General features: G+C 74.5%; 55 protein-coding genes and 2 pseudogenes (1 of these 57 only partly in view). 32 read left to right on the top strand and 25 right to left on the bottom strand.

Features of this window, described 5'->3' with window-relative positions; all coding sequences use genetic code 11:
* Positions 1–118 precede the first annotated feature (118 nt).
* The 3 genes from ACIO5E_RS11535 to ACIO5E_RS11525 form a co-directional block, all read right to left on the bottom strand.
* Entirely contained in the window at positions 119–898 is a 780-nt protein-coding gene (locus tag ACIO5E_RS11535) for a hypothetical protein (protein ID WP_400666123.1), read from the bottom strand.
* 4 nt (positions 899–902) lie between these two features.
* Positions 903–1193 (bottom strand): phosphopantetheine-binding protein, encoded by a 291-nt coding sequence (locus ACIO5E_RS11530; protein ID WP_400666121.1) that lies wholly within the window; start codon positions 1191–1193, stop codon positions 903–905.
* Positions 1194–1281: 88 nt separating this feature from the next.
* Positions 1282–2214, bottom strand: coding sequence for a 3-oxoacyl-[acyl-carrier-protein] synthase III C-terminal domain-containing protein (locus tag ACIO5E_RS11525; protein WP_400666119.1), 933 nt, complete (start codon positions 2212–2214; stop codon positions 1282–1284).
* Positions 2215–2356: 142 nt separating this feature from the next.
* Here ACIO5E_RS11525 and ACIO5E_RS11520 point away from each other — a divergent pair, with 142 nt between their 5' ends.
* The 4 genes from ACIO5E_RS11520 (at position 2357) to ACIO5E_RS11505 (ending at position 5761) form a co-directional block, all read left to right on the top strand.
* On the top strand, positions 2357–2656 hold the full coding sequence (locus ACIO5E_RS11520; RefSeq protein WP_400666117.1) for a hypothetical protein: 300 nt from the start codon (positions 2357–2359) through the stop codon (positions 2654–2656).
* Positions 2653–3852, top strand: a complete 1200-nt coding sequence (locus tag ACIO5E_RS11515) for a glycosyltransferase (protein ID WP_400666115.1) — start codon at positions 2653–2655, stop codon at positions 3850–3852. Before ACIO5E_RS11520 ends, ACIO5E_RS11515 begins: the two co-directional genes overlap by 4 nt.
* A 147-nt stretch (positions 3853–3999) precedes the next feature.
* Positions 4000–4974, top strand: coding sequence for an ATP-binding cassette domain-containing protein (locus ACIO5E_RS11510; protein WP_400666113.1), 975 nt, complete (start codon positions 4000–4002; stop codon positions 4972–4974).
* Positions 4975–4996: 22 nt separating this feature from the next.
* Complete coding sequence (locus tag ACIO5E_RS11505) at positions 4997–5761, top strand: ABC transporter permease (RefSeq protein ID WP_400666112.1); 765 nt, start codon at positions 4997–4999, stop codon at positions 5759–5761.
* Between the two features lie 70 nt (positions 5762–5831).
* Here the strand turns inward: ACIO5E_RS11505 and ACIO5E_RS11500 are convergent, their stop codons facing one another.
* The 4 genes from ACIO5E_RS11500 to ACIO5E_RS11485 all read right to left on the bottom strand — a co-directional run bounded on the left by ACIO5E_RS11500 (position 5832) and on the right by ACIO5E_RS11485 (position 10056).
* Positions 5832–7130, bottom strand: a complete 1299-nt coding sequence (locus ACIO5E_RS11500) for a PLP-dependent aminotransferase family protein (RefSeq protein WP_400666110.1) — start codon at positions 7128–7130, stop codon at positions 5832–5834.
* Positions 7127–8062 (bottom strand): alpha/beta hydrolase, encoded by a 936-nt coding sequence (locus tag ACIO5E_RS11495; protein ID WP_400666108.1) that lies wholly within the window; start codon positions 8060–8062, stop codon positions 7127–7129. The genes ACIO5E_RS11500 and ACIO5E_RS11495 overlap by 4 nt, the downstream gene beginning before the upstream one ends.
* Positions 8063–8129: 67 nt before the next feature.
* The gene (locus tag ACIO5E_RS11490; protein ID WP_400666106.1) at positions 8130–8906 is read right to left on the bottom strand and encodes a class I SAM-dependent methyltransferase; all 777 of its coding nucleotides are present in this window, start codon (positions 8904–8906) and stop codon (positions 8130–8132) included.
* 49 nt (positions 8907–8955) lie between these two features.
* Positions 8956–10056 carry an alpha-hydroxy acid oxidase gene (locus ACIO5E_RS11485; protein WP_400666104.1) on the bottom strand — a complete coding sequence of 367 codons (1101 nt, stop codon included), beginning with the start codon at positions 10054–10056 and terminating at the stop codon, positions 8956–8958.
* Positions 10057–10231: 175 nt separating this feature from the next.
* Here ACIO5E_RS11485 and ACIO5E_RS11480 point away from each other — a divergent pair, with 175 nt between their 5' ends.
* From ACIO5E_RS11480 to ACIO5E_RS11425, 12 genes are all read left to right on the top strand, one after another.
* On the top strand, positions 10232–11668 hold the full coding sequence (locus ACIO5E_RS11480; RefSeq protein WP_400666102.1) for a class I adenylate-forming enzyme family protein: 1437 nt from the start codon (positions 10232–10234) through the stop codon (positions 11666–11668).
* A 61-nt stretch (positions 11669–11729) separates the two neighbouring features.
* Positions 11730–12002: a phosphopantetheine-binding protein gene (locus ACIO5E_RS11475; protein WP_400666100.1), complete on the top strand. Its 273-nt coding sequence runs from the start codon at positions 11730–11732 to the stop codon at positions 12000–12002.
* Positions 11999–12253: an acyl carrier protein gene (locus tag ACIO5E_RS11470; protein WP_400666098.1), complete on the top strand. Its 255-nt coding sequence runs from the start codon at positions 11999–12001 to the stop codon at positions 12251–12253. The genes ACIO5E_RS11475 and ACIO5E_RS11470 overlap by 4 nt, the downstream gene beginning before the upstream one ends.
* Complete coding sequence (locus ACIO5E_RS11465) at positions 12250–13398, top strand: beta-ketoacyl synthase N-terminal-like domain-containing protein (RefSeq protein ID WP_400666096.1); 1149 nt, start codon at positions 12250–12252, stop codon at positions 13396–13398. The genes ACIO5E_RS11470 and ACIO5E_RS11465 overlap by 4 nt, the downstream gene beginning before the upstream one ends.
* 61 nt (positions 13399–13459) lie before the next feature.
* Positions 13460–14008 (top strand): hypothetical protein, encoded by a 549-nt coding sequence (locus ACIO5E_RS11460; protein ID WP_400666094.1) that lies wholly within the window; start codon positions 13460–13462, stop codon positions 14006–14008.
* A gap of 229 nt (positions 14009–14237) precedes the next feature.
* Positions 14238–15860, top strand: coding sequence for a class I adenylate-forming enzyme family protein (locus ACIO5E_RS11455; RefSeq protein WP_400666092.1), 1623 nt, complete (start codon positions 14238–14240; stop codon positions 15858–15860).
* Between the two features lie 73 nt (positions 15861–15933).
* Positions 15934–17190 carry a beta-ketoacyl-[acyl-carrier-protein] synthase family protein gene (locus ACIO5E_RS11450; protein ID WP_400666090.1) on the top strand — a complete coding sequence of 419 codons (1257 nt, stop codon included), beginning with the start codon at positions 15934–15936 and terminating at the stop codon, positions 17188–17190.
* 42 nt (positions 17191–17232) lie between these two features.
* The gene (gene hppD, locus ACIO5E_RS11445) at positions 17233–18219 is read left to right on the top strand and encodes a 4-hydroxyphenylpyruvate dioxygenase (RefSeq protein WP_400666088.1); all 987 of its coding nucleotides are present in this window, start codon (positions 17233–17235) and stop codon (positions 18217–18219) included.
* A 30-nt stretch (positions 18220–18249) separates the two neighbouring features.
* Positions 18250–19164 (top strand): phytanoyl-CoA dioxygenase family protein, encoded by a 915-nt coding sequence (locus ACIO5E_RS11440; RefSeq protein WP_400666086.1) that lies wholly within the window; start codon positions 18250–18252, stop codon positions 19162–19164.
* 35 nt (positions 19165–19199) lie between these two features.
* The gene (locus ACIO5E_RS11435; protein WP_400666268.1) at positions 19200–20141 is read left to right on the top strand and encodes a thiamine pyrophosphate-dependent dehydrogenase E1 component subunit alpha; all 942 of its coding nucleotides are present in this window, start codon (positions 19200–19202) and stop codon (positions 20139–20141) included.
* Complete coding sequence (locus tag ACIO5E_RS11430) at positions 20138–21106, top strand: alpha-ketoacid dehydrogenase subunit beta (RefSeq protein ID WP_400666085.1); 969 nt, start codon at positions 20138–20140, stop codon at positions 21104–21106. The genes ACIO5E_RS11435 and ACIO5E_RS11430 overlap by 4 nt, the downstream gene beginning before the upstream one ends.
* Before the next feature lie 36 nt (positions 21107–21142).
* Complete coding sequence (locus ACIO5E_RS11425) at positions 21143–21931, top strand: DUF3050 domain-containing protein (protein ID WP_400666083.1); 789 nt, start codon at positions 21143–21145, stop codon at positions 21929–21931.
* 7 nt (positions 21932–21938) lie between these two features.
* Here ACIO5E_RS11425 and ACIO5E_RS11420 read toward each other — a convergent pair whose 3' ends face one another.
* The gene (locus tag ACIO5E_RS11420) at positions 21939–23288 is read right to left on the bottom strand and encodes an acyltransferase (protein ID WP_400666082.1); all 1350 of its coding nucleotides are present in this window, start codon (positions 23286–23288) and stop codon (positions 21939–21941) included.
* 159 nt (positions 23289–23447) lie between these two features.
* On the opposite strand from ACIO5E_RS11420, the gene ACIO5E_RS11415 reads away from it, so the two are divergent.
* The 4 genes from ACIO5E_RS11415 to ACIO5E_RS11400 all read left to right on the top strand — a co-directional run bounded on the left by ACIO5E_RS11415 (position 23448) and on the right by ACIO5E_RS11400 (position 28104).
* Positions 23448–25787: an FHA domain-containing protein gene (locus tag ACIO5E_RS11415; RefSeq protein ID WP_400666081.1), complete on the top strand. Its 2340-nt coding sequence runs from the start codon at positions 23448–23450 to the stop codon at positions 25785–25787.
* A gap of 158 nt (positions 25788–25945) precedes the next feature.
* Positions 25946–26524: a hypothetical protein gene (locus tag ACIO5E_RS11410; protein ID WP_400666079.1), complete on the top strand. Its 579-nt coding sequence runs from the start codon at positions 25946–25948 to the stop codon at positions 26522–26524.
* Between the two features lie 167 nt (positions 26525–26691).
* Positions 26692–27678 carry a serine/threonine-protein kinase gene (locus ACIO5E_RS11405; RefSeq protein ID WP_400666266.1) on the top strand — a complete coding sequence of 329 codons (987 nt, stop codon included), beginning with the start codon at positions 26692–26694 and terminating at the stop codon, positions 27676–27678.
* Positions 27679–27729: 51 nt separating this feature from the next.
* The gene (locus tag ACIO5E_RS11400) at positions 27730–28104 is read left to right on the top strand and encodes a DUF1304 domain-containing protein (protein ID WP_400666077.1); all 375 of its coding nucleotides are present in this window, start codon (positions 27730–27732) and stop codon (positions 28102–28104) included.
* Positions 28105–28200: 96 nt separating this feature from the next.
* Here the strand turns inward: ACIO5E_RS11400 and ACIO5E_RS11395 are convergent, their stop codons facing one another.
* Complete coding sequence (locus ACIO5E_RS11395; protein WP_400666075.1) at positions 28201–29544, bottom strand: streptophobe family protein; 1344 nt, start codon at positions 29542–29544, stop codon at positions 28201–28203.
* Between the two features lie 490 nt (positions 29545–30034).
* Here ACIO5E_RS11395 and ACIO5E_RS11390 point away from each other — a divergent pair, with 490 nt between their 5' ends.
* Entirely contained in the window at positions 30035–31333 is a 1299-nt protein-coding gene (locus tag ACIO5E_RS11390; protein WP_400666074.1) for a DUF6777 domain-containing protein, read from the top strand.
* A 64-nt stretch (positions 31334–31397) separates the two neighbouring features.
* Here the strand turns inward: ACIO5E_RS11390 and ACIO5E_RS11385 are convergent, their stop codons facing one another.
* Entirely contained in the window at positions 31398–31841 is a 444-nt protein-coding gene (locus ACIO5E_RS11385; protein WP_400666072.1) for a winged helix-turn-helix transcriptional regulator, read from the bottom strand.
* Positions 31842–31979: 138 nt separating this feature from the next.
* On the opposite strand from ACIO5E_RS11385, the gene ACIO5E_RS11380 reads away from it, so the two are divergent.
* Both ACIO5E_RS11380 and ACIO5E_RS11375 read left to right on the top strand, forming a co-directional pair.
* The gene (locus ACIO5E_RS11380; protein WP_400666070.1) at positions 31980–33188 is read left to right on the top strand and encodes an MFS transporter; all 1209 of its coding nucleotides are present in this window, start codon (positions 31980–31982) and stop codon (positions 33186–33188) included.
* 120 nt (positions 33189–33308) lie between these two features.
* Positions 33309–33761, top strand: a complete 453-nt coding sequence (locus tag ACIO5E_RS11375; protein ID WP_400666068.1) for a hypothetical protein — start codon at positions 33309–33311, stop codon at positions 33759–33761.
* 45 nt (positions 33762–33806) lie between these two features.
* On the opposite strand, the gene ACIO5E_RS11370 is transcribed toward ACIO5E_RS11375, so the two are convergent.
* Positions 33807–35405, bottom strand: a complete 1599-nt coding sequence (locus ACIO5E_RS11370) for an LCP family protein (protein WP_400666066.1) — start codon at positions 35403–35405, stop codon at positions 33807–33809.
* Positions 35398–35973 (bottom strand): DUF6542 domain-containing protein, encoded by a 576-nt coding sequence (locus tag ACIO5E_RS11365; protein ID WP_400666064.1) that lies wholly within the window; start codon positions 35971–35973, stop codon positions 35398–35400. Before ACIO5E_RS11365 ends, ACIO5E_RS11370 begins: the two co-directional genes overlap by 8 nt.
* A 256-nt stretch (positions 35974–36229) precedes the next feature.
* On the opposite strand from ACIO5E_RS11365, the gene ACIO5E_RS11360 reads away from it, so the two are divergent.
* Positions 36230–36436, top strand: a complete 207-nt coding sequence (locus tag ACIO5E_RS11360; RefSeq protein WP_400666063.1) for an antitoxin — start codon at positions 36230–36232, stop codon at positions 36434–36436.
* 88 nt (positions 36437–36524) lie between these two features.
* A complete protein-coding gene (locus ACIO5E_RS11355; protein WP_400666062.1) occupies positions 36525–37217 on the top strand; it encodes a transglycosylase SLT domain-containing protein in 693 nt (230 codons plus the stop codon).
* A gap of 5 nt (positions 37218–37222) precedes the next feature.
* On the opposite strand, the pseudogene ACIO5E_RS11350 reads toward ACIO5E_RS11355, so the two are convergent.
* A pseudogene (locus ACIO5E_RS11350) lies at positions 37223–37969 on the bottom strand (RNA-guided endonuclease InsQ/TnpB family protein).
* Positions 37970–37989: 20 nt separating this feature from the next.
* Here ACIO5E_RS11350 and ACIO5E_RS11345 point away from each other — a divergent pair.
* A pseudogene (locus tag ACIO5E_RS11345) lies at positions 37990–38094 on the top strand (transposase); the annotation flags it as partial.
* 122 nt (positions 38095–38216) lie between these two features.
* Here the strand turns inward: ACIO5E_RS11345 and galE are convergent.
* The 4 genes from galE to ACIO5E_RS11325 form a co-directional block, all read right to left on the bottom strand.
* Positions 38217–39233, bottom strand: coding sequence for a UDP-glucose 4-epimerase GalE (gene galE / locus ACIO5E_RS11340; protein ID WP_400666060.1), 1017 nt, complete (start codon positions 39231–39233; stop codon positions 38217–38219).
* Positions 39234–39334: 101 nt separating this feature from the next.
* Positions 39335–39958, bottom strand: coding sequence for a hypothetical protein (locus tag ACIO5E_RS11335; protein ID WP_400666059.1), 624 nt, complete (start codon positions 39956–39958; stop codon positions 39335–39337).
* Positions 39959–40797: 839 nt separating this feature from the next.
* Positions 40798–41235: a hypothetical protein gene (locus ACIO5E_RS11330; RefSeq protein ID WP_400666058.1), complete on the bottom strand. Its 438-nt coding sequence runs from the start codon at positions 41233–41235 to the stop codon at positions 40798–40800.
* Positions 41236–41337: 102 nt separating this feature from the next.
* On the bottom strand, positions 41338–42072 hold the full coding sequence (locus ACIO5E_RS11325) for a sigma 54 modulation/S30EA ribosomal C-terminal domain-containing protein (RefSeq protein WP_400666056.1): 735 nt from the start codon (positions 42070–42072) through the stop codon (positions 41338–41340).
* A gap of 353 nt (positions 42073–42425) precedes the next feature.
* Between ACIO5E_RS11325 and ACIO5E_RS11320 the strand changes: the two genes are divergently transcribed.
* Positions 42426–44951, top strand: coding sequence for a cytochrome P450 (locus ACIO5E_RS11320; RefSeq protein WP_400666054.1), 2526 nt, complete (start codon positions 42426–42428; stop codon positions 44949–44951).
* A 13-nt stretch (positions 44952–44964) separates the two neighbouring features.
* On the opposite strand, the gene ACIO5E_RS11315 is transcribed toward ACIO5E_RS11320, so the two are convergent.
* The 5 genes from ACIO5E_RS11315 to ACIO5E_RS11295 form a co-directional block, all read right to left on the bottom strand.
* A complete protein-coding gene (locus ACIO5E_RS11315; protein WP_400666052.1) occupies positions 44965–45120 on the bottom strand; it encodes a DUF6126 family protein in 156 nt (51 codons plus the stop codon).
* Between the two features lie 44 nt (positions 45121–45164).
* Positions 45165–45509, bottom strand: coding sequence for an ArsR/SmtB family transcription factor (locus tag ACIO5E_RS11310; protein WP_400666050.1), 345 nt, complete (start codon positions 45507–45509; stop codon positions 45165–45167).
* Positions 45510–45780: 271 nt separating this feature from the next.
* On the bottom strand, positions 45781–46251 hold the full coding sequence (locus ACIO5E_RS11305) for a hypothetical protein (RefSeq protein ID WP_400666048.1): 471 nt from the start codon (positions 46249–46251) through the stop codon (positions 45781–45783).
* A 250-nt stretch (positions 46252–46501) separates the two neighbouring features.
* Positions 46502–47686 (bottom strand): glycoside hydrolase family 3 N-terminal domain-containing protein, encoded by a 1185-nt coding sequence (locus ACIO5E_RS11300; protein ID WP_400666047.1) that lies wholly within the window; start codon positions 47684–47686, stop codon positions 46502–46504.
* Between the two features lie 91 nt (positions 47687–47777).
* Entirely contained in the window at positions 47778–49274 is a 1497-nt protein-coding gene (locus ACIO5E_RS11295) for a PLP-dependent aminotransferase family protein (RefSeq protein WP_400666045.1), read from the bottom strand.
* A gap of 28 nt (positions 49275–49302) precedes the next feature.
* Between ACIO5E_RS11295 and ACIO5E_RS11290 the strand changes: the two genes are divergently transcribed.
* Positions 49303–50214, top strand: a complete 912-nt coding sequence (locus ACIO5E_RS11290; RefSeq protein WP_400666043.1) for a methyltransferase domain-containing protein — start codon at positions 49303–49305, stop codon at positions 50212–50214.
* Positions 50215–50236: 22 nt separating this feature from the next.
* Here the strand turns inward: ACIO5E_RS11290 and ACIO5E_RS11285 are convergent, their stop codons facing one another.
* Positions 50237–50740 carry a MarR family winged helix-turn-helix transcriptional regulator gene (locus ACIO5E_RS11285; RefSeq protein ID WP_400666041.1) on the bottom strand — a complete coding sequence of 168 codons (504 nt, stop codon included), beginning with the start codon at positions 50738–50740 and terminating at the stop codon, positions 50237–50239.
* A 141-nt stretch (positions 50741–50881) separates the two neighbouring features.
* Between ACIO5E_RS11285 and ACIO5E_RS11280 the strand changes: the two genes are divergently transcribed.
* The 3 genes from ACIO5E_RS11280 (at position 50882) to ACIO5E_RS11270 (ending at position 54216) form a co-directional block, all read left to right on the top strand.
* Positions 50882–51781: an EamA family transporter gene (locus tag ACIO5E_RS11280; protein ID WP_400666039.1), complete on the top strand. Its 900-nt coding sequence runs from the start codon at positions 50882–50884 to the stop codon at positions 51779–51781.
* A gap of 77 nt (positions 51782–51858) precedes the next feature.
* Positions 51859–52497, top strand: coding sequence for an NAD(P)-dependent oxidoreductase (locus ACIO5E_RS11275; RefSeq protein WP_400666037.1), 639 nt, complete (start codon positions 51859–51861; stop codon positions 52495–52497).
* 99 nt (positions 52498–52596) lie between these two features.
* Positions 52597–54216 carry an alpha/beta hydrolase gene (locus ACIO5E_RS11270; RefSeq protein ID WP_400666035.1) on the top strand — a complete coding sequence of 540 codons (1620 nt, stop codon included), beginning with the start codon at positions 52597–52599 and terminating at the stop codon, positions 54214–54216.
* A gap of 75 nt (positions 54217–54291) precedes the next feature.
* Here the strand turns inward: ACIO5E_RS11270 and ACIO5E_RS11265 are convergent, their stop codons facing one another.
* Both ACIO5E_RS11265 and ACIO5E_RS11260 read right to left on the bottom strand, forming a co-directional pair.
* Entirely contained in the window at positions 54292–54561 is a 270-nt protein-coding gene (locus ACIO5E_RS11265; protein ID WP_400666033.1) for a hypothetical protein, read from the bottom strand.
* A 55-nt stretch (positions 54562–54616) separates the two neighbouring features.
* A complete protein-coding gene (locus tag ACIO5E_RS11260) occupies positions 54617–55027 on the bottom strand; it encodes a hypothetical protein (protein ID WP_400666031.1) in 411 nt (136 codons plus the stop codon).
* 382 nt (positions 55028–55409) lie between these two features.
* Between ACIO5E_RS11260 and ACIO5E_RS11255 the strand changes: the two genes are divergently transcribed.
* Positions 55410–55498, top strand: the 5' end (the start) of a protein-coding gene (locus ACIO5E_RS11255) for a hypothetical protein (RefSeq protein WP_400666029.1). Its footprint extends 277 nt past the window's final position; 89 of the gene's 366 nt are visible here — the first part of the coding sequence; the start codon lies at positions 55410–55412; its stop codon lies beyond the right edge, outside the window.

Here is a 55498-nt window from a genome sequence, read left to right as displayed (position 1 = left end):
GTGATCGGGACGCTATCAGCGACCTCGCACATTGGTCCAGACCAAATAGAAACTGATATATCGTCAATCTCTTACAATAAAAGAAAGTTGACATGTATTAGCCCATCGCCGACCGCAACTACGCGAGGGTCAGCATGCTCAGCACGCCGAGCCTGCGGTCCAGCCCGGCGACCAGCACGGGGCGCCCCTGCGCCTGCCATCCGGGCAGCCGCTCGGCGAGTTCCGCCCAGACCCCGGTGAACGGCTGGGCCGCCGAACCCTCGGCACCGTCCAGCCCGGGGCCGAGCACCCGAGCCGCGTCGGACCCGAGCCCCTCGGTCTGCATCCGCAGTGCCACGTCCGGCGGCTCGGCCGCCGGAATCTGATGGATCGTCATGGTCGGCCCGGGGGCCTCCTCGCAGACCAACACCACCACGCCGTGCCGCTCCGGGAGCGTCACCTGGCCGGCCGGTTCGTAATGCAGCGCGGTCTGCTCGGCGAGCACCATGACCGCCCGACGGCAGGCCCCGGTGCGGTGGTAGTCCGCCGCGAGGCGCAGCGCGGTGAACGCGGCCGCGGAGCCCTGGTCACAGACCGCGAAGGCGAGCGGTGTGCCCGGACAGGCCCGGCTGAGCGCCAGCGAGGAGGGCGCGCCGGGCCGGACGTCCGGGGTGTCGAAGGCCAGGATCAGCAGGTCGACGGGCTCACCGTCGGCGAGCATCTCGCGCAACAGGCCCTCGGCCAGCTCCTCGTAGGAGTGGCCGACGCCCTCGCGCAGCAGATCCTCCCGCAGCGGCAGGCCGTAGGGACGGACCAGGTCGGAGACGAACACCCGCAGGTCCGGGTCGAGCGAGGTCTCCGAGCGGCCGTCGAAGCGCCTCGCGATCGCCCGGGTGATCCGCAGGCCGTGGTCGGCCACCCGGTCAGTCCTCGGGGATGACGTGCCCGGCGACGTAGTCGGCCAGGTTGGCGACCGAGCGCAGGTCGTCCTCGGTGATCTGCTCGACGTCCACCTGGATGTCGAGCGACTCCTCCAGCTCCAGGATGAGTTCGATGGTGCCGGCGGAGGTGAGGCCGAGGTCGTCGAAGAGGCAGGCGTTCTCCGGGATCTCGGGCAGTTCACGCTTGAGGACGCGGGGCAGCAGCTCGCCGATGCCGTGGCGGATCCGCTCGCGCAGCTCGGGGTCAGTGGTCTGGACCACAGGTTCTGACATGGGTGTCCCGTCCCGTCGTACGTGGGAGAGTGTTCTGGCGTGGGAGTGGTCTGGCGTGGAAGTGGCCGACGAGGCTACCGGCGGGTCGTCAGCACCGGACCGCCATCGCGGAGAAGGTGGCTCCGACACCGGCGGCGGCGATCAGGTAGTGATCGCCGCGGCGGAGCAGCCCCCGCGTGGTGGCGGTGTGAAGATTGATGAGGCTGTCTGCAGCGAAACTGTGCCCGACCGACAGCACGTTGTCCAGCACCACCTTGTCGAGCGGATAGCCGATCCGGCGCGCTATCATCCGCCACGACGCCTGGTTGACGTTGTGCGGAAGCACTGCGGCCAGGTCGGAGAGGTCCAGACCGGCCTCCTCCAGGGCGGCTTCGATCGCCTCCACCATCACGTTCGGGTACTCGCGCTGGTAGCGGGCCAGCAGGTCCGCGTCCTCGGCCAAGCGGCCGTCGAACTCCGGGCGCTGGCGCACCGCGAAGGAGAGCACCCGGTGGTGCTCGCCGTCGGCGCGCACCAGGCAGGCGGCCGCGCCCTCGGCGAAGATCCCGGTCTCGGGCACCACCTGGGCGTCCTTGGTGAAGGTCTTCTCGCCCGCCAGGATGAGCGCAAGCGCCTCCGGGTCGGGGTCGGCGGCGAGCAACCGGCCGGCCAGGTCGATGGCCAGCAGGCCCACCGCGCACGCGTGGTGGGTCACCGTGAACGCGTTGGCGTGCGCGAGTCCGCGCCCGGCCAGCAGGTCGTGCAGCGGGTTGAGCGGGTAGGGCACCGCCACCGGCATGCTGCGCGCGTGGATCACGTAGCGGACGTGCCGCTCGCGTCCGCGCAGCTCAGACAGGTTGTCGAGGGCGGCTTCCAGCAGGTCGGGCAGCGTCCCGGTCGGATCCAGACGCAGCTGGTCCAGGCCGTGGAAGCGGCGGAAGAGACGAAGTTGACGTGGGGTCAGGCCGATCCGCTCACCAACCGCCTCGATGGGCACGGCGTGCGGGGGGAGGTGAACGGCCACTGCCTCCAGTGCTGTCACGCGGGCTAGTATTCCGACGCCCGCCTGGTCGCACAAGTGATCTCGGGCCCCTCTCCGTCGCGATCGCCCCCGAGGCCGACGAATCCGCCTCCGGGGCCGACGCGTTCACCCCCGTGCCGTCGAGCAGGTGGGAGACCTTCTGATGCCCGACCGTGAACCGCCCCACCCCGTCGCGCCGTTGCACCCCGAGCTGGTCGCGCTGATCGCCCGGGCCGCCGGGGCGCCGCCCGGCTGGGCCGAACTGCTGACCCCGGAAGCCCGGCTGGACGGCGACCTGCTGCTCGACGAGTGCGAACTGGCCGCGCTCGCCGAGCACCTGCGCGTCCGCTTCGGCCCGACGGCCGACCTGGCCGGGCTGCGCGCCGGACTGGACCTGGCCGCGCTGGAGTCGCTGACCGTCGCCGACCTGCAGGAACTGCTCCCCGAGGAGGATGCGCGATGACCCGTTTCCTGGTGGTGATGCCGCCGTTGACCGGCCACGTCAACCCCGCGGCGGGCATCGCCGCCGAGCTGACCGCGCGCGGGCACGAGGTCGCCTGGACCGGAACCGAGTCGGTGCTGCGCCCGCTGCTCGGCCCCGAGGCCCGCGTCCTCGGCACCGGCACCCGGGCGTTCCGGGCTCAGGGCGGGCACGGGCTCGCCGCGCTGCGCTCGCTCTGGGAGGGCTTCATCGTCCCGTACGCGCGGTTCACCGCGAAGCCGCTGGACGCGATCGTGCGGGAGTTCCGGCCGGACGTCCTGTTGGTCGACCAGCACACCCCAGCGGGCGCGCTGGTCGCCCACCGGCACGGCCTGCCGTGGGCGAGCTTCGCCCCCGGGGCGATGGAACTGGGCCGCCCGTACCGGGCGTTGCCGCAGGTGGAGGCCTGGATGACGGGGCTGCTGCGCGGGCTGTGGGAGCGCGCCAAGCTGCCCGGGCAGGAGTACCTGGACCCGCGCTTCTCCCCCGCCCTGGTGCTGGCGACCACCGGGCCCGCGCTGACCGGCGACGTCTCGCCGCCCCCGCAGTACGCGCTGGTCGGCCCGGTGCTGCCGGCCACCCGGCCGGCCGATCCGCACTTCCCGTGGGACCGGCTGCTGCCGGGGCGCCGGCGGGTCCTGGTCACCATGGGCACGCTGGCCGGCGAGCTGGGCGCGGACTTCCACGCCCGGGCCGCCCGGGCGCTGGAGCTGTGCGGGGACGACGTCCAGCCGGTGTTCGCCGCCCCGAGCGAGCTGCTGCCCGAACTGCCGCCGCAGGCCGTCGCGGTGGACCGGGCGCCGGTGCTGGAGCTGATGGCGCGCGGCACGCTGGACGCGGTGCTGTGCCACGGCGGGATGAACACCGTGGGCGAGGCGCTGACGCACGGCCTGCCGCTGGTGACCGCGCCGATCCGGCACGACCAGCCGTTCGTCGCGGCGCAGGTCGCGACGGCCGGGGCGGGGCTGCGGGTGCCGTTCGCCCGGGTCACGCCGGAGCGGCTGACCCAGGCCCTGCGGACCGTCCTGGACACGACCGGATACCGGCGCAACGCGGTTCGGGTCGGCGAGGCACTGCGCGCGGGCGGCGGGGCGGCGGCCGCGGCGGACCGGCTGGAGGAGCTGGCCGCGGGCCGCCCGGACGCCCTGACGGCGGGCCGTCGAGCAGGCCCCCTTTAGCAGACCGGAAGATCACACGTCCATTGGTCTAGGCCATTGTTTCCGGGCCGGGGTTCACCCTAGGGTGGCGCGCAGCACCGCCTTCGCAGGTGCCGAGCACCGCCTTCCCGGGTGCCGTGGCAGCCCATCCCCGCACGGGAGTTTCGGTTGATCGAGACCACGGGACTGCGCAAGTCCTATCGCAAGAAGACCTCCCGCAAGAGCGGCGAGAACCCCACCGTCGACGCCGTCCGCGGCATCGACCTGTCCGTCTCCGCAGGAGAGATCTACGGCTTCCTCGGGCCCAACGGCGCCGGGAAGACCACCACCCTGCGCATGCTGGCCACCCTGATCCGCCCGGACGGCGGGCAGGCCGGCATCGCCGGGGCCGACCTCTTCACCGACCCGGCCGGCGTGCGCCGCCGGATCGGCTACGTCGCCCAGGGCGGCGGCACCACCGACACCGTCAGCGCACGCGAGGAGCTGATCCTCCAGGCCCGGATGTACGGCGCCGCCAAGGCGCAGGCCGTCCAGGCTGCCGAGAGCGCGCTCAAGGCCTTCGACCTGGCCGACTTCGGCGACCGGCCGTGCGCCACGTACTCCGGCGGCCAGCGCCGCCGGGTGGACATCGCGCTCGGCGTCATCCACGAGCCACGGGTGCTGTTCCTGGACGAGCCCACGGTCGGGCTGGACCCGGCCAGCCGGGCGTACGTGTGGGAGGAGATCCGCCGGCTGCGCACCGAGGGCATGACCGTCGTCGTCACCACGCACTACCTCGACGAGGCCGACGCCCTCTGCGACCGGGTGGCGATCGTCGACCACGGCCAGGTGGTGGCCGAGGGCACGCCCGAGGCGCTCAAACGCGAGATCTCCGGCGACGTCGTGCTGGTCGGGCTGGAGCCCGGCGAGGGCGTCGCCGAGCGGGCGGCCGAGGTGCTGCGCCCGCAGCCGTACCTGCACCGGCTGGAGGTGCATGGCGAGGACGGACTGCGGCTCTACCTGGAGGACGGTGCGGCGGCCATCCCGCAGCTGCTGCGCGCCCTGGACGGGGCGGGCGTGACACCCGGCACCGTCCAGCTCCAACGGCCCAGCCTGGACGACGTGTTCCTGGCCCGCACCGGCCGCTCGCTCCAGCAGTCCTGACCCGCCCACTCCTGGGGAGACCATGAAGCTCGCCCGCGACACCTGGCTGGTCTTCCAGCGCCAGGTGCTGCTGATGATCCGCACCCCGATCTGGATCGCCGTCGGGATCATCCAGCCCGTGTTCTACCTGCTGCTGTTCGCCCCGCTGTTGAAGAAGGTGCTCGCCCCCGACGGCGCCGGCAGTTACGCCGACGCCTACCAGGTGTACGTGCCGGGCCTGTTGGCGGTGCTGTGCATCTTCGGCGGGCTGTTCACCGGTTTCAGCCTGCTCGGCGAACTGAAGGCCGGCATCATCGAGCGCTCCCGGGTGACCCCGGTGAGCCGGCTGGCGCTGCTGCTCGGGCGCGCGCTGCGGGAGATGGTGGCGCTGCTGGTGCAGGCCGTCCTGATCACCCTGATCGCGCTGCCGTTCGGTCTGCGGGTGAGCCCGCTGAACCTGCTGCTCGCCTATCTGCTGCTCGGGCTGCTGGCGCTGATGACCTCGGCGATCTCCTTCGGCATCGCGCTGATGGTGCCGACCGACGCGGCGATGGCCCCGGTGGTGAACACCATCGCGCAGCCGATCGCGCTGCTGTCGGGGGTGCTGCTGCCGCTCACCCTGGCGCCGCACTGGCTGCAGCAGACCGCCAGGTGGAACCCCTTCTACTGGGCGGTGGAGGGCATGCGCGCGCTGTTCTCCGGTCATGTCGGGGACAGCGTGGTCTGGCAGGGCCTGCTGGTCGTCGCGGTGATGACGGTCCTGTCGGTGTACTGGTCCGCCCGGCTGTTCTCCACCCGGGTGCGCTGAGGCACCACGGGCGCGGAGCGGAGGGGCCCGGCTCGCGAGCCGGGCCCCTCCGCTTCGCGCCGTGCGCCGCTCAGGCGGTGATGAACGCCGCCAACTTGGCCACCCCGTCGATGATCTGAGTCTGGGTCAGCGAGCTGATCGAGAGTCGGAGCCGGTGCTCGCCGCCGCCCGCCGGGTAGAACGGCGCCATCGGCGTCCACAGCACCCCGTACCCGCGGGCGCAGCGCTCCATCGCCGCGTCGTCGGCGGCGAACGGGACGGTCAGCACCGCGAAGAAACCGCCCTCGGGCCGGTTCCAGGACACCCCCAGACGGCGCCGCTCGGAGGCCGGGAAGTGCCGGTCCAACTCGCGCAGCAGGGTGTCCATGCCGGCCGCGTAGTGGGTCGTGGCACTCGCGTTGGCCTCCCGCAGCCGGCAGTCGTGGCGCAGCAGCATGCCGCCGATGACGGCCTGGCTGAGCGCGGGCGTGTTGACCGTCGTCATGCTCTTCAGCTTGGCCAGTTCGTCCGCCAGCAGGGTGCGCCGCCCGCCGGGGGCGGCCACCTCCTGGTCGGCCACGACGTAGCCGAGGCGGGCGCCGGGAAAGCAGGTCTTGGCGAAGGAGCCCAGGTAGACCACCTGGCGGCGGCGGTCCAGTGCCTTGAGCGTCGGCCGCTCCCCCGGGTCGCGGGCGAAGAAGCCGTACGGGTTGTCCTCGATGACGAGCAGGCCCTCCGCGGCGGCCGCGTCCAGCAGTCGGCTGCGGGCGGCGACGGGCATGCTGGTGCCCGAGGGGTTGGCGAAGTCCGGGACGACGTAGAGGGCGCGCGGGCGGCGGCCCTCGGCCCGGACGGCCCGGGCGGCGGCGCGGACGGCCTCCGGGGCGGGGCCGCCTCCCGGGCCCTCGGGGACCGGGAGGGTGGTCAGGTCGAGCAGCCGGGCGGCGCCGGTGACGCCGACGTAGCAGGGCGAGCTGACCAGCAGGACGTCGTCCGGACCGGCGCACAGCGCGCGCAGGGTGAGCAGCATGCCCTCCTGGGCGCCGACGGTGAGCACCAGGGCCTCGGGGGCCACCGCCAGGCCCTCGTCGTTGGCGAGGGTGCGGGCGACCAGGTCGGCGATGATCCCCTTGGTGGGGCCGTACTGGAACAGCGCGGTGCGTACGGCGTCCCGGTCGTGGCCGCGCGCCGCCAGGTGGGCGAGGTAGGTGTCCAGGTAGCCGGGGACGTCCTCGGGGTCGAAGAAGCCCTCGTAGGGGCGGCCGGGGGCGAAGGAGACCGCGTCGGGGTAGCGGGTGGTGACCTCGTTGAGGAAGGTCATCGCGTCCAGCAGCGGGTCGGCCAGGCTCGCGTGCAGTTCGGCCAGGGGCAGGGGTTCGGGCGCGCTCACCGCAGGGCCTCGCGCAGCCGCTCGGCGGCGTGGCGCTGGGCGTCGGCGGCCGCGTCCAGGGTGCCGGTCATGGCGAAGAAGCCGTGCGGCATCCCGGCGTAGCGGCGGGTCTCCACCGGGACGCCGGCCGCGCGCAGCGCCGCCGCGTACTGCTCGCCCTCGTCGCGCAGCGGGTCGTACTCGGCGGTGATGACGGTCGCGGGCGGCAGGCCGGCCAGGTCGGGGGAGCGCAGCGGGGAGGCGTGCGGGTGGGCGCCGTCGGCGGGGTCGGCCAGGTAGTGGCCCCAGTACCAGGCCACCGAGCGCCGGTTGAAGAGCAGCGGGTCGTCGTACTCGCGCAGCGAGGGGGTGTCGGCGCCGTGGTCGGTGTTGGGGTAGACGAGCAGCTGGTGGCGCAGGGCCGGGCCGTCCTCGTCGCGGGCGATCAGGGTGAGGGCGGCGGTGAGGTTGCCACCGGCGCTGTCGCCGCCGACGGCGAGCCGGTCGGGGTCGACGCCGAGCTCGCCGGCGTGTGCGGCGAGCCAGGAGAGCGCGGCGCGGCAGTCGTGGACGGCGGCGGGGAAGGGGTGTTCGGGGGCGAGCCGGTAGCCGACGGAGGCGGTGACGCAGCCGACCGCGTTGGTCAGCCGGCGGCAGATCGCGTCGCTGGTGTCGGGAGAGCCGAGGGCCCAGCCGCCGCCGAAGAGGTAGAGCAGGGCGGGCAGTGGGCGGCCGGGCGGTTCGGGCCGGTAGAGCCGCAGGGCGAGTTCGCCGCCGGGGCCGGGAAGGCGGTGTTCCTCGACGGCGGCGACCGGCTCCGGGCGGCCGGCCGCGGCGCGGATGTCGGCGAGGTCGGCGGCCCGGGCCTCGGCCAGGGTGAGGGTGTAGAGCGGCGGTGCGCCGCTGCTCGCGCGCCGGGCGCGCAGGGCCTCGGCCTGGGGGTGCAGGGGCATGGCTGGTCCCGTTCGGTACGGAGGTGGCGGCGGACGGTGGCCCGTCCGACTGATCCCGCCGGTCGGACTAGCGGTCGGCTTCGACGTAGACGGTCTCGTCGGTGCGGAACGCGGTGTCGAGGTCGGCGACGTCGGGGCGGGCGCCCTGGCGGTAGGCGCAGTGGCGGATCTGCTCGGGGTCGAAGCCGGCGAGGGTGAGGACGTGCCGCAGCTCGTCCAGGTCGTAGATCCACTGGTGCCCGTAGTAGCGGAAGATCTGGTTGACCAGGAAGGCCGGGCGGGCGGGCATCGGCGGGCCGAAGCCGAGCGTGGCGAGGCGGCGGCGGTGCTTGGCGAGGAAGGTGTCGCCGGTCGCGTAGCCGACCAGGTAGCGGGCCAGGTCCGGGGTGGTCAGGCGCAGCACGCCGCCGGGGCGCAGGACGCGGCGGGCCTCGCGCAGCCAGCCGACCGCGACGGGCATGGTGACGTGCTCGATCAGGTGCTCGGCGTAGACCCAGTCGACGCTGGCGTCGGCGAAGGGCAGCGGCCGGCCGATGTCGAGCTGGGTGAACCAGCGGTCACCGTCGACCCGGTAGAGGGTGCCGGGTTCGGTGGCGGCCCCGGGGCCCTGCAGGGTGGCGAGGTCGGTGCCGAGGCCATCCGGGTGCGCGGTCCGGAAGGCGGCGAACTCGATGCCGGTGAGGCCGAGTTCACGGAACCCGGCGTGGTCGCGTGGCAGCCCGCCGGGGCGCGCTTCGAGCTTGTCGCAGGTGGCGACCTGCGCGCTGAAGGCGTCCAGGCGGGTGGCGAGGCCGTCGGGGTCGTCCCAGTCCCAGTCGGGGAAGGGGTCGTTCTGTTCGGTCATCTGGTGTTCTCCATCTAGAACGTGGAACGTGCTGCGGGCGGTGCGCGGTTCAGCCGACCGGACCGGGCCAGGGGGCGAGGACGGTGCGGTCGAGGTCCGCGAGCCGGGGGCGGCCCAACAGGGCCATGGTGTGTTCCAGTTCCTCGCGCAGCAGGTCGAGGACGCGGTGCACGCCGGCCTCCCCCTCGGTGGCCAGGCCCCAGAACACCGGGCGGCCGACCAGGACGGCGCGGGCGCCGAGGGCGAGGGCGACGGCGATGTCGGCGCCGGTGCGCACCCCGCCGTCGAGCAGGACCGGCAGATCGGCGGGCACGGCGTCGACCACCTCGGGCAGGGCGGCCAAGGAGGGCAGGGCGCCGTCGAGTTGCCGCCCGCCGTGGTTGGAGACCAGCACGGCGTCGACGCCGTGCTCGGCGGCGAGGCGGGCGTCCTCGGCGGTCAGCACGCCCTTGAGGACCAGCGGCAGCCGGGTGCGGGCGCGCAGCCAGTCCAGGTCGGACCAGGTCAGGGTGGGGTCGAACTGTTCGCGGGCATGCTCGGCGATGCCCGAACCCCCGCCGGTCGCACGGTGGCTGGCGGACATCAGGGCCGGGTCCAGGTTGACCGCGCGGACGGCGGGCGGGATCGCGAAGCCGTTGCGCAGGTCGCGCAGGCGGCGGCCGATCCGGGGGGCGTCCACGGTCAGGACGAGCGCGGAGTAGCCTGCCGCCTCGGCGCGTTCGACCAGGGCGGCGAGCGCGGCGCGCTCGCGCAGCCAGTACAGCTGGAGCCAGAGCGGGCCGGTGGCGGCGGCCGCGATCTCCTCCAGGGTGCGGCTGGCGAACATCCCGGCGACCAGCAGCGCCCCGGCCCGGCCGGCGGCGCGCGCGGTGGCGGTCTCGCCCTCCGGGTCGACCAGTCGGTGATAGGCCATCGGGGCGATCCCGACCGGCAGGCCGAGCGGCGCGCCGAGCAGGGTGCGCCCGGGCGAGCAGGCCGAGACGTCGACCATCGTGCGCGGGCGCAGTGCATAGCGTGCGAACATCTGACGGTTCGCCGCCATGGTGCGCTCCGCACCGCTGCCGCCTTCGATGAAGTCCCATATTTCCGGGGGAAGTTGGGCGCGCGCGGCGCGCTCGATCCCGGCCAGCGTGAGTTCTCCCACGGGCATCCTCGATTCCTGGGCGGCCACGCGTGGGCCTGCCCCGGTTCGGCAGCGTAGGAGCAACAACCACATTGGTATAGACCTTGATTTGACCAAACGTCTGTGCAATGGTCTGGCAACGGAATTGACCGTTTTGGTTGTGAACGGCGTTCATGTCAAATCCCCTCACTTCTGCGGAGCGGTGTTGACCGGCTTTTCCCCCTCTTCACTTCCGCCTTCCTCACCGCCGCACGCCGACGCCCCGGATGCCTGGGTCGACCGGTCGCTGCTGGCCGGCCCCGGAGGCGAGGAGTGCCTGCATCTCGGCGTACCGATCGATCGGGACGCCCTGCGCGCCCTGGTCGACGAGCAGGCCGCGCACCTCGCCGCGGCCGGGCTCGGCCCCGGCGGCACCGCGGCACTGCGGCTACCACCCTCGGTGGCGTTCGTCGCGGTGCTGCTGGCGTGCTGGCGGCTCGGCGCCCAAGTGGCTCTGCTCGACCACCGGTTGACCGACCACGAGGTCGACTCGGCGGTGGCGCGGCTGGCCCCGCAGGTGCTGGTAGGCTCCGCTCACCGGCCCGCGGCGGCTCTGCGCGGCTTCTCCGAGGTGGAGCCGGTGGCCGTCCGACTGCCGGACGGGCTCCCGGCCCGCACCGGGCACGCGCTGATCCAGCTCAGTTCCGGATCCACCGGACCGGCCAAGGTCATCGCCCGTACGGCCGCCGACCTGCTGCGCGAACTCGACTGCTACCGCAGGCTGGTGGAGTTCCCCGGCGAGGGCGAGCGGGTCGTCCTGCTGTCCTCGGTCGTGCACGTGCTCGGCCTGGTCGGCGGACTGCTCAACAGTCTGCACGCCCGCGTCGCGCTCACCGTGCCCGAGCGGATGACGGCGGCGGGCATCCTCGCCGCGGTCGCCGCCGGCGACCGGCCGACCACCGTCATCGGGGTGCCCTTCCACGCCGAGCTGCTGGCCGGCGCCGTCGCTCCCCCGGCGCTGCCGCAGCTGCGGCGGATGATCGTGGCGGGCGAGCTGGTCCGCCCGGGCCTGCCCGCGCTGTTCACCGACCGCTACGGCGTCCCGCTCGGCACCATGTACGGGATGACCGAGACCGGGGTCATCGCCACCGATCTGTCCGGCGCGCTCCACCCGGCCAAGCAGCCCGTCCACGGGATGCGGCTGCGGCTGGTCGCGGGTGAGCTGCAGATCGGCGCGGCGGCCTCGCCGTACCCCGGGCTGGACGACCCGACCCGCTGGTCGGACGGCTGGCTGCACACCCGCGACGCGGCCGAACTCGACCAGGCCACCGGCCGGGTCAGCGTCCTCGGCCGGCTGGACTCCCAGGTCTCGATCGGCGGCCTCAAGGTCGACCTCACCGAGGTCGAACAGGCGCTCACCGCGCTGCCCGAGGTCCGCGAGGCCGTGGTGGTCTTCGCGGACGGCGCGATCGAGGCCTACCTGGCCACCGAACCCGACGCCGACCTGGCCCGCGTCCAGGACGGGCTGGCCCGCCGGCTCGCCGCCTACAAGCGGCCGCGACGGCTCGCCCTGCTGCCCCGCCTGCCCCGTACCGCCACCGGAAAACTCCTGCGCGACCCGGCCGCCCTGCGCACCACCACCACGGCCGCCGCGCGCTGATCCACCGCACACACCCCGACGTTCGCGCCCCGACGTTCACGCCCGACAAGGAGCCACCACCATGCAGGACCGCATCCGCGAGTTCGTCCTCGCCTCGCTGACCGAGATGCAGTACGACGTCTCCGAGGTCACCGGGGACACCGACCTCGGCCCGGCCGGACTGGACCTCGAATCGCTCGCGCTGGCCGAGCTGTCGGTGCAGGTCGAGGACGAGTTCGGGATCAAGTTCGACCTGGACGAGATGGAGACCACCGCGCTGATGACGCTCGACGAGTTCACCACCGACGTCGTCAAGCGGATCGCCGCCGTCGCCCCCGCCGGCAGCGCGGCGTGACCGGCGCCGCCCTCCCCGACCGGGCCGAGGTCCGCGCGATGCTGGCGGCGTTCGGGCAGCGCGCCGCCGACACCGTGCCCGAGGACCTCGGCTCGCTCGAACTCACCTGGCTCATCGCCGAGTTCGAGCAGCGTTACGACATCCAGGTGGACCTCGACGACGACCGCTTCGGCGCCGTCCGGACGGTCGACGACGCGACCGAGCTGCTGCGTGCGGCCGTCCTGGCCGAACGAGCGGGTGCACGGCCGTGACCGGCGGCACGTCATCCGCGCACCGGCCGCGCGACCGGCCGGTGGTGACCGGGCTCGGTGTGCTCAGCGCCGCCGGGCGCGGGCTCGGCCCGTTGACCGAGGCCACCGCCCACGGCAAGGCCGCGTTCGGCCCGGTCACCCGCTTCGACGTGGACGCCCGCCGCACCACCCGGGCCGCTCTGCTCCCCGACGACGTGCCGCTCGCCCACACCTTCCCGCTGGCCCGCGCGGTGCTCGACGCCGTCGGCCAGGCCTGCCGCCAGGCCGGGCTGACCGCCGCCGACGGCGCGGCCACGCCCGTCCTGCTCGCTCTGCACAGCGACGAGCGGACCCGGAGCACCACCGAGGCGGTGGCCGCCGGGGTGCGCGCCACCTGGGGCGCCGCCGGGGTCACCCGCGTGTACACCGGCGCCTGCGTGGCGGCCGCGACCGCCGTCGCGGACGCCGCGACGCTGGTCGCCGCCGGGCGGCACGAACGGGTCCTGGTCGCGGCCGGGCACCTGGTCGAGCCGGGCGTGTTCGCCGTCTTCGACGCCGGGCGCGCGCTGGCCCGGGACGGCGAGCTGCGCCCGTTCAGCGCCGGCCGGACCGGCACCCTGCTCGGCGACGCGGCCGCCGCCGTACTGGTCGAGGCCGCCCCGGCCGCCGAACGGCGCGGCGCCGCCGTGCTCGCCCGGCTGGCCGGCTGGGGCCGGGCCGGGGACGCCCACCACGTCTGCCGCCCCGAACCGGGCGGCGCCGGGGTCGCCCGGGCCGTCGAGGCGGCGCTCGCCCGCGCGGACGTCGCCCCGGCCGAGGTCGGCTACGTCAACGCCAACGGCACCGGCTCCACCCTCGCCGACCAGGCCGAGGCGAGCGCGCTGTGCCGGGTGTTCGGCCGGCACCTCGCCGAACTCCCGGTCAGTTCCAGCAAGTCCGTGCACGGACACGCCCTGGAGGCCTCCGCCCTGCTCGAACTCGCCGTCACCATCGGCGCGTTGGACACCGGACTGCTCCCCGTCAACGCCGGCTGGCTCGGCCCGGACCCGGACGTCGGCCTGGACCTCGTCCTGGACGGCCCCCGTGCCGCCCGCCCCCGCTACGCACTCAGCCTCAACTCCGCCTTCGGCGGTGCCAACACCGCCCTGCTGGTGGCCCCCGCATGACCGGCCACCGGACCCCGCCCGCCGTCCGACGGCACCGACCCCGTACCCCGGCACCCACACCATGACCACCGACACCGCACCCACCGACGCCACACCCACCGACGCCGTCGCCGCCGCCGGCCTGCGGGTCCTCGCCGAGGCCCGCCGACCCGACCCCGGCCTGGCGGGCCCGCCGCCACCGCTGCCCGGCTTCGCCGCCTCCGGCTTCAACCCGCTGGTCGCCGACACCGCCGACCGCTGCCTGCGCGCCCACCACGGCGCCCCGCCCGCCCCCGGACGGACCGCACTGCTGCTGGCCAGCTCCGACGGCGACCGCGCCACCGCGCGGGCCATCGACCGGAGCGCCGAACCCGGCCGGCGGCCGGCACCGCTGCTGTTCTTCCAGTCCAACCCCAACGCCGTCCTCGGGCACATCGCCGCCCGCTGGGGCCTGACCGGCCCCGTCGTGGCGATCAGCCCCGCGCGGACCGCCCCCGGACGGGTACCGCAGGACGCATTCGACCTCGCGGCGCTGCTCCTCGCGGACGGCGACGCCGACCGGGTGCTGGTCATCGCCGCCGAACAGGGCGAGGACGGCGGCCACGCGGTGGCCGTCCTGGTCACCGGCTGAACCGGCCGCCCGCCACCGGCCGTCCCCACTGGTGAGGCCCGACGCCTGAAGCAGCCGCACCCGGCAGACCAGCATCGGCCCCCGTCGGACCCAACGACCCCGTCGACGACTCCCATCGGCACCTGCGTCGCACCCGTCGACGCCCTTCGCCGCCCGCGCGGCCGCCCGACCCACGCCAACCGATCAGCCGCCCGGGCCGCCCCCGGCCCCGATGGAGGGATCCACCCCCGTGACCATCCGCAGTGTCCGCTCCCTGCTCGCGGACGACCCCGACGTGGGCGCCGGCAACGTCCTGACCGCCCGGCTCGCACTCGGCCTCGGCCTGGACGAGCCGCTGCTGACCTTCGACACCCCGGTGGACGGCCACCCCGCCTGGCAGCCCCTCACCCTGCGCGAGCTCGACCGCGCCGTCCGGGCCCGCGCCGCCGCCCTGCACGCCCTCGGCATCACCCGGCGCGACCCGGTGGTGGTCTACGCGGGCGACGCCGCCGACCACGTGCTCTCCTTCCTCGCCCTGACCCGGCTCGGTGCCATCCCCGCGCTGCTCAACCCCAACGTGGACGGCGAGCGCGCCGCCCGCTACATCGCCCGCCTCGGCGCCGTCGGCGTCCTCGCCGACCCGGCCCGCCTGGCCGCGCTGGCCGGGCGCGAGATCGGCGCGCCGCTGCTGCCCGAGATCGGCACGCTCGGCTCCGGCGACCCGGCGGCCGCCCCGGAGCCGTACCGGCACTGGTCCGGCGACCCGGTGGCGATCACCCACTCCTCCGGCACCACCGGGATGCCGAAGGCCGTCGTCCACTCGCACGCCGGCCTGTACGCGGCGATCCGCCACCGGCTGCGGCTGCCCCGCCCGCAGGGCCAGGACCGGATGCTCAGCGCCCTGCCCGCGCCGCACGCCGCGACCCTGATCGCGCTCAACCTCGCGCTCAGCTCGCACACCGAACTCGCCGTGCTGTCACGGCAGTCCGGCGCCGGAGTGCTGGACGCGATCGAGCGGTGGCGGCCCACCGGCGTGATCGGCTTCGCCGCCACCTGGGCCGAACTCGCCCACCACGACCTCGCCGCCCGGGAGCTGGACACCGTCGCACTGTGGTGGAACACCGGCGACTGCGCGCACGAGGTGCACATCCGCCGCCTGATCGCCACCGGCAGCCGGGAGTCCGTCACCCGCGAGGGCCGGGTCCGCACGCCGGGTTCGCTGTTCGTGGACGGCCTGGGCTCCACCGAGATGGGCCACTCGCACTTCTTCATCACCCACGGCCCCGGCACCGAGCGCTACGGGCGCTGCGTCGGCCGCCCGCACGCCTTCGTCGACTGCGAGGTGGTCGGCCCGGACGGCGAGCCGCTCGGGCCCGGCGAGGTCGGCGAACTCGCCACCTCCTCACCGACCCTGGCGCTCGGCTACTGGAACGACTCGGCGACCACCTTCCGCACCAGGATCCGCGGCCGCTTCCTCACCGGCGACCTGATGTACCGGGACGAGGAGGGCTACTACTACCACGTCGACCGGGCCGTCGACTCGGTCGAACTCGGCGACGGCAAGCGGCTGTTCACCGCCATGTCGGAGGAGCGGGTACTGGCCGCCCGCCCGGACGTGGCGGACTGCACCGTGGTCGCGGTCCGGGACGGCGAGCGCGTGGTCACCGACGTGCTGCTGATCCTCGCCGCCGACGCCGACCCGGCCGCCGACCGGACCGAGGACGTCATCGCCGCCCTGGACGAGGCCGCCGCCGCGACCGTGCGCCAGGTGCTGGCCGTCTCCGGCGACGACATCCCGCTCGGCCCCACCGGCAAGGTCCGCAAGGTGCTGCTGCGCCAGCGCTACCTCGACGCCGCGGCCGGTGCCCGATGACGGGGCACGGCGAGCTCGCCCCCGCCAGCCGCGCGGTGCCCCAACCGACCGCCGGGCGAAGCGGGGTGGCCGCATGAGCCGCCGCGCGGGGGGCGTCGTCACCGGCCTCGGCCTGGTCTCACCGCTCGGCCGCAAGCCCGCCGAGGTGTTCGACGCGCTGACCGCCGGGCGCTCCGGGCTGTCCGCCGTCCCCGAGGGCCACGTCGCGCACGGCTGGCTGCCCGCCGCCGGGATCGCCCCCGCCGTGGACGGCCGGGAGGTACTGCCGCCCACCGAGACCCGCTGCGTGGACCGCTTCGTCCTGCTCGCCCTCGCCGCCGCCGACGACGCGCTCGCCGACGCCGGCCTGGTCGTCGGCCAGGACGTCGACCCGCACCGCACCGCCGTGGTGCTGGCCACCGGCGGCGGCGGGCTGGAGACCTTCGAGCAGCAGTCACACCGCCGACTGGAGCGCGGCCGCCCCGGCGTCAGCCCGTACCTGCTGCCGGGGATGCTCTCCAACATGGCCACCGCCCGGATCGCCATCAAGCACGGGATCCGCGGCTACAGCTCGGCCGTGGTGACGGCCTGCGCGGCCGGCGCCCAGGCGGTCGCCGAGGGGCTGCGGCTGATCCGCGCCGGCGACGCGGACGTGGTGGTGTGCGGCGGCACCGAGTCCTCGCTGCACCCCACCATCGCCGCCGCCTTCACCAACGCCCGGGCGCTCGCCCAGGGTTGGGAGGACCCGACGCAGGCCAGCCGGCCCTTCGACGCCCGCCGCAACGGCTTCGTGCTCGGCGAGGGCAGCGCCGTCCTCGTCCTGGAGCGCGCCGAACACGCCGATGCCCGTGGCGCCGCCGGATACGCCGACGTCATCGGCTGGGGCGCCTCCACCGACGCCCACCACCCGACCATGCCCCGCCCGGACGGCGCGGGCGCCGCCGACGCGATGCGCGCCGCACTCGCCAACGCGGGCCTGGCGCCGGGCGACATCGGCTACGTGAACGCCCACGGCACCGGCACCAAGCTCGGCGACGTGGCCGAGACCGCCGCCCTGCACGCCGTCTTCGGCGCGCACCCGCCCGCGGTCAGCTCCACCAAGGGCGCCACCGGCCATCTCCTGGGCGCCGCAGGCGCGTTGGAGGCGGTGGTGACCGCCCTGGCGGTGGCGAGGGGGACACTGCCGCCGACCCTCAACCTGACCGCCCCCGACCCGGCCTGCGACCTGGACCACATCCGGGGCGGGGCCCGGTCCACCCCGGTGCGCGCCGCGCTGAGCAACGCCTTCGCCTTCGGCGGCCACAACCTCAGCCTGATCCTCGGCCCGGCGTCCACCCGGGCCGCCAAGTAGCGCGCCGATCCTCGTCCTTCCATCCCTCCGGGGGAGATCCCGTTGTCCATCCAGTTCATCACCCACGTCGAATTCCACTGCGCGGACGCCGACAAGACGGCGGCCGGGCTCTGCGCCGACTTCGGCTTCACCGCCGACGTCCCGGCGACCGAGCCGGACGGCACCCGCACCATCCGACTGCGCCAGGGCACGATCCGGATGCACCTGGCCTCCTCCGCCGACCTCGACCACCCGGTGGCCGGCTACGTCGCCCGACACGGGGACGGCGTCGCCGTGCTCGCCCTGGCCTGCACCGACCCGCAGGCCTCGCTGGAGCGCGCCGAGCGCCACGGCGCCCGCGTGCTGGACCGGGCCGGCGGGCTGATCGCCGGCTTCGGCGACACCGCCCTGCGGTTCGTCCCGCTGCGCACGGCCGAGCCCGTCGACGAACCGGGCCTGCTGGACGCCCTGGACCACGTCGCGATCTGCGTCCCGGCGGGCCAACTCGCCGACGCCGTAAGGTTCTGCGAGGCCGCGCTCGGCTTCCACCGGATCTTCGGCGAGTACATCGAGGTCGGCCGGCAGGCCATGGACTCCAGCGTGGTGCAGAGCGCCTCCGGCGAGGTCACCTTCACCCTGATCGAGCCGGACACCACCCGGCGCCCCGGCCAGATCGACGAGTTCCTGGCCGCCCACGACGGCGCCGGGGTGCAGCACCTCGCCTTCCGCACCCGCGACATCGCCACCGCCGTCCGGACCGCCCGCGACCGCGGCGTGGAGTTCCTGAGCACCCCGGGCGCCTACTTCGACGCCCTGGCCGAGCGGTTCGGCGAGACCGCCATCCCGGTGGGGACCCTGCGCGACCTGCACGTGCTGGTCGACCAGGACCACGGCGGCCAGCTGTTCCAGATCTTCGTCCGCTCCACCCACCCCCGGCGGACCTACTTCCTGGAGCTGATCGAGCGCCAGGGCGCGGGCACCTTCGGCACCGCGAACATCAAGGCCCTGTACGAGGCCGTCGAGCGGCAGAGCTCCGCCGCCACCGTCTGACCGCCCGCACCCGAAGAAGGGGCACCGCCCATGACCACCGTCGCCGAGTTCCGCCTCAGCGAGGCCGAACGCGCCCTGCTGCCCACGCCCGAGGAGGTGGCCCACTACCGCGAGCACGGCTGGTACCTGTCCCGGAAGCTGTTCAGCGACGAGGAGCTGGACACCCTCCAGGCCGCCACCGAGCTCTACTACTCCGGCCACCGCGACCGCGAACTGCCCGTCCGGCCGCCGCGGCTGGCCGCCTGGGAGCCCTCGCAGGGCCCGATCCAGCGGCACAACGACTACGTGCACTACGAGAGCGACGCCATCGGCGCGATCCTGCGCAAGCCGCTGGTCGGCGCGGTGGCCGCACTGCTCGCCGGCGCCGAGGAGATCCGGATCTTCCAGGCCACCCTGATCTACAAGCCGCCGGTGCCCGGGGAGCCGAGCAACCAGGTGCCCTGGCACTTCGACAAGCACTACTGGCAGACCTCCACCTCGGAGGAGATGCTCACCGCGTTCATCCCGTTCCACGACTGCCGCGAGGAGAACGGCACCATCACCATGGTCGACGGCAGCCACCGCTGGCGGGAGCTGGACTCCGGCGAGGACTCCACCCGGCACTTCGCCGAGCGCGACCGCAGCGAGCTGGACGGCATCCTGGCCGCCAACGCCGCCCACAACGGGCAGCAGGTGCACACCGTCCCGATGCTCATCCCGCGCGGCCACATGTCCTTCCACCACTGCCGGACCTACCACGGCAGCGGCCCCAACCTGGCCTCCTTCCCGCGCCGGGCCGTCTCGCTGCACCTGCAGGACGGCGCCAACGAGTACCGCCACCACACCAGGGCGGACGGCGGCCCGGTGGTCTACAACCACGACGTGCTGGTGCGCCGCACCGCCGACGGCCGGCCCGACTACGCCGACCCGCGGTTCTGCCCGACGATCTGGCAAGGCGCGCTGTGACGGCTCCACTGGACACCCCGGCCGAGCGCTACCGGATGCTGCGGCTGATCCGCGGCTTCGAGGAGCTGGCGCTCGGCCTGGTCAAGGCCGGCGCGATCCCCGGCGGCATCCACCCGTACATCGGGCAGGAAGCCGTCGCGGTCGGCGTCTGCTCGGCACTCGGCCCCGCCGACCGGCTCACCAGCACCCACCGCGGCCACGGCCACGTACTCGCCCGCGGCGCCGCACCGCACCGGCTGCTCGCCGAACTGGCGGGCCGCGTCGACGGGTTGAACGGCGGCCGGGGCGGCTCGATGCACGCCGCCGACCTCTCGCTGGGTATCCTCGGCGCCAACGGCATCGTCGGCGCCGGCGCCCCGATCGCGGTCGGCGCCGCCTGGGCGGCCCGGCAGGCCGGGGACGGACGGGTCGCGGTGGCCTTCTTCGGCGACGGCGCGCTCAACCAGGGCGTCCTGCTGGAGTCGTTCAACCTCGCCGCGATGTGGCGGCTCCCGGTGGTGTTCGTCTGCGAGAACAACGGCTACGCCACCACCCTGCCCGCCGCCACCGCGGTCGCGGGCAGCGCGACCGGGCGGGCGGCCGCCTTCGGCATCCCCGCCGAGGAGGTGGACGGCATGGACACCGAGGCCGTCCGCGCCGCCGCACGGCGCGCGGTCGACCGGGCCCGCTCCGGCGACGGCCCCGGCTTCCTGGAGTGCCGCACCTACCGCTACGAGGGCCACCACACCATGGAACGCCGGATGAAACTGCGCTACCGCACCCCCGAGGAGGTCGACGCCTGGCGCGCCCGCGACCCGCTCCCCCGGGCCGCCGCCCTGCTGGACCCGCCGGCCGTCGCCGGGCTCGACGCCGCGGTGGCCCGGCAGCTCGGCGCCGCCGAGGAGTTCGCCCTCGCCTCCGAACACCCGGACCCGGCAGGCGCGTTGGACCACCTGTACGCCGACGGGCTGCGGCCCCGGGCGGGGGCGGTGGCATGACCAGGCTCTCGTACACCAAGGCCCTCAACCGGGCGATCGCCGACGAACTCGCCGACGACCCGGCGGTCTGCGTCTTCGGCGAGGACATCGGCGCCGGGATGGCCGGCCCGACACTCGGCCTGCTGGACCGCTTCGGTCCCGAGCGGATCGTCGACACCCCGCTGTCCGAGCAGGCCTTCACCGCGATGGCGATCGGCGCCGCGCTCGCCGGCCGGCGGCCGGTGCTGGAGTTCCAGATCCCCTCGCTGCTGTTCCTGGTCTTCGAGCAACTCGTCAACCAGGCCCACAAGTTCTCCCTGATGACCGGCGGGCAGGCGAGCGTCCCGCTGACCTGTCTGGTGCCCGGCTCGGGCTCCCGGGACGGCTGGGCCGGGCAGCACTCCGACCACCCGTACAGCCTGTTCGCCCACGCCGGGGTGAAGACCGTGGTGCCCGCCACCCCGACCGACGCCTACGGGCTGCTGCGCTCGGCGATCCGCGACCCGGACCCGGTCGTGGTGTTCGCACCCGCCGCCGCCCTCCCGGTGCGCGAGACCGTCACCTGGGACCTCTCCCCGATCCCGCTCGGCCGGGCCCGGATCCACCGCCCCGGCAGCGACGTCACCGTGGTCGCCGTCGGACACCTGGTGCACGACGCGCTCGCCGTGGCCGAGGAGGTCGCCGAGGACGTCTCGGTCGAGGTCCTCGACCCGCGCACGCTGTACCCGCTGGACTGGGCCGCGCTCGCCGCCTCGCTGGAACGCACCGGCCGACTGGTCGTGTTCGACGACTCCAACCGCAGCTGCGGCTTCTCCTCCGAGGTGCTGGCCACCGCCGCCGAGGAGCTGCGCCTGATCGCCCCGCCCCGCCGGGTCACCCGCCCCGACGGCGCCGTCCTGCCCTTCGCCCCCGCCCTCGACCGGGCCCTGCAGCCCGGCCGCGAGCAGTTGCGCCACGCCCTGCACGCCGTCCTGAAGCACCCCTGAAGCACGCCCGAAGCCCCCTGACCAGAAGGAGCCGTCTTGTCCACCAACCGCTACCACTGGGACCGTTCGCACCCCGGCCTGACCAGCCTCCAGCAGGCCATCGACCCGCTGCGCCGCGAGGTGGTCGGCCACGGCGTGTACGGCGGACTGACCAGCATCGAGCGCGTCCGCACCTTCCTGGACAGCCACGTCTTCGCGGTCTGGGACTTCATGTCGCTGCTGAAGAGCCTGCAGCGCGACCTCACCAGCGTCGAGGTCCCGTGGGTCCCGAGCGGGCCGACCGCCAGCCGCCGGCTGATCAACGAGATCGTGCTGGTCGAGGAGAGCGACGAGCTCGGCGAGGGCTACACCAGCCACTTCGAGCTGTACGTCGAGGGCATGCGGCAGGCCGGCGCCGACCCGCGCCCGGTCGAGGAGTTCCTGGAGCTGCTGGGCAGCGGCACCGCCGTGCCGGAGGCGCTGAAGGCCGCCCCGGTGCCGCAGGCCGCCGTCGACTTCACCGGCACCACCTGGTCGATCATCGAGACCGCGCCGGTGCACTGCCGGGCCGCCGCCTTCGCCTTCGGCCGCGAGGACCTGATCCCGGACATGTTCGCCCAGGTGGTCGGCATCGACGACCCGGACGGCGTGCTCACCGTGTTCAAGGACTACCTGGCCCGGCACATCGAGGTGGACGGCGAGCAGCACACCCCGATGGCGATGCAGATGCTGATCGACCTGTGCGGCGACGACCAGACCAAGTGGGACGAGTGCGCCGAGACCGTCCGCACCGCGCTGCGCGCCCGGGTGCAGCTGTGGACCGCGATCGAGGCGGACTTCGTCTAGGGACTCCTCAGATCACCTTGGGAACGGCCGAGGCCGACGCGGGCAGCGCGTCGGCCTCGTGCCGGAAGCGGTGCAGCGCGGCCCGGCCCTCCGCACCCCGCACCCGGGCGGCGAGCCGGGCCGGCAGCACCACGGTGCTCAGGTAGCCCTCGCCGCCGAACCCCTCGACCGTCCAACTCACCCACGGAAGCGGATAGTTGGCGGCCGGACTGAAGAACACCGGGCGGTGCCCCTGGAAGCTCACCCGATAGGCCCCGAACCGGCTCCAGTTGGAGAAGCTGAACCGGCGCGCCTGCGGGTCGAAGCCCAGCGGCACGCAGTCGCGCAGCCGGGCACGGCCGAGCGAGGCCAGGAAGCCCAGGTTGGAACGCAGGTTGAGGTGGGCGGTCGGGAACTCCTCGACCGCCGCCCGCAGTGCGCCCGCGAGCGCCGCCGGGCCGTCCTTGGGCCGGTACGGCAGGTGGACGTCGCCCAGCAGGTTGCCCACCAGCGCGGGCGAGAGCCCCAGCCAGCGCCGGGCGTTGACCGGGACGGTCAGCCAGCGCTCGGCCTCGTCGTCGTCCAACTCCCTGATCGCGCCGAGGACATGGGCGCAGAGCACGTCCCCGGACGAGAGTCTTCGCCCGGCCGCCGCACTGAACTCCGCGCGCATCCGGTCGACTTCGGCGTCCCCGAAGTAGATCTGGACGGTTCGGTTGGCGCGCGGCCCGGCCGCCACCTCACGGGCCAGCAGCTGCGCCTCCGCCGCCGCGGGCACCCGGAAGCCGGGCCGCCCGCAGTCCTCGGCCGGGAGCACCCGGTCCAGCAACGCGTCCTGATCCTCGACCAGTTCGGCCTCGGGAAGCTCCTCGCCCTCGACCGCCGCCGACCAGATCCGCAGCAGCAGCATGAAGCTGTGCAGATCACCGATCGCGTGGTGCCAGGAGCAGCCCAGCACCGTCCCACCGTCGGCGGTGCGGGTCACCCGGACGGTGAGCAGCGGGGCGCCGCCGACGCGCGCGGCCAGGGCGTCCACCGGGTCGACCAGCTCGGAGCCGGCGGCCGTCACCCGGCCCATCGCCTCGGCGAGCGTGCCGTCCACGGTGTAGAGGTCCAGCGGGACGCCGGAGTCGTCGCAGACCGCTTCGAGGGCGTCCCCGTCGGTGCGCAGCCGCCCGGCGAACACCGGCACCCGGTCCAGGGCGCGGGCCAGGCCGGCGGCGAGCCGGTCGTCGTCCAGCGGCCGGTCGAAGTAGAGCACGACCGAGACGGCGAGGTCGGCCAGCATGGTGTCCATCAGGCCGCAGCGCAGCACCGTGCCGGGGGCGCGGCCGGCTCTGACGGTCCGGGAACGGCGCAACTGCGGCCAGATACTCATGCGTTCCGTCCCCGGGTGGTCGGCGGGTGGCGAGCGGGCACGCCGAACGATAGTGCCGCGCCGGGACAGTGGTCCAGTCCAATCCCGGTGTCCGGACAGGCCGTCCGGAACAGCTGTCCGGAAAGGCCCCCGACCCGCCGCGGCGATAGAATGCGCACCATGGGAGAGCGCCCGGGCGCGCCCAGCGCGCCACCCCTCGTCCTGGTCACCGACACCGAGTCGCAGCTGATCGACCCGGCCCTGGCCTACCACCTCGGCCGCGACCCGACCAGCGAGATCGTGCTGGACGATCCCCGGGTCTCCTGGCACCACGCCGTGCTGCGGGCCACCGACGGCCACTGGCTGCTGGAGGACGTCGGCAGCACCAACGGCACCTACGACCAGGGCCGCCGGATCGACCGCCGGGACGTCGGCCCCGGCACCCGGCTGCGCTTCGGCGACCCGGCGGACGGCCCGTCCGCGACCTTCGCCGGCCTGCCCCGCCCCGACCCCGGCGAACGGCCCTCGCTGCTCGCCCCGGAGCTCTCCGGGACGTTCCGCAGCCCCAGCTCGGTGCTCCAGCTGCCCGGCGGCACGGTGCGGATCGGCCGCTCGCACGACAACGACCTGATCCTGGACAACCTGGTGGTCTCCCGCCACCACGCCGAACTGCGGAACCTGCCCGACGGCGGCCACGAGATCGTCGACCTGGACAGCCACAACGGCACCTACCTGAACGGCCGCCCGGTCCAGCAGGCGCCGATCGGCCCGGCCGACATCGTCGGCATCGGCCACTCCGCGCTCTGTCTCTCCGACGGCCACCTCGTCGAGTACACCGACACCGGCGAGATCTCCCTGGACGTGCAGCACCTGGTGGTCCGGGTCGGCTCCGAGCACCGGGTGCTGCTGGACGACGTGAGCTTCCCGCTCGCCGAGAAGGCGCTGCTCGCGGTGGCCGGCCCGAGCGGCGCCGGCAAGTCCACCCTGCTCAACGCGCTCACCGGGCTGCGCCCCGCCGACGAGGGCACGGTGCTGTACGACGGGCGCGACCTCTACCGCGACTACGCCGAACTGCGCCGCCGGATCGGCCTGGTACCGCAGGACGACATCCTGCACACCCAGCTCACCGTCCGCCGTGCCCTCGCCTACGCCGCCGAACTGCGCTTCCCCGGCGACACCGCGAAGGACGAGCGGGAGGCCAGGGTCACCGAGGTGATCCACGAGTTGGGCCTCGCCAGCCGGGCCGACCAGGTGATCGGCAGCCTCTCCGGCGGCCAGCGCAAGCGGGTCAGCGTCGCGTTGGAGCTGCTCACCAAGCCCTCGCTGCTGTTCCTCGACGAGCCGACCTCCGGCCTGGACCCGGGTATGGAGCGCTCGGTGATGCACATGCTGCGCGGGCTCGCCGACGACGGCCGGACGGTGGTCGTGGTGACGCACAGCGTGCTGAGCCTCAACGTGTGCGACCGCCTGCTGGTGCTCGCCCCCGGCGGCCGGACGGCCTACTACGGCCCGCCGGGCGAGGCGCTGGAGTTCTTCGGCTTCGAGGAGTGGCCGGAGGCCTTCGAGGCCTTCGAGAACGAGGACCACGAGGCCTGGCAGCGCCGCTTCCGTGCCTCCCCGCAGTACGGGCGCTACGTCGCCGCCGAAGCCGTCCCCCCGGTGCCGGCCGCCGGACACCCGTCACCGCCGATCGGCTGGGAGAAGCCGCAGGGCTGGTTCTCCCAGCTGGGCACCCTGGTACGGCGGTACACCGCGGTGCTCGCCGCCGACCGGCTGTTCCTCACCATCATGGTGGTGCTGCCCTTCGTGATCGGCCTGATGTGCCGGGTGATGGCCGGCTCCCGGCTCACCCCGGACAACGCCGTCAACTGCCTGCTCACGCTCTGCATCGGCGGCCTGCTGACCGGCGCCGCCAACTCGGTCCGCGAGGTGGTCAAGGAACGGGCGATCTACCGGCGCGAACGCGTGGTCGGGCTGTCCAGATCGGCGTACCTGGCCTCCAAGGTGGTGGTGCTCGGCACGGTCACGGTCGGTCAGGCCGCGGTACTGACCGTGGTCGGCCTGGCCGGGGTGAACCTCTCCTGGGCGGTGCCGACCGGGGTGGTGATGCCGCAGCTGCCCGAGCTGATCATCGCGGTCGCACTGCTGGCGTTCTCGGCGATGATGCTCGGCCTGGTGGTCTCGGCACTGGTGGACAAGGAGGAGGCCACCATGCCGCTGCTGGTGCTCCTCTCGGTGGTGCAGATCGTCTTCAGCGGCCTGATGCTCAAGCTGCACGGCGTGCCCGGGCTGGAGCAGTTCGCCTGGCTGATCCCGTCCCGCTGGGGCATGTCGGCGATGGCCCGCACGGTCGAGCTGCACGGCATCTTCCCGACCGCGATCACCGCCGACCCGATGTTCCGCCACGAGCGCGCCGGCTGGCTGCGGGCCATCGCGGTACTGCCCGCGCTCGCGGTGGCGTACGGGCTGCTGGTGCTGGCCCTGCTGCGGCGGCACGAGCCCGCGATCATGCGGCGGTAGGACGCCGCCGTGCGGCGCGGGTGCTCGGTCGGGCGGCGCCGGACCCGGTCGCGCCACCCCAGGCCGGGCCCGGCCGCCGCCGGTAGAGTGGAAACCGACCTGTGGTGCGAGTGCCGCGCGCAGCCGCGGCTCGCGCGGCGGAGGAAATGTAGCCGCCCATGGACGAGTTCGCGTTCCGCCCCACCCACGTCGCCCCGCCGGCCGGGATGGCCACCTGGGCGGCCCCGGACCCGGCCCGGCCCGCCGCCCGGCTGGACGCCCTGCTCCCGGTGCGGCTGGTCACCCGGCAGGGCGACTGGGCCCAGGTCCTCTGCTCCAACGGCTGGACCGCCTGGGTGGACGGCCGCCTGCTGATCACGCTCCCGAACACCCCGCCCGCCGCCGGCGGCCCACCCGCCCGGACCGCCGACCCGCGCCCGGCGCTCGCCGAGGCCGAGGCCGGGCTGGCCCGCTACCGCGCCCTGCTGGAGGACCTGGCGACGGGCGGCCTCGACCTGGAGGGCTTCCAGGAGTGGACCCGCGGTCTGCGGCTCGGCCTGGTCGTCGACGGCGCGGCGCTCTGGGTGTTCGACCCGGCGCACGACCGCTGGTCCTACTGCGACGGACTGCAGCTCCAGACGTACGCGGCCGCCCAACGGCCGACGCCGACGCCGACGCCCGCCCCGACGCCCGTGCCGGGCTCCCCGCAGGCGCCCGCGGTCGGCCCGTACCCCCCCACCCGGACGAGCGAGCCGTGATCCCCTCCGCGCAACCCCCCGACCGGCCGACCGTCCGGCCCTCCGACCACCCGGCCGTCCGGCCGGTCGAGCAGGCGCCCGGGCCGCCGTCCGGACCCTCGCCGCCGTCCGCGCCCGAGCACCCGTCCGTACCCGAGCCGACGTCCGCGCCCGGTCTGCCCGCCGGCATGGTCGGGAGCCGGATCGCGGGCTACCGGCTGGAGCGCGAGATCGGGCGTGGCGGCATGGCCGTGGTGTACCGGGCCAAGGACCTGCGACTCGGCCGGACCGTCGCGGTCAAGCTGCTCGCCCCCGAGCTGGCCCGCAACGAGGTGTTCCGGCAGCGCTTCATGCACGAGTCCGAGGCCGCCGCCGCGATCGACCACCCGCACATCATCCCGGTGTTCGAGGCCGGCGAGCACGACGGCATCCTGTTCATCGCGATGCGCTACGTCGAGGGCGGCGACCTGCGCGCGCTGCTCACCCAGGACGGACCGTTCCCGATCGGGCGGGCCGTCCGGCTGGCCCTGCAGATCGCCTCCGCGCTCGACGCCGCACACGACCACGACCTGGTCCACCGGGACGTCAAGCCCGGCAACGTGCTGGTCGCCGCCGGGACGGACAGCGAGCACCCCGAGCACCTGTACCTGGCGGACTTCGGGCTCACCAAGAAGTCCCTGTCGCTCAGCGGGCTCACCGGCGTCGGCCAGATCGTCGGCACCCTCGACTACGCCGCACCCGAGCAGATCTCCGGCCGCCCGCTGGACGGGCGCTGCGACCAGTACGGCCTCGGCTGCGTGGTCTTCGAGATGCTCGCGGGCGCCCCGCCGTTCCGCCGGGAGAGCGACCTCGCCCTGCTCTGGGCCCACCTCAACGACCCGCCGCCCGTGCTGCGCGCGCACCGCCCCGACCTACCCGCCGCCGTCGAGGCCGTGGTCGCCCGGGCGCTCGCCAAGGCGCCGCAGGACCGGTACGCCAGCTGCCTGCAGTTCATCGCCGAGCTGCGCGCGGCCACCGTCCTCGCACCCGGGCGGAGCGCCGCGCCCGGGCCGTGGAGCGGGGACGGGCCGCCCACCCAGGTCGTCCGGGCGGTCGTCCCCGGGCTCGCCCCGCCGGCCGCCGTGCCCGAGCCGCCCGCCTGGGCCGCCCCGGTCGTCCATCCGCCACCGCGGTGAGCACCAGCCACCGTCAGCCGTCCTCCGCCGACCCCGAGGGAGCCGCCCGCCATGAACGCCGTGAGCCAGGTCTTCGCGATGCTCGCCGCCGCGATCCACCTCATCGTCTGGCCGCTGGAGAGCTTCCTGTACGGGCACCCGCGGGTGCGCTTCCTGCTCACCGGCAGCACGGCGGACGCCCCGGAGGTCCGGCTGTGGCGCTTCAACGTCGGCTTCTACAACCTGTTCCTGGCCCTCGGCCTGGTCGCCGGCCTGGTCCTGCTGCACACCGGACACGCCGGCTCCGGCCGCGCCGTGATCACGTACATCGCCGCGTTCATGGTCGCCGGCGGTATCACCCTCTTCGTCTCGGAGCCGAAGATCTGGCGCGGCGCCCTCGGCCAGGCGGTGCCGGCGGCGGCGATCCTGCTCGCCCAGGCGTTCTGAGCGCGCGGCGCGGCCAGGGTGCTCAGGCGGGGACCTCGGTCAGCCCGACTGCCGGGCGGAGGCCGTGCGCAGCCATCCGATCACCCGGCGATGATGTCAGCCCCGCTCTGCGGCCGTCACGTCGCCCCGGCGGCCGGTGCGGGCGGCGAGCAGCGCGCCGAGCCCGCCGGCCAGCAGACCCCAGCCCGCCGCCAGCGGCACGGCCGTCCACAGCACCGGGCGCAGGGTGAGGCTGCCGCTGCCGAGGCCGGCCAGCGGGTTGGAGCCGCCGAGGATGGAGCCGAGGAGGTCGCCGAGGCCGCCCTGGCCGATGCCGACGCCGAGCACGGACAGCCCGTAGGCGGCGTCCGCCCGGGTCCAGAGACCGACCAGCAGCACCGTCACCGCGGTGGCCAGGGCGAACCGGACAGCGTGCTGCCAGAGCCGGACGGTGCGCGGCGAGCGGTACGCGGCGAGGAATCCGGCCGCGAGCAGCAGCACCGCGGCCAGCGGCAGCAGCCACCAGCTGCGCGCGTCCTGGTCGGCGAGGGTGCCCAGGCTGATGGTGGCCTGCTGCCCCTCCGGGGCGCGCAGCACCTCGGCGAGCGGCTTGGGCACCGGCAGGCCGAGCGCGCCGGCGAGCCGTCCGTGCCACTGTGCGCCGAGGCCGACGCCGAAGGCCAGCCAGACCAGGTCGGGCAGGGCGAGCAGCACCACGGCCATGCTCTGCCGGGCGTTGCCGTGCACGATCGCGGTCAGCACGCCGGCCGCCACCCCGATCACCAGGTACCCGAGCAGGACCAGCCAGAGCGCGAACGCGGCCGGGCGGACGGCCAGTTGGTAGGGCACCAGGGCGCGTGGCAACGGCGCCCGCCGGGACACCGCGAAGGTGCCCGCGAGGACGACGAGCAGCCAGGCCAGGCCGATGCCCACCGTGCTCGCGCCGTCCGCGTGGAAGCCGACCTCCGGGGTCAGCCCGAGCACGCCGCCGATGGACTGGGCGAGGTCGCCGCCGAGCGGGACGACGAAGGTGTGCCGGGCGCCGAGGGTGAGCAGCGCGAGGGCGACCAGCCAGAGCACCACCGTTCGGGCGATCCGGCCGAGCAGTTCGCCGCCGCCGGCCACCGCGCGAAAGCGCAGCTGACGCAGGAACACCTCGGCCATCACCACCGCACCGACCAGTGAGACGGAGAGCGGCATGACGCTGATCCCGGCATCCACGGCGGCGAACTGCCCGGCCCCTCCGTCGAGTTGGACGGATCCGCCGACGGCCAGCGCCAGCGTCCCGGCCAGCACGGAGGCGAAGCCGCCGTCCGGGAGGCGGTTGGCGCCGGCCAGCCAGAGGCCCAGCGCGGCCACCGACGCCATCGCGGCGAGCCCGGCCAGCACCACGGCGAGCGCGTCCAGCCAGCCGCGCAGGGCGCCGGGCGGGCCGGCGGCCCGGGTCGTGGGCTGCTGCATACCGTCTCCTCGGTGCTGTCGGGCGCCTCGGCGCGTCGGGCTCCTCGGCTCGACCCGCTGGGGCGGCGTCGGCGCGTCGGGCTCCCCGGTGCTGTCGGGCTACGCGTTCCAGGGTGGCCGACACCCGGCGGGCACGCTCGGCGACGATGCGCACACCTGCTGTTGCGGCGGGTGGGGTGCCGGGGGGAAATGGAAGCCAGTGGCAGGAGCTTCCCGGGCCGGCGCGTCCGCCGGCCACCTGCGAAACGGAGCCTCGATGAGTTCCCAACCGCCCCCGTCCGGCCCGCCGAGCGAGCCCCCCTACGGCCCCCCGTCGGGCCCCCCGTCCGGCCCGTTGACCGGCCCCCCGTCGGGTGGAGGCCCGGCCGGCCCCCCACCCGGGTCTTCCGGCCCCTCCGGACCGCCGTCCGGCGGTGGTGGCGGGTCGCACACGCCGTGGTGGCGCTCCAGGCGGGGAATCGCACTGGCCGCGGGCACGGTGGCGGCGGCCGTGGTGGCCACCGTGCTGATCGTGAACAACCAGGGCGGCCACAACGAGGCGATACCGGCCGCCAACGAGGTCGCGCTGCAGACCCCGGCCGACCCGGGGCCCGCCCCGTTCACTCCGTCGGTGGAAACCCAGGGCGTGAGCGCCCCCGCCCCGCCACAGGCGCCGCAGCCCGGGCAGGGCGGCGGATCCACGGCGACCTCCCCCGGGGTGATCCACAGCGTGCAGGGCAGCTCCGCCGGACTGTACGGCGGCACGATGTCCAAGCCCAGCTGCGACACCGAGCGCCTGATCACGATGGTCTCCACCGGGGACTCCGGCCGCGCCTGGGCCTCCGCCGCGGGCATCGAGCAGTCCGCGATCCCGTCCTACCTGCGCTCGCTGACCTCGGCGTACCTGCGGGTGGACACCCGGGTCACCAACCACAACTACAAGAGCGGCGCCGTCGCCGAGTACCAGTCCGTGCTGCAGGCCGGCACCGCCGTGCTGGTGGACTCCCAGGGCGTGCCCCGGGTGCGCTGCTCCTGCGGCAACCCGCTGAAGGCGCCGGTGCTGGTGAGCGACGCCAAGTACACCGGGAAAGCGTGGTCCGGTTTCCAGCCGACGACGCTGGTCGTCGTGGTGCCGACGCCGCAGCCGGTGACCGAGATCGTCCTGGTGAACATCGAGACGGGCGGCTGGTTCTCCCGGCTGACCGGGCGGATCGACGTGGTCGACCGGCACGTCGATCCGCCCAAGGGCCCACTGGCGCCCGGCGTCCCGCCGCCGGGGAAGATGACGCCGACCACGCCGGGGGCCACGGCCTCGATGTCGGCCTCGTCCTCCGGGGCGACCTCCGGCTCCGGCTCGGCGACGACCTCGGGGGCGACGTCCTCGGGGGCGACCTCCTCCGGCGCGACCTCGTCCGGGGCCACGTCCTCCGGAGCCACGTCCTCCGGGGCGAAGTCCTCCGGCGCGACCTCCTCCGGGGCCACGTCGTCGGGGGCCACCTCCTCCGGAGCCACGTCCTCCGGGGCGAAGTCCTCCGGCGCCTCGACGGGGACGGGCTCCGCCTCCGCGACGTCGTCCACCTCCTCGGGCACCCCCGGCGGGACGACCAAGACGGCCGGCCCCTCGTCCGCGTCCACCGGCTCGCCCGCGGGGCCGTCCACCTACACGGCGCCCACTCCGAAGCCGACCACCAAACCTCCGACGGTCAACGGGACGCCGACGACCGGGGCCCCCGCGGAGACCACCGGCAGCACGACGACGACCACCGCACCCAAGATCACGCCGTCGACGGAGAACGCCACTCCCAGCTGATCCGCCCGACTCCCCCGCCGCCACCGTCCGCAACCCGGCCGGTGGCGGCGACACAACCAGGACCCTAGGGCAGCAGCACCTCGGCGTCCTCGGGCCGGAGCACCCGGCCGTCGGTCGAGCAGACCGTCATCGGCGCGATCGGCGCGCCCGTCCCTCGTTCCACCAGCCGGGCACGCGGCTCGTCCTCGGTGAAGAACCACTGGTCGCCCCACTGCCGCAGCGCGGTGATCACCGGGAACAGCGCGCGCCCCTTCTCGGTCAGCACGTACTCCTGGTACGGGCTGCCGTCGGCGGCCGGAGCGAGCTCGAACACGCCGTTCGCGACCAGGTTGGCGAGGCGGGCCGAGAGGATGTTCTTGGCGAGGCCCAGGTTCTTCTGGAACTGCCCGAAGCGGCGCAGCCCGTCGAAGGCGTCGCGGACGATCAGCAGCGTCCAGCCGTCGCCGACGACGTCGAGCGGCCGGGCGACCGGACAGGTCGACTCCTCGTGCGTGGTGCGCTTCGGCACTTCTCCCACCTTCCACCGGTCGGCGTCCAGCCTACCGGCGAGTTTCGTGGTTGCTTATTGAAACCAGAATATGCCAGGGTTGTGCGGTAGCACTTTGAAACCAGTCTGTTCGTGCCGCCGCCCGAGGGAGTCCCGTCCATGACCTCCACCACCCGCGAGACCTCCCCCGCCGCCGACGCGCCCCCACGCGGCCTGCCACCCGCCGTCGCCTGGCTGCTCTCCGTCGCCTGCGGCCTCGCCGTCGCCAACGTCTACTACTCGCAGCCCCTGCTCGACCTCATCGCCGAGGACTACGACATCGCCCCGGCCACCATCGGCCTCGTCGGCACCCTCACCCAGATCGGCTACGCGCTCGGCCTGCTGCTGCTCGTCCCGCTCGGCGACCACGTCAACCGCCGCACCCTGATCACCGCCCAGCTCGGGCTCTCCGTCCTCGCCCTCGGCGCCGTCGCCGTGGCGCCCTCCGCACCGCTGATGTTCACCGCGATGGCCGGCGTCGGCGTCCTCGCGGTGGTCGCCCAGGTCGTCGTCGCGTACTCGGCCTCGCTCGCCGCCCCCGCCGACCAGGGCCGGGTGGTCGGCACCGTGACCAGCGGCATCGTGGTCGGCATCCTGCTCGCCCGTACCGTCGCCGGCGCCGTCGGGGACCTGGCCGGCTGGCGCGCCGTCTACGTCGTGTCCGCCGTCGCCACCGGCGCGACGGCCCTCGCCGTCGCCGCCGCCCTCCCGGCCGAACGGCGGCGCCGGCCCCGGCGGATCGGCTACCTGCGGCTGATCGGCTCGGTGTTCACGCTCTTCGCCGCGGAGCCCGTGCTCCGGGTCCGGGCCGTCCTCGCGCTGCTCACCTTCACCTCGATCACCGTCCTGCTCACCCCGATGGTGCTCCCGCTCGCCGCCCCGCCGTTCGACCTCAGCCACACCGAGATCGGCCTCTTCGGCCTCGCCGGCGCCGCCGGAGCCCTGGGCGCCGGCCACGCGGGCCGCCAGGCCGACCGCGGACACGCCGAACGCACCGCCGGCATCGGCCTGTCGGCGATGCTCGCCGCCTGGCTCCCGGCGGCCCTGCTGCCGCACTCGGTGTGGTGGCTGGTGCTCGCCATGGTGGTGATCGACTACGGCCTGCAGTCCGTGCACGTGGTCAACCAGCACCTGCTCTACCAGGTCCGCCCCGAGGCGCAGAGCCGACTGACTGCCGGTTACATGCTCCTCTACTCCGCCGGCTGCGCGGCGGGCGCGATCGGCTCCACCGTCGTCTACGACCACTGGGGCTGGCCGGCCGTCTGCCTCCTCGGCGCGGCCACCAGCCTGGCCGCGCTGGTCTACTGGCGGGCGCAGAAGCAGAGTTGACGATCCTGCGCAGCAGCACGTCCGCCCCGGGCGGGCGGCCACCGCTTCGGCCGCACCGGAGGCCGGGGATCCTCGCACCGGCCTCCGACAAGGCGTCGCGGGCCGGGTATCGTCCGGGCCATGAAGACAGTCTTACGCCGGGCGTGGTCCCTACCGTTGGCGGGCGCGGCGGTCTCGCTGCTGGTGATCTGCTGGAGCCTGGGCGCCGCGTCCGTGCAGTGGCGGGCCGCCGGCCGGATCGACGCCGCGCCGCTGCGGGTGGACGGGACGGTGAGCGCCGCGGCCCTGCGCAAGGGCGGGTGGCTCTACACCGTCACGTACCGGGTCGGGGACCGCGCCTACAGCACGACGGCGCTCGGCCTGAAGCGGCTCCGGAAGCCGCGCGTCGGGGTGACCGTCGCCCTGGAGGCGGCGGCGGACGACCCCGCCACGGTCCGGGTCGTCGGTGACCGCTATCCCAACGACGACATGCCCGCGACCTACGTACTCGCCGCGGTGGGTGCCACGGCCGTCCTGCTGTGGGTCGTCGGCCTCCTCACCCGGCGCGTCCGGGAGGGAACTCCCCACCCGTGACGGCCGGTTCGGCCGCCGCACGCCGAACCGGCCCGCCCCGCGCCGTCAGTCCACGCAGGGGATGCCGCCGGCCTTGACCGCGGGCCCCTGCATGGGCAGGCCTGCGACGGGGTCGGTGGCCGCGGCGGCGGGCGGCGAGGCGGTGGCGGTCGGGCTGGGGGTGCGGGTGACGGCGAGGGTGACGAGGATGTGGCCGGGGGCGACCCCCGCGGCGGCCGTGGGGGTGACCCCGTAGCGGGTGGCGAGCTGCTGCGCGTCGGCCCTGGCACCGCTGCCGTAGGTGACGGTGGTGGCCCTGGTCCTGGCGGTGGCGTCGCCGATCCTGCCGGGCTGGTAGCCGAGTTCGGCGAGGGCCTTGGACTCGGCGGCGGCCGCGCCGGCGCCCGCGACGGCGTTGACGTCCACGACGGACTTGACCGCGGTCGGGGACGCGGCGGGCGGCGAGGGGGTGGCGGTCTCGGTGGCGGCCTCGGCGAGTGCGGGGCCGGCCCGGACGGGGGCCGGTTCGCGGTTGAACAGCTGCCGGACGATCTTCTTGATCAGCTCCGCGTTGACGGTGTTGACCTCCTGACCGACGACGGTCTTGAACCCGGCGATCGGCAGGGTGTTGAACTCGACGTTCCCACCGGTGAGGTTGGGCGCCTGCCGGGCGAAGTCGAGGATGTTCCACTCGTTGTCGATGACGACGTCCTTCTTCACCACCCCGAACAGCTTCTGCATCTGCCCGAAGTCGTTGAGGATGCCCAGCTGCTTGAGCCGGTACTCGACGGAGGAGATGAACGCCTGCTGCCGGTGGGTGCGGTCGAGGTCGCCGTTGGTGAGGTGGTGGCGCTGGCGGACGAAGGACAGGGCCTGGGCAGCGTTCAGGGAGCTGATCCCGGCCGGGAGCTTGAGCCCGGTGCCGCCGCCCTCGTGGGTGGCGGTGCGGGCGATGATCGGGTCGTCGACCGGGTGGTTGAGACAGACCTGGATCGGCTCGACGGCCTTGGCGATGTCGTAGAAGCCGATCAGGTTGACCTCGGCGAAGTGGTCGATCGGGACGTCGAGGAAGCTCTGCACGGTCTGGATGGTGGCGGAGCGTCCGGCTTCGCGGCTCTGCCGCTCCAGGTCGGCCTTGGAGAGCCCCTTGCCGGCGAGTTTCTGCTCGGCGGCCCCCTTGGCGATGCCGTAGGCCTCCTTGATCTTGTGCATCTTGCCGTCGGCGCCGACGGTCTGCACGTAGTCGTCGCGCGGGACGGACAGCGCGGTGACCTTGCCGCCGTTGGCCGGGATGTGCAGGACGATCAGGGCGTTGGTGTTGTACCCGCCGATCTCGCTGGACCCGGCGTGCAGTTCGGCCTCGACGAACTGCTTGGGCAGGTCGTTGCCGTCCATGTCCTTCCGGCTGTCGAGGCCGATCAGCAGCAGGTTGACCGACTTGTCGAGGTGCGGCGGGGCGTTCTTCTTGGCCTCGCTCAGCGCGGTGGACTTGGTCATGCCGTCGTCGAGGCTGCGGTACTCGTACCAGGTGAAGCCGCTGGCCCCGAGGACGGCGACGGAGACGGTGCACGCGAGGGTCCGTCCGGCGACAATGAGCGGGGCGGCGCTGCGGCGCGGAGCGTGGCCACGCGGGCGGGGGCCGGGACGGTTGGGGCGTTCAGCCACGACGGCTCCTTCCGGTCGCAGTGCCCGCACTGCGGGGTCGTCGGCGGTCGAGTGCGGTCCGGACCGCGACGACCAGCAGCGCCACCCCCACCGCCGCCGCCATCACCGGGAACGCCTCCACCACCCAGCGCAGCGCGCCGGTGCCGAGTTGCTTGCCCTGGTACGCGTCCCGGTTCCACACGTACTCGATGCCGGCGGCGCCGAGCAGCACCACGAGCGGGGCGGCGGTGACGACCCACCAGCGGCCGGCCCTGCTGCACAGCGCCGCCGCGGCCCCCGTCCCACTGACCGCGCCGACCGCGAACAGGACGCCGATGCCGGGGCCGCCGAGCTCGTCCGCGACCCCGCCGAGGACGGGCAGGCCGACGGCGGTGAGCACCACCGGCAGGCCGCCGCCCCGGCGGGCCTGCGGCCGGCGGCGGGAGGCCCCGGCCCGCTGGGCGCGGGCGGCTGGCGGTGCGGCGGGTTCCGCCGCGTCGGCCGCTCGCGAGCGCTGCGCGGGGAGGGCGGGGTCGTCGGTGCGCGGTCCCGCGTCCTGGTACGGCGTTCTCGCCCGCTGCCCGGCCATGCGCACTTCCCTCGGTCGTTTCGGCTGCCGCGGCGCGTGCGCGCCGCGTGCGTGCCGGGACGCGTTCCGTCCTGTGGCGGTTCCCAGCTTCTACACGGCTGTAGAGGTTGGGCTGGAGCATACAAACCCATTTCAGCAAAGTCACCCGCCGTCATCCAGCAACGGCGAAGCGCCTGGTGGGCCGTCGTTAGGATGGTCATGATCCCCGCCACGTCGGCACACCATCAGGAACGCGTCAGAGGAGCAGAGCGTCACCATGTTTGAGAGTCTGAAGAACCTCGCGGACAAGGCCACCGACCTCGCCCGCGAGCACAGCGACGTGCTCGGGCAGGGTCTGGACAAGGTCGGCGACGTGATCGACGACCGGACGGACCGCAAGTACAGCGGCCAGATCGACACCGGTGTCGAGAAGGCCAAGGACTTCCTGCGCAACCTCGACGGCGAGCAGAAGCCGGCCGAGTAGCCTGCCACCGGGCACGATCGCCGGTACGACGGTCGAACGAAGGCACGGTCGAACGAAGGCACGGGCGGACGGGGAGGGGTCGGCAGCGGTGAGCGAGGAGCAGAACGGGTCGCGCTGGGGGCGCTGGCTGGTCGTCGGCGTGCTGGTCGCGGCCGGGTGGGGCATCGTCCGGGGCGGCGGCCACCCCGACCCGGCATCCTCCGGCGCCGCCCCGACCGCGACCACCACCACCGGCTCCTCGCCGGACGGTTCCGCGCCCTCCACGCCCGCCTCCACCGCGCCGTCGAAACCCTCCGGGCGCTACGACCCCGCCGACTACGCGGCCCCGGTACGCCAGTACGCCGCCGAGGCCGGGGTCAACCCGCAGCTGCTGATGGCGATCCTCTACAACGAGTCGTACAAGCCGCACGACCCGGAGCTCGAACGGGCCTGGCAGCGCAGCAAGCCCGACGCCTCCTTCGGCATCGCCAACATGCACCGCGCCGCCTTCGACGACACCAAGCCCGGCCGCCCCTTCGCCTCCCGCCAGTGGGAGGAACTGCCGGACGACCGCAACCTGGCCATCCAGGCGGCCGCCTGGCACCTGCACGACCTGGCCGGACAGCTCCCGGCGCGCCCGGCCGCACCGCTGAACCACGACGAACTCCTCGCCCTCGGCTACAACGCCGGCGCGGGCAACATGCTGGCCTTCGCCCGCGGGGTCAAGGTGGGCTCCCAGGCGCAGTCCTACCTCGACCGGTTGCACGACAACTGGGCGAAGTCCGGCACGGCCGTGCATTGACTTCCTCAACCGGCCCGAAGGCCGGTGATTCCCTCCACGCTGCGCGCGGATGGCGCAGCGTCCGGGTGGCTTCCTGCTTCACTGCGCGGTGCCGGGAGGAGTCCCGGTCTTACCTGCGCTCCACAGGCTGAGACCGCAAGTCCTGCGGCCTCGGCTATGGTCCGGGCGGCGTTGACGTCCCGGTCGTGGACGGTCCCGCAGTCCCCGCAGGTCCACTCGCGGATGCTGAGGGGCTTCGGGCCGTCCTTGATCCCGCAGTGCGAGCAGACCTGGGAAGTCGGCTCGAACCGTCCGATGCGGATGAGCTCGCGTCCGTGGCGGCCGGCCTTGTACTCCAGCATGTTCAGGAACGCGGCCAACCGGCGTCGTGGACCGACGTGGCCAGGCGCGTGCGGGCGAGTCCCCTGACCGCGAGGTTCCCAACGGCAACCGCTTGGTTTTATCTTCGGCCCCTTGCGGATGCCCTTGAGACTGGCGAAGAAGTTGCCGTACGCGGTCTCCAGATCCCTGAGCGACTGTTGCAGCACCACGGCGGCGACCTCGCCCAGCCACGCCCGTTCCGGTGTCTTCGTCGCCTCCGTCAGCCGCTTGGACAGCTCGGCTGCCTTGGGGAACGGCAGCCCGGCGGCCCGCGCGTCCTCACGTGCCCGCAGGGCATCGTTGACGACGACGCGGGCGCACCCGAACGCCTGAGCCAGAGAGAATCGCTGACCAGCCGTCGGATACAGGCGGAAGCTGTACCGAAGCTGCATGATCAGCACCGTACTGCAGTTGGTTCATGGCCGAGTGGTCCGGCTCGTACTTCGCGGGCTCAGTCGCCGGCGCGCCGATAAGCGTCCTACGCCAGTACATCGAGCAACAGAACCACCCCGTCTGATCTGCGGGTCAGAGCATCACCCAGAATCGCTCCACCCCCAGCCTGAAGCGGAGCACTGCGATTAGCTCTGGTAGCCCCGGGTTCTCGGGCCCGGGGCCACCGCGCCGAGGGGCGGGCGGGGGTCAGTTGGCGCCGAGGCGGGCGGCCCACTTCGCGCGCCAGGCGAGCGCGTCGGCGACGCCCTCGGCGATGCCCCGCTGCGGCTTCCACCCGAGCAGCTCACGGGCGGTGTCGACGACGGCGTAGCAGCCGATCACGTCGCCGGGGCGGGGGCCGGTCTCGCGGACGTCGAGGGTGCCGCCGACGGCCTGCTCGAAGGCGGCGACCAGTTCACGCACGGTGGTGCCGTCGCCCGTCCCGACGTTGATGACCCGGTAGCGGTCGCCGGCGCCGGAGGCGATCACCTCGTCGAAGCGGACCAGCGCCGCGACGTGCGCCTCCGCCAGGTCCTGGACGTGGACGTAGTCGCGGATGCCGGAGCCGTCCCTGGTCGCCCAGTCGACGCCGGTGATGGTGAACGGCGTGCCGTTGGTGTGCGCCTCGATCAGCTTGCCCAGGGCGTGGGTGGGGTTGAGGTCCTGCAGGCCGGTGCGCAGCCTCGGGTCGGCGCCGATCGGGTTGAAGTACCGCAGGGCGATGACCCGCTGCCGCTCGGCGCCCTCCCCGCGGGTCCAGTCCTGCAGGACCTGCTCCATCATCTGCTTGGTGCGCGCGTAGGGGCTGTTGGCGTCGACCGGGCAGCTCTCGTCGACCCGGGCGTCCGGGGTGGGCGCGTAGATGGAGGCGGAGCTGCTGAACACGACGCGGGTGCAGCCGTTGCGCTGGAGGGCGTCGAGCAGTTCGACGGTCTTGGCGACGTTCTCCCGGTAGTAGTACAGCGGTTTGGCCACCGACTCGGGCACGACGATCCTGGCGGCGCAGTGCAGGGTGGCGTCGATGTCCGGGTGCTCGGCGAAGATCCGGTCGAGCAGGGCGGTGTCGGCGATGTCGCCCTGGTAGAACACCCGGCCCTCGACGAACTCGGCCCGGCCCTTGGACAGGTCGTCCAGGATGACCGGGGTGATGCCCTGGTCGAGGAGGGCGGACGCCACGGTGCTGCCGATGAGTCCCGCGCCGCCGGTGATCAGGACCTTCTTCATGCGCGGACGCTCCCTTGCGGTCGGCCGGGCGCCCGGTGGCGCCCGGTGACCACTGGGACGATGGTTCGGGCCTGACGGTTCCCCCGACGGGCCGCGGCGGCTCAGCCGTGCGGACGGCGGCGGAGCCAGAAGCCGGTGGTGACCAGCACGACGGCCGCGGCGGCGGTCCCGATCGCGGCCCAGGTGGCGGCGTCGGGCATGGTGTCGGAGGGGGTGTCACGGGCGACGGGACGGGCCGGGGCGGCGCCGTCGAGGGCCGGCGGGACGGTCGGGGTCGGAGTCGGGGGCGCTGGTATCGCGGTCGAGGCGGGGCCCGTCGTCTCCGCGGCCCCCGACAGCGGCGGGTCGCCGATCACCGGGGCCTCGACGTCGAACTCGCGCTCGCCGTGGCCCGGCGAGGGGAACGCGCAGTCGACGGTCACCCGCCAGTGCCCGGCCGGGAGCATCTCCCGGGTGGTGTACGTCCCCGCCTCGCCCGGGACGGCGACCAGGCGCCAGGGGCCGACCGTGCGCCCGTCCGAGGACGCCGCGGCGAGCGTGCCGACGAACTCCCCGGTGACCGGGTCGTGGTCGTTCTCCCAGGTGGCGACGGTGCTGACGTGGCCGTTCCGCTGGCCGGAGACGTCCAGGTGGACGGTGTCGCCCTGGGCGGCGGCCGGTGCGGCGGCCGGCAGCACGGTCGCACCGGCGAGGGCGAGGGCGGCGACGAGGGGGCGGGTTCGCATGGCGGGCAATCCTCGTGAGGGCTGAGGGGCGGGAAGCGGTGGCGCCGGGTGCGGACGCCACCGGGTGGTGGCGGCGCCCGCACCCGGCGCCCCGGGCGGTCTCAGGAGGTCTTCAGCGGCGACCGGTGCAGGTACGTCCGACCGTTCGACTGCTGCAGCTCCAACAGCCAACCACCGTAGTGCCAGCGGTCGCCGAGCCCGAGAACCAGCGCGCCGTCGTTCGCCGCGAAAGTGAACCCGTCGACACAGGAGGCGAGTTGCCGCCGCTGCGCGACGCACCGTCCGGCGCGCGGACCTGACGCGCCGACGATTCGGACCTCGCAGCCGACTGTGACCGGAGCGGTCGACTCCGATCAACCCCGCGACATCTCAACTGATGTGACTGTGTGTCACTCGAGGAAGGTCGCCCCCGAGGCCGGGGGCGGAGTCGGCGGCGCGGAGCGGGTCGACGGCGCGACGGGGCCGCCGGCGGGCGTCGGGGTCGACGCCGGCGAAGCTCCGTGGTCCGGGATCCCATCGCGTTCCTCTCCTCGCGCGAGGGCCCGGGCGCCCCGGAGAGCGGGGGCTCGGGCCGTCCGACACTCCGGAGACCGAGGAGGGCGGGCGGGGATAACAGAAACCTCTTGCGAAATCACGTTTCCCGCACCTGTGGACGACCCCGGACACGACAGTGCCGGGGAGCGCGATCGGGGGGTGTGCGCTCCCCGGCACGGGGGTGGTGGCGGCCACCCGGCCGGAATCCCGGGGCCTGGGCTCCGACGGCCGGACAGGGTCCAGAGCCTTGAGCCGGCCGATTCCCGCCCAGGACATGCCAGCTGGGGCCATGCGCCGACGGATCGTCAGGCAGCGGCCCAGACCGTCCCCGGCCCCGGCCGCACCGCCGCCCGCCCGCCGGCGCAGCCGCCGTGCAGCCGGGCCAGCCCGGCGGCCAGCCCGTCCCGGTCCCCGGCGAGCCACAGCCGCAGCGCGGCGGACAGCGCGGCGCTGGCCGGCCCGGTCGACGGGCCGCCGGTCCGCGCGATCCGCTCGCCCAGCAGCGGCAGCAGGTCCGCGACCGGGGCGGGCAGCCAGAGGGTCAGCGCGCACGGGCCGGGCCTGGCCAGGACACGCCGCAGCGGCAGCGCGGAGGCGTCGTCGTGCAGCGCGGGGATGACCTCCAGCAGGCCGTCCACCACGACCTCGGAGACGTCCCCGCCGTGGCCGCGCGCGAGGTCCCGCAGCAGCGCGCGCTCGGCTGCGGTGATCCGGACGGTCAGCATGACGTCGTCGCAGTCCATGGTCCCGGTTCCCCTGTCGTGGAAATCGTGGAAGTCGTGACGGTCGTGGCGCTCGCGGCCGTCAGGGGCGGTGCGGGCCCGCCCCGGTGGGTGTCCTGCCCGTCAGCGGCGGTCCGCTACCGGCGTTATCAGGCCGTAGTGGCCGTCGTAGCGGCGGTAGAGCACCCGGGCGCGGCCGTCGCCGGGGTCGGTGTGGCAGACGAACGGGGCGCCGGTCAGCCAGAGCCGGCGGGCCGCCTCGGGGAGGTCGAGCGGGCCCGCGGGGTCGGCCCCGGCGGCGCCGCACTCCAGGGCACCGCTGAGCGGGCAGCGGTGGACCAGGCTGTCCCGGCCGGTCGTGGCGTCCACGAAGAGGTGGAACCGCCGGTCCAGTGCGAGCAGTTCGCGGGCGGCCTGCTCGGGGGTGCGGTGGGCGAGGACCACCTCCTTGCGCCGGGCGATCCGCCGTTCGGCGAGCGGGCGGGCGGCGTACTGCGGGCGGTAGGCGCTCTCATGAACGGCGGCGAGTCCGATGTCGCCCTGTTCGCGCAGCCGGACGGCCCGGCCGGCGAGGGTCCCGAGGGTGAGGTCGACGGCCTCCCGGGCGGTGACGGCGGCGAGTTGCACCCGGACCGGACCGGCGCCGGCCAGGTCGACGTCGGCTTGCGCGAGGGCGGGCCGGGTCACCGTCCGGGCGCGCGTACGGGTGAGCCGGATGCGCAGCGCGCGGGCGCAGGGGCCGAGTCCGGCCGCCGTGTCCAGCGCCTGCGCCCGGGCGTACTCGGCGTCCTCGCGCGGCAGCTCGCCGCGGATCTCCACCCGGACGTCGAGGGTGGGCCGGTGGCGCAGACGGGTCATCAGGGTCCTCCTTCTCCCGGACCATGCTGGACCTCGCGCGGCCGGGCGGCGAGGGTCCAAAGACCCTGCCCGCAAGGCCCGGCGCGGATCTTTTCGGCGGGGCCGTCGCCGCAGGTCAGCGCCCTCCCCGGGGGTAGTCCGAGCGGGCCCGGGTGATCGGCCGTTGGAGTGATCCGCCCGCGTTCGGCGCAACGCCCGTCCAAGCGGCGCGTTTGCCATGACGTGCGCCCCCTCCAGCCGAGGTGCACGCGGGGTCCGCGCCGGCCGCCCCCGACCTCCCGGCCGGCCTGTCGGCGCCTCCCCCGGTACCGTCCGCACCAGCTCCTGCGATGAGAGGCACTGTCATGACCCTGATGACCGAGACGCGGAAACGGAACGCCCCCCCGAGAACCGCGCCGCCCGCGCCCCACACCGCCCGCGCGGCCGTCCCCCCGCTCGCCCCCGGCGCGCTCCCCGGCCTCGGCCACGCGGCCGCCCTGCTGCGCGACCCGCTCGGATTCCTGGGCTCGCTCTCCCGGTACGGCGGCGTCGTCCGGATCCGGCTCGGGCCGCGCACCGTCTGCGTGGTCACCGACGCCTCGCTGGTCCACACCCTGCTCGTCGCCCTCGCCTACGACTGCCCGCGCGGCGCCGTCCAGGACACCCTCAAGACGGCCTTCGGCGACGGCCTCCTGATGTCCGAGGGCCAGGCCCACCGGGACCGCCGCCGGGTCGTCCAACCCGCCTTCGGCCCGGACCGGATGGCCGAGTACGTCGCCGTGATGCACCAGGTCACCGAGGAGCGGGCCGGGCGCTGGCGCCCGGGACAGGTCCTCGACGTGGCCAAGGAGATGAACCACCTCGCGCTGGAGATCGTCACCCGCTCGCTGTTCGACGCCCGGCTCAGCGAGGACGCCACGCTGGCCTTCCACCGGGCGCTGCCGGACATGGTGAAGGGCCAGATCGTCCAGTCCCTCTACCCACACCCGGCGCTCGCCCGGCTGCCACTGCCGGTCAACCGGCGCTTCGACGCCGCCGTCCGGGTGCTCAACCGGGTCGTCGACCAGGCCGTCAGCGGACGGCCGACGGACGCCCGGAGCACCGATGCACCGGCCGCCGGCGGCACCGGTTCCACCGGGCGGGGCGGCACCCTGCCCGCGCTGCTGCGCGCCGCCACCGACCCGGCCACCGGCCGCCCGCTCACCGAGGCCGACGTCCGGTCCGAGGCGATCACCATGTTCGGCGCCGGCACCGAGACCGTCTCCACCACGCTGACCTGGCTCCTCGACGAACTCCTGCGCCACCCCGAGGTGGAGGCCAGGGTGCTCGCCGAACTCGACGAGCACCTGCCGGCCGGCGCCGTCCCCACCCCCGAGGCGCTGGCCAGGCTCACCTACACCCGCAGCGTCACCCAGGAGGTGGTGCGGCTGCACGCGCCCAACGCCTTCCTGATGCGCACCGCCCAGGTGCCGGTGGAGCTCGGCCCGTACCGGATCCCGGCCCGCACCGAGCTGCTCTACAGCCTCACCGCGCTGCACCGCGACCCGCACCGCTACCCGGAGCCGCTGCGCTTCCGTCCGGAGCGCTGGCAGGGCGGCGGCGGAGCCGGGCGGCAGTCCTTCCTCCCGTTCGGAGCGGGCAAGCACAAGTGCATCGGGGAGGCCTTCGCCTGGGCCGAGCTGACGGTCGCGGCGGCCGCGATCCTGCGCCGCTGGCGGCCGGTGGCCGTCCCCGGCGCGCGGGCCCGGGAGGTGGTCTGGACGACGGTCCAGGCGCACGGGCTGCGCGTCCGGCTGGACCCGCGCGACGCCCGGCCGCCGCGCCCCGACGGCCCCCCGGCCGACCGCGCGGCCGTCCAAGCCCCGCCGGCGGGCCGCTGTCCGGTGCGCGTCCCCGACCTCACCCCGGCACCCACCCCATCCCGGACTGCGCGCCGACCCGGCGAACTGCACACCGCCGCGCTGCGGCACGCCGACTGGGCGGTCGGTCGCGGCCTGCTCGCCCCGGCCGAGCTACCCGGCTACCGGGCCTATGCCCTCCACGAGTTGATCGGCCACGCCTTCCCGCGGACGCGCGGCGCCGACCTCGACCTGCTGGTCGACATGCTGGGCTGGTTCACCATCCTCGACGACCGCTTCGACGGGCCGCCCGGGCACCGCCCCGCCGAGGCCCGCGCCGTCGTCGACCCGCTGATCGCCGTCCTGCACGGCGCCGCCGGCGGCCGACCGGACGCCTCCGGCCCGACGGGCCTCCCGACCGGCGACCCGCACGGCATCCCGACGCCCGGCCCGGACGGCCGGCTGCTCGCCGCCTGGCGGGACCTGTGGGAGCGCCAGACCCAGGGCATGTCGCCGCAGTGGTGCGCCCGGGCCGCCCGGGAGTGGCAGGCCTGCCTGGAGACCTTCCCCACCGAGGCCGGGCACCGCGCCCGCGGCACCGTCCCCGCCCTCGGCCTGCCCGAGACCATGCGGCTGCGCCGCCACAGCAGCTGCCTCTACCCGTTCACGAACATACTGGAACGGGTCCACGGCGCCGACGCCCCCGCCGCACTCCACGCGGAGCCCGCACTGCACCGGCTGCGCGCCAACACCGCCGACGCCGCCACGCTGATCAACGACCTGTACTCGCTGGAGCGGGAGGAACGCCAGAGCGCGGCCGCCTTCAACACCGTCCTCACCCTGCAGCGGATCCGAGGCTGTACCCGCAGCCGGGCCGTCGCCGCCGTCCGCGCCCGGGTCGCCCGGCTGCGACGGGAGAACGACGCCCTGCGCAGCGACCTGCGGCGCCGCCACCCGGCCGGGCGCTGGTACCTGGACGGCACCCGGGAGCTCGTCGAGGGCGTCCAGGCCTGGACCAGCACCAGCGACCGCTACCTCGTGACGGACCGCCCGCGCCGCTGAGCGGACGGGTCGCTCAGTGGCGGCCCCCGAGCGCGAACAGCAGCAGGACGAAACCGGCGAACAGGTGGGTGGCGAAGATGTAGATCCCGGCCCGGATGAGCATGGCCTTGCGCCTGCGCTTCTCGTCGTTCGTACTGTCGCTCGTGCTCCGGCGCGTGCTCTCGCTCATGGCGGGGGTTCTCCTCGGGTCGGTCGGCCGGGTCGGGCGCGGGCTCAGCGCGCCGGCCGGCCGCCGGGGGCGCGCAGCTCGGTGAGCAGCGAGCCCTGGTCGGTGATCAGCTCGGTCAGGATCCGGCGCGCGGCGCGCAGCAGTTCCGCCACGTCCGGGGTGCTGAGCGCGTAGACCACGGTGTTGCCCTCACGGGTGGCCGCGACCAGCTGGGTGCGGCGCAGCACCGCGAGCTGCTGGGAGAGGTTGGACGGCTCGACCTCGATCTCGGCCAGCAGCTCGCGCACCGGCCGGGGCCCGTCCTGGAGCAGTTCCAGCACCCGGATCCGGACCGGGTGGCCGAGGGTGCGGAAGAACTCCGCCTTGGCCTGGTACAGCGGGACCGGCATCGTCCGCGTCTCTCCCTCGGGTACGGCTCGGTGGGCGTCCGGCCGCGCGTCCACACCGGCGGCCGGCAAGCATCATCGCGACAGGTGAAGATTTCTTCAAGTCGTCACAGCGGGCACCCCGCCGGGCCGTCCCGGCGGGGCCCCGGGCGCGCCGCACCGGCCGAGCCCGGCCCGGGCGCGCCGCATCACCTCCAGGGCGGCGCGGGGAACGCCGGAAGCCGAGCCCGGGACGCTGCCAACTCCCGGACTCGGCCGTCATGGTGACGTGACGTCAGCAGACTACAGGCACATCCACCACGACCGGGGCCGGGCCCCGCGAGATCGACTCGACACTGAAGGAGGCGTGGACGGTCGAACCGCACGGCGCGGTGGCGCTGATGCCGTCGACCCGCACGTTGCTGACCGTGAACACGGTGCGCCCGCTCACCGCGCCGAGCGACGCGCCACCGGTCACGTCGGCCGACAGGCGGGTCAGCAGCTCCTGCGGCGCCGGCGGCCACGGGGTGCCCGGGGAGGGCGGCCCGGCCAGGCCGATCTGCCCGTACAGCACGACGCTACTGCCGGTGACCTCGGCGCAGACCTTGGTCGACAGCCCGGCCTGCAGGCCGTTGTAGCCGCAGGTCGTGACCGTGGCGGCGACATCGGCGGCGCCACTCGACGATACGGCGAACGCCGGCACCGGCGCCGAGAGCAGGGCGACGGCACCGGCCGCGCCCGCCGCGATCCGCGTGATGCGGTTCATGGACTCCTCCTTCGGAGGGTGTGAGGAACGATCTGGACAGGTGAGGTAGCACATGTGACATTTCACAGGTGCCACGACGAGAACTTTGCCATGCGATTCCTATGCCATGACCCGATTCAGCCTTGGAACTAACAAGGAGACTGAAATCTGACCTGCGATGGCGCAATCACGCCCCGAAAAGTCAGCGCCCGCACACCCTTCGTGGCCGGCTGAGCCCGCTGCCGGCCGGGGCCGACCGGGCGCCTCCGGTTCAGTGCAGTGCGGCGCGCAGGGCGTCGACGCGGGCGGCGGCGGCCGTGAAGGCGTCGCGGTCGAGCCGGCCGGAGTCCAGGGCGTCGACGAGGGCCGCGGTGGCGTCCTCGGCCTGCTGCGGGTCGCGGGCGGAGCAGAGGATGAGGTCCATCCCGGCCTCGGCAGCGGCCACCGCGCGGGCGCCGGTGCCGCCGTACGGGGCGAGGGCCTCGGCCTCCAGGGCGTCGGTGACGGTGACGCCCCGGAAGCCCAGGCGGCCACGCAGCTCCCCCTGGACCACGGTGGGCGACAGCCCCGCCGGACGGTCCGGGTCGAGTGCCGGGTAGATCGCCCAGGAGGCCATCACCAGCCGGACGCCCGCCGCGATGGCCGCCCGGTAGGGCGCCTCCCCACGGGCACGCAGTTCGTCCAGGGGCACGGGCAGGGTGACCGGGCGGGTGTCGGTGTTCTGGTCGCGGGCGGCGGAGCCGAGCCCGGGGAAGTGCTTGGCCGTGGCGGCGACACCCAGGCCCTGCTGGGCAGCGAGGTAGGCGCTGCCCAACTCACCGACCCGGGCCGGGTCCTGGCCGAAGGAACGCTCGGCGCGGTCGATGAAGTTGCCCGGGGCGTCGTACACGTCGAGCACCGGCGCGAGGTTCACGTTGAGCCCGGCGTCCGCGAGCGCGCCGGCCGCGCCGACGCCGGAACGGGCCGCCGCACCGACCGGGTCGGGATCCAATCCTGCCCGGCGGGCGGAGAGTTCGGGCTCGCCGGGCAGGCGGCGCACCTTGCCGCCCTCCTGGTCGGTCATCAGCAGCAGCTCGCCGGGCGCCGGCGAGTCCGCCGCCGCCTGCCGCAACTGTGCGACGGCCTCGGCGAGTTGCGCCGGGCTCGTGACGTTCTCCCCGAACAGGATGACGCCGGCCGCCCGCCCCTCCCGGATCGTCTGCAGCACGCCCGGAGGCGGCGTCGGACCGGCGTAGGACAGCACGATCCGGCGCCCGGCGAGCTGCCGTGAATCCTGATCGGCCATCGCCGCCGTCCCCTCCGCCGTCCCCTCGGTCGCCCCGTCCACGGGCGTACCCCGCCGCAGCAGGTCGGCATCACGGCGCACCGGCGCCGCCTCGCCCGGAACCGGCCCGAGCATGGCCGCCAGCACCACCAGCACCGCTCCGAGCTGAACGGTGCGCCCGAGCCTGGCCATCACGTCTCCCTGCGGTCGGCAGTGGGATACGGTCCGTCAGCGTACCCAGCCCGGGCGCGGCCGGCGACCGGGCGAAGCCACCCGGGCGGTCCTACCCCGGCCGCCGCAGCAGCCGTCCGAGCACGGCGACCCCCTCGTCGATCTCCCTCGGCGCGCCCGCCGCGTAGCCGAGCACCAGCCCGGGCGGGTACGGCAGGCGGGCGTGCCAGGACAGCGGCTGCACCTTGACGCCCTCGGCGAGCGCCGCCGTGGCCAGCTCGGTGTCGGTGCAGCGCACGCCCGGCGGCAGGGTGAGCATCAGGTGGAGGCCGGCGGCCGCGCCGTGGACGGTGGCCCCGGGGAGGTGGGTGCGGACGGCGGCGATCATCGCGTCCCGGCGGCGGCGGTGGCGGTGACGCAACAGCCGCAGGTGGCGGTCGAGTTCGCCGGACTCCATCAGCCGGGCCAGCACCAGCTGCGGGAGCACCGGGTTGCCCAGGTCCGCGAACCGCTTGGCCTCCAGCACGGCCTCGCGCAGGCGCGGCGGCACCAGCAGCCAGCCGGTGCGCAGCGCGGGGGCGAGGAGCTTGGAGATGCTGCCCGCGTAGCAGACCTGGTCCGGCAGGGCGGCGCGCAGCGCCGGGACGGGCGGGCGGTCGTAGCGGTGTTCGGCGTCGTAGTCGTCCTCGATGACCAGGCCGCCCTCGCCCGCCCAGCGCAGCAGCTCGCGCCGCCGGTCACCGCCGAGGACGACACCGGTCGGGTACTGGTGGGCGGGGGTGAGCAGGACGGCCGGGGCGCCGGTGGCGCGCAGCGCGTCGACCCGGACGCCCTCGGCGTCGACCGGGACGGGCGGGGTGGCGGCGAGCCAGTGGGCGAGATGCCGGCGGGCGCCGAGCGAGCCCGGGTCCTCGGCGGCGACCTCGGTGACGCCCACCCGGCCCAGCGCCCGGCCGAGCAGGGCGAGGGCCTGAGCCGTCCCGGCCACGATCAGCACCTCGTCGGGGTCGGCGCGGACGCCCCGGTTGCGGGCCAGCCAGTGGGTGACGGCCAGGCGCAGGGCGGGGTGGCCGCGGACGTCGCCGTAGCCGAGGTCGTGGGCCGCGAGGCCGTCGAGTACGGCGCGTTCGGCGCGCAGCCAGGCGGCACGGGGGAAAGCGGCGAGGTCGGGCACCCCGGGGGTGAGGTCGATCCGGGCGGGCGTGGCGCGCAGCAGCTCGAACACCTCGGGGTCCGGGTCGGCGCGGAACAGGACGGGCGCCGGTCCGGTGGGCGACGGGGCCGGGAGCGGGGCTGCGGGCGGCGCCGGGACCGCGACCACGACGGTGCCGGCCCTGCCCCGGCCGGCGACCTGGCCCTCCTCGGTGAGCCGCCGGTAGGCGTCGGTCACCACCCCGCGGGAGACGCCGAGCTCGGCCGCCAGTACCCGGCTGGCGGGCAGCCGGGTGCCGATCGGGAGGCGGCCGTCGGCGACGGCCTCGCGCAGGCGGCGGGCGAGCCAGCCGGTCAGGCCGCCGGGCGGGGCGTCGGCGGCGTCGAGCTGGAGGAAGTCGGCTCCGGACTCCGCCTCTTTGGACCTCTCACCCGGCGCTTCTTTGGACCTGTTCACCGGGCCATTGTGGCGCGAGGGTGGGGCCATGACCACGGAAACGGCAGCATGCAACGACCAGCACCCGACCGACCGGCGCAGCGACGACCAGTACCCGACCGACGACCGGGTGGACGACCGGCCCGCCGGCCCAGGGCCCGGCTACGTCCACGGCTACTCGGAGACCGAGGCCCGGCGGCTCGGTGACCAGGCGGACACCCTCGCCGAGTTGCTGCACGCGGGCACCGCGTACCCGGCGGGCAGCCGGGTGCTGGAGGCGGGCTGCGGGGTGGGGGCGCAGACGGTGCACCTGTTGACGGCCAGCCCCGGCGTGCTGCTGACGGCGGCGGACGTCTCGGCGGACTCACTCGCACAGGCCCGGGACCGGGTGGCGGCGCAGGCACCCGCCGCGCAGGTCGCCTGGCATCACGGCGACCTGCACCGACTGCCCTTCCCGGAGGGCTCGTTCGACCACGTCTTCGTGTGCTTCGTGCTGGAGCACCTGGCTGATCCGGTGGCGGCGCTCACCGCCCTGCGGCGGGTGCTGCGGCCGGGCGGCACGATCACGGCGATCGAGGGCGACCACGGCTCGGCCTTCTTCCACCCGCAGAGCCCGGCGGCCCGCAGCGCGATCGACCTGCTGGTGCGGCTCCAGGCCGAGGCGGGCGGCGACGCCCTGCTCGGGCGCCGCCTGTACCCGCTGCTGACGGAGGCCGGGTTCCGGGACGTGGCGGTGCGCCCCTGCCCGGTCTACGCCGACGGAGCCCGCCCGGCCCTGGCGGAGGGCTTCACCCTGCGGACCTTCGTCGCGATGGTCGAGGCCGTCCGTCCGGAGGCGCTGGCCGCCGGGCTGACCACCCCGGCCGCCTTCGACCAGGGCGTCGCCGACCTGCGGCGCGCAGCCGAGCCGGGCGGCACGTTCCACTACACCTTCTTCAAGGCCGTGGCGGTCAGCCCGTAGCGCCGGCGGGAGGGCCGCCCGGCTACCGCTCCTCCGGGCTGTCGCCGAGGGCGACCAGCAGGGTGCGCATGGCGTCGACGAGGGCGGCGGCCTGGGCCTCGTCGAGACCGGCCAGGATGCGGCGCTCGGTGGCGAGGTGGTCGGGCAGGGCGCGGTCGATCAGGTCGTGGCCCTCGGGAGTGAGGGCGACCTCGCGGCTGCGGCCGTCCACGTCGCTGGCGGTGCGGGTGACCAGGCCGCGGGCCTCCAGCCGGTCGAGGCGCTGGGTGATGGCGCCGGAGGTGACCATCGCGGACTGCATCAGCCCGGTGGGGGTGAGGCGGTACGGCGGGCCGCTGCGCTTCAGCGTGGCGAGGACGTCGAAGGAGGCGGCGTCCAGGCCGTGGTCGCCGAAGGTGCGCTTGAGCTCCGTGTCCACCAGGCGGTAGAGGCGCTTGAGCCGGCCGAGCACCTCCATCGGGGAGACGTCCAGGTCGGGGCGCTCGACCGCCCATTGCGCGACTACTCGGTCCACATGATCTGCCACAGGTTCAGGGTAGGGGATTCCGCCGACATTCCTTAGCGATGAGGTAACCGTGAGCCACGTCACCCCCGCAGAGCGATGAAAGATGCCTTAGCGCTGAGATACATTGGCTTAGTGCTAAGAAATCGCTTCGGAATCGTGCTGGTGACCGCCATAGCCCCCGCGGTCTGGGGGTCGACCTACATCGTCACCACCGAACTGCTCCCGCCCCATCGCCCGCTCCTCGCGGCCGTCCTCCGGGCCCTGCCCGCCGGGCTGCTGCTGATCGCGCTGACCCGCCGCCTGCCGCAGGGCAGCTGGTGGTGGCGCTCGCTGGTCCTCGGCGCGCTCAACATCGGCGCCTTCCTCGCCCTCCTGTTCATCGCCGCCTACCGCCTCCCCGGCGGGGTCGCCGCCACCGTCGGCGCCGTCCAGCCGCTGATCACCGCCGGACTCTCGGCCGCGCTGCTCGGCGACCGGCTCACCCTGCGGACCGTCCTGTCCGGCATCGCGGGCGTCGCCGGCGTCAGCCTGCTGGTCCTGCGGGCCAACGCACAGCTGGACGCCGTCGGCGTGGTCGCGGCGCTCGCCGGCGCGGTGGTCATGGCCACCGGCGTCGTCCTCTCCAAGCGCTGGACCTCCCCCGCCCCGCTGCTCGCCACCACCGGCTGGCAGCTCACCGCCGGCGGACTGCTGCTGGTGCCGGTCGCGCTGCTCGTCGAGGGCGGCCCGCCCTCCCATCTCACCGCCGCCAACCTGCTCGGCTACGGCTACCTCAGCCTGATCGGTGCGGCGCTCACGTACGCGCTCTGGTTCCGCGGGATCCGGGCGTTGGCGCCGACCTCGGTCTCCTTCCTCTCCCTGCTCAGCCCGGTGGTCGCCACCGCGATCGGCTGGCTGGCCCTCGGGCAGGACCTCAGCCCGCTCCAGGCGCTCGGGGCACTGATCGTCCTCGGCTCGCTGGTCGCGGCCCAGACCCAGCGGCGCCGCGCCACCGCCGCGCCCGCCACCATGCAGGCCGCCGGCCCGCCGGCCGCACCCCCGACCGTCCGCGAGAACGCCTGATCCCGTCCCCGGCACGCCCCCTGACGTTCCACGAAGTACCGCGAAGTCCCACGAAGCCCCACCCGAGGAGAACCTTCATGCGCATCACCGTGTTCGGAGCCACCGGCAACGTCGGCTGCCGGGTGGTGGCCGAGGCGCTCGCCCGCGGCCACCAGGTGACCGCCGCCGTCCGCGACCCCGCCAAGCCGCACGGTCTGCCGTCCGCCGCCGCCCTCGCCGTCGGCGACGCCCGCAACGCCGAGGACGTCGCACGCATCGCCGCCGGGCAGGACCTGGTGATCACCGCCACCCGCCCGGCACCCGGCAGCGAGCACGAGTTGCCCGCCGCCACCCGGGGCCTGCTGGCCGGCCTCGCCGGGACGGGCGTGCGCCTGCTCGCCGTCGGCGGCGCGGGCAGCCTCACCATCCCCGGCCGCGGCGGCCTGACCGTCGTCGAGGACCCCGGCCTGCCCGCCGAGATCCTGCCGATCGCCCGGGCCTGCGGCGAGCAGTTCGACCTCTACCGCGCCGACGCCCACGTCGACTGGACCTACCTCAGCCCCGCCGCCGTGCTCGAACCCGGCGAGCGCACCGGCCGGTTCCGACTCGGAGGGGACGAACTGCTGGTCGACGCCGACGGCCTCTCGGCGATCTCCATGGAGGACCTCGCCGTCGCCCTGCTCGACGAGGCCGAGCAGCCCGTGCACCGCCGCACCCGCTTCACCGCCGCGTACTGACCGGGGGCGGGCCGCAGGTCCGGGGTGTACCCAGCACCACCCCGGACACGGAACCTCGCATGATCGACCGTCAGAGCGCACTCGGACAGGATCGTTCCCGTGAACACCACCGCATCCGACATCACCGCCTCGACGGCCACCGCGTCCCGCACCGCCGCCTCGAAGGCCGACGCACCGAGCGCCACCGCCGCCCGCACCCGGCGCGCCGCCGTGGCCGTCGCCGCCGCCGTCCTGGCCTGCGTCGCCCTGCCGGCCACCGCGAGCGCCGCCCCGGACGCCGCCCGCAACCCGGGTGACGCCGAGGCCGCGCCCGCCCGCTACACCCACCAGACCCTCGACTGGCAGCCCTGCGCCCAGCAGCCCGCGCTGGACTGCGCCACCATGACCGCCCCGCGCGACTGGCACCACCCCGACACCGGGGCCGACCTGAAGATCGCCGTCTCCCGGCACCGCGCCGGCGACCCGGCCAAGCGCAAGGGCACGCTGCTGATGGCCGCCGGCGGCCCCGGCGCGTCGGGCCTGCTGCGCCCGGCGGGCCTGGCCACGGCGGCCCCCGCCGTCGGCGCAACGTACGACATCGTGGGCTTCGACCAGCGCGGCGTCGGCCAGAGCACCCGGGCCGTGTGCCAGACGCCGGAGGAGTTCACGGAGTTCCTGGCCGGCGACTACCGCGACCAGTCCCCGGCGGCGATCGACAAGGTGATAGCCAACTCCAAGAAGCTGGCAGCGAGTTGCCAGGAGCACAGCGGCGACCTGCTGCCCTACCTGAACACCGAGCAGACCGCCCACGACATCGACCTGTTCCGCGGCCTGCTCGGCGAGCAGAAGATCAGCTACTTCGGCCCGTCCTACGCCTCGATGATCGGCGCCTACTACGGGACGCTCTTCCCGCACCGGGTCGAGCGGATGATCCTGGACAGCAACATCGGCTTCGACGGCACCTGGGAGAAGTTCGAGCTGGGCCAGCCGATGAGCTTCCAGCGCCGCTTCGACGAGGACTTCGTCCCGTGGCTGGCCGCCCGGGACGCCACCTACCACTGGGGCTCGACGCCCGAGCAGGTGCAGGCGCACTGGGAGCAGCGCCGCGCCGCGCTGCACGACCAGCCCATCACCGAGGGGTCGTTGACGATCGGTCCGAACCAGCTCGACAACGGCGCGATCAGCGCGATCTACGAGGAGGCCACCTTCCCCCTCCTCGCCCAGTCCCTGACCGCCGTCGACGACTGGCAGGCGGCCGATCCGGCGGCCAAGACGATGGCCGGGCGGGTGTTCGGCCAGTACCTCAGCCCGGAGTTCCTCGCCGAGTACTTCTCGGTGACCTGCGGCGACACCCCGTGGACCAAGGACATGGACACCTGGGTCGAGCGCGGCGCGGAGAACACCGCGCGCTGGCCCCTGGCGGGCGCGCGCACGCTGGCCTTCAGCGCGGTCTGCGCAGCCTGGCCGACCGCGCCCGCCCCGAAGGTCAAGGTCACCGGCGCCCACCTGCCGACCGTGCTGATGCTCAACTCGGTGCACGACCCGGCCACTTACTACGAGGCTGCACTCGGCGCGCACCGCGCGCTGCGCGGCTCCAAGCTGGTGACCGTCACCGGGAGCGGCGACCACGGCCAGTACCCGACCGCCAACACCTGTGTCACCGGCGTGGTCGAGGGCTACCTGCTGGACGACCGCGCCCCCGAGCACGACCTCACCTGCCCCTCCCCGCAGGCGGGCTGACCCCGGCGGGCTCCGGCCAGGCCCCCGACCGGCTCCGGTCAGGTTCGCAGCCGCGACTCAGGTCCGCAGCCCGACTCAGGTCCGCAGCCGCGACCGCAGCCAGGCGAAGGCGGCGGCGAGCCCGGCGAAGCCTCCGACGGCGAGCTTGATGCCGCCCTTGGCGACCAGCCAGCCGATCCAGGGGACACCCCAGCCCAGCCAGTGGAACACGGCCAGCAGCACGGCGGCGCCGCAGACGGCGGCGAGCACCGTCACGGCCACGGCGGCGGCCCGCGAGAGCTCTCGCGGGCCGCCGTCGTTCGCGTCCTGCGTCTGCTCCGTCAGGTCACCCGTCATCTCGTTCATGCCCCCGTCACCCACGGTTCGTACTTCATGATCCACGGGGTGATCATACGGGGGCTCAGCGGCGGGCGCGGTGGGTGTCGCCGAGGTGCTCGCCGGTCTCGTCGTCGGGGAAGCTGACGGCCAGGGTGACGCGGTACTCGTCCACGTCGTGGCGGTGCCCGGGCACCCGGGCCCAGGCGAGCGAGTGCACCTCGGCCTCGGGGGCCTGCCGGCACCACGCGGCGGCCTCCTCCAGCGCGCGGGCGGCCGAACGCCCGGTGCACACCACGGCGGTGTACGCGGCGACGGCGACGTCCCCACCGCTGCGGCCGGCCCGCGACACCGATCGGACCGCCGCCGCGGCGCGGGTCAGGTCGCGGGCCAGGTCGTCGACCACCCGAGGGGGCGCCGGGAGAACGGCCGCTCCCTCGGCGACGGTCTCCGGCAGGTTCGCACTCACGGTCTGGGCCTCCATCCGCATCGTCACGGGGCACAGCATGCCGGGCGGAGATTCCTGGCATGCCCACTTTCATCAGAACGTCACCCGTCCAGGGGCGAGTTGGGGCCGCCCCCTGGCGTCCGGGTGCCCGCCCTGGTAGGGAGAGGCCCCACCGGTGCCGGGCATCCGCGCAGGTCAGGACGGCCGACGACGGGCGCCGCCGGGGAGCCCGGAACGACGCGCACGTACCACCCCCGCGCCCCGAACCGCCTGTCCGGCCGCCGGCACGCTCCGCCCACCGCCGTTACGTCCTCGGTCAACTCCCGTTACCGAACCGGGAGATACCGCCGGAGCGCAGCCCGTAGCATCCCTCCCGTACCGCATCCGCCGCCGGCGTCGGACCGATGGACAGAACCTCTGGGGGACTCGTATGCACACCAAGCCGCTTCTCCGGTACGGCCGTCGGCTCGCCTGGCTGCCGGCCGCCGCACTCGCCGCCGCCGCACTCACCGGCTGCTC

Source organism: Kitasatospora sp. NPDC087314 (assembly GCF_044744365.1).
In the GTDB taxonomy this organism is placed as follows: domain Bacteria; phylum Actinomycetota; class Actinomycetes; order Streptomycetales; family Streptomycetaceae; genus Kitasatospora.
This window is presented reverse-complemented; position numbering and strand designations above follow the sequence as displayed.

Coding starts and splice junctions, on each gene's coding strand:
- ACIO5E_RS11530 (WP_400666121.1), bottom strand. CDS start 1,193: ATGTCAGAACCTGTGGTCCAGACCACTGACCCCGAGCTGCGCGAGCGG.
- ACIO5E_RS11520 (WP_400666117.1), top strand. CDS start 2,357: ATGCCCGACCGTGAACCGCCCCACCCCGTCGCGCCGTTGCACCCCGAG.
- ACIO5E_RS11515 (WP_400666115.1), top strand. CDS start 2,653: ATGACCCGTTTCCTGGTGGTGATGCCGCCGTTGACCGGCCACGTCAAC.
- ACIO5E_RS11505 (WP_400666112.1), top strand. CDS start 4,997: ATGAAGCTCGCCCGCGACACCTGGCTGGTCTTCCAGCGCCAGGTGCTG.
- ACIO5E_RS11495 (WP_400666108.1), bottom strand. CDS start 8,062: ATGCCCCTGCACCCCCAGGCCGAGGCCCTGCGCGCCCGGCGCGCGAGC.
- ACIO5E_RS11490 (WP_400666106.1), bottom strand. CDS start 8,906: ATGACCGAACAGAACGACCCCTTCCCCGACTGGGACTGGGACGACCCC.
- ACIO5E_RS11485 (WP_400666104.1), bottom strand. CDS start 10,056: ATGCCCGTGGGAGAACTCACGCTGGCCGGGATCGAGCGCGCCGCGCGC.
- ACIO5E_RS11475 (WP_400666100.1), top strand. CDS start 11,730: ATGCAGGACCGCATCCGCGAGTTCGTCCTCGCCTCGCTGACCGAGATG.
- ACIO5E_RS11460 (WP_400666094.1), top strand. CDS start 13,460: ATGACCACCGACACCGCACCCACCGACGCCACACCCACCGACGCCGTC.
- ACIO5E_RS11450 (WP_400666090.1), top strand. CDS start 15,934: ATGAGCCGCCGCGCGGGGGGCGTCGTCACCGGCCTCGGCCTGGTCTCA.
- ACIO5E_RS11440 (WP_400666086.1), top strand. CDS start 18,250: ATGACCACCGTCGCCGAGTTCCGCCTCAGCGAGGCCGAACGCGCCCTG.
- ACIO5E_RS11435 (WP_400666268.1), top strand. CDS start 19,200: ATGCTGCGGCTGATCCGCGGCTTCGAGGAGCTGGCGCTCGGCCTGGTC.
- ACIO5E_RS11430 (WP_400666085.1), top strand. CDS start 20,138: ATGACCAGGCTCTCGTACACCAAGGCCCTCAACCGGGCGATCGCCGAC.
- ACIO5E_RS11420 (WP_400666082.1), bottom strand. CDS start 23,288: ATGAGTATCTGGCCGCAGTTGCGCCGTTCCCGGACCGTCAGAGCCGGC.
- ACIO5E_RS11415 (WP_400666081.1), top strand. CDS start 23,448: ATGGGAGAGCGCCCGGGCGCGCCCAGCGCGCCACCCCTCGTCCTGGTC.
- ACIO5E_RS11410 (WP_400666079.1), top strand. CDS start 25,946: ATGGACGAGTTCGCGTTCCGCCCCACCCACGTCGCCCCGCCGGCCGGG.
- ACIO5E_RS11405 (WP_400666266.1), top strand. CDS start 26,692: ATGGTCGGGAGCCGGATCGCGGGCTACCGGCTGGAGCGCGAGATCGGG.
- ACIO5E_RS11400 (WP_400666077.1), top strand. CDS start 27,730: ATGAACGCCGTGAGCCAGGTCTTCGCGATGCTCGCCGCCGCGATCCAC.
- ACIO5E_RS11395 (WP_400666075.1), bottom strand. CDS start 29,544: ATGCAGCAGCCCACGACCCGGGCCGCCGGCCCGCCCGGCGCCCTGCGC.
- ACIO5E_RS11380 (WP_400666070.1), top strand. CDS start 31,980: ATGACCTCCACCACCCGCGAGACCTCCCCCGCCGCCGACGCGCCCCCA.
- ACIO5E_RS11375 (WP_400666068.1), top strand. CDS start 33,309: ATGAAGACAGTCTTACGCCGGGCGTGGTCCCTACCGTTGGCGGGCGCG.
- ACIO5E_RS11365 (WP_400666064.1), bottom strand. CDS start 35,973: ATGGCCGGGCAGCGGGCGAGAACGCCGTACCAGGACGCGGGACCGCGC.
- ACIO5E_RS11360 (WP_400666063.1), top strand. CDS start 36,230: ATGTTTGAGAGTCTGAAGAACCTCGCGGACAAGGCCACCGACCTCGCC.
- galE (WP_400666060.1), bottom strand. CDS start 39,233: ATGAAGAAGGTCCTGATCACCGGCGGCGCGGGACTCATCGGCAGCACC.
- ACIO5E_RS11335 (WP_400666059.1), bottom strand. CDS start 39,958: ATGCGAACCCGCCCCCTCGTCGCCGCCCTCGCCCTCGCCGGTGCGACC.
- ACIO5E_RS11330 (WP_400666058.1), bottom strand. CDS start 41,235: ATGGACTGCGACGACGTCATGCTGACCGTCCGGATCACCGCAGCCGAG.
- ACIO5E_RS11325 (WP_400666056.1), bottom strand. CDS start 42,072: ATGACCCGTCTGCGCCACCGGCCCACCCTCGACGTCCGGGTGGAGATC.
- ACIO5E_RS11320 (WP_400666054.1), top strand. CDS start 42,426: ATGACCGAGACGCGGAAACGGAACGCCCCCCCGAGAACCGCGCCGCCC.
- ACIO5E_RS11315 (WP_400666052.1), bottom strand. CDS start 45,120: ATGAGCGAGAGCACGCGCCGGAGCACGAGCGACAGTACGAACGACGAG.
- ACIO5E_RS11310 (WP_400666050.1), bottom strand. CDS start 45,509: ATGCCGGTCCCGCTGTACCAGGCCAAGGCGGAGTTCTTCCGCACCCTC.
- ACIO5E_RS11305 (WP_400666048.1), bottom strand. CDS start 46,251: ATGAACCGCATCACGCGGATCGCGGCGGGCGCGGCCGGTGCCGTCGCC.
- ACIO5E_RS11300 (WP_400666047.1), bottom strand. CDS start 47,686: ATGGCCAGGCTCGGGCGCACCGTTCAGCTCGGAGCGGTGCTGGTGGTG.
- ACIO5E_RS11290 (WP_400666043.1), top strand. CDS start 49,303: ATGACCACGGAAACGGCAGCATGCAACGACCAGCACCCGACCGACCGG.
- ACIO5E_RS11275 (WP_400666037.1), top strand. CDS start 51,859: ATGCGCATCACCGTGTTCGGAGCCACCGGCAACGTCGGCTGCCGGGTG.
- ACIO5E_RS11265 (WP_400666033.1), bottom strand. CDS start 54,561: ATGAACGAGATGACGGGTGACCTGACGGAGCAGACGCAGGACGCGAAC.